Source organism: Burkholderia sp. COPS (assembly GCF_019425585.1).
Taxonomy (GTDB): Bacteria; Pseudomonadota; Gammaproteobacteria; order Burkholderiales; family Burkholderiaceae; genus Burkholderia; species Burkholderia cepacia.
Genome location: NZ_WIXR01000025.1, coordinates 55972 through 101865, shown reverse-complemented (window position 1 = coordinate 101865; position 45894 = coordinate 55972). Strand labels below are relative to the sequence as shown.

42 protein-coding genes are annotated in these 45894 nt (G+C 68.8%); 22 read left to right on the top strand and 20 right to left on the bottom strand.

From position 1 onward, the window contains the following. Together FOZ70_RS23190 and FOZ70_RS23185 are read right to left on the bottom strand one after the other, a co-directional pair. The coding region (locus FOZ70_RS23190; RefSeq protein ID WP_219706848.1) for a DUF802 domain-containing protein at nucleotides 1–1479 on the bottom strand (1479 nt) is incomplete at its 3' end. Between the two features lie 10 nt (nucleotides 1480–1489). Further along, a complete protein-coding gene (locus FOZ70_RS23185; protein WP_059624237.1) occupies nucleotides 1490–2281 on the bottom strand; it encodes a DUF3348 domain-containing protein in 792 nt (263 codons plus the stop codon). Between the two features lie 337 nt (nucleotides 2282–2618). Between FOZ70_RS23185 and FOZ70_RS23180 the strand changes: the two genes are divergently transcribed. Beyond that, nucleotides 2619–3830, top strand: coding sequence for a DUF1444 family protein (locus tag FOZ70_RS23180; RefSeq protein WP_021163580.1), 1212 nt, complete (start codon nucleotides 2619–2621; stop codon nucleotides 3828–3830). A gap of 79 nt (nucleotides 3831–3909) precedes the next feature. Here FOZ70_RS23180 and FOZ70_RS23175 read toward each other — a convergent pair whose 3' ends face one another. Next, a complete protein-coding gene (locus FOZ70_RS23175) occupies nucleotides 3910–4548 on the bottom strand; it encodes a LysE family translocator (RefSeq protein ID WP_021163579.1) in 639 nt (212 codons plus the stop codon). Nucleotides 4549–4828: 280 nt separating this feature from the next. On the opposite strand from FOZ70_RS23175, the gene FOZ70_RS23170 reads away from it, so the two are divergent. Beyond that, the gene (locus FOZ70_RS23170; protein WP_219706847.1) at nucleotides 4829–5407 is read left to right on the top strand and encodes a hypothetical protein; all 579 of its coding nucleotides are present in this window, start codon (nucleotides 4829–4831) and stop codon (nucleotides 5405–5407) included. 217 nt (nucleotides 5408–5624) lie between these two features. Next, nucleotides 5625–7004, top strand: a complete 1380-nt coding sequence (locus FOZ70_RS23165; protein WP_219706845.1) for an FAD-containing oxidoreductase — start codon at nucleotides 5625–5627, stop codon at nucleotides 7002–7004. A gap of 198 nt (nucleotides 7005–7202) precedes the next feature. Here FOZ70_RS23165 and FOZ70_RS23160 read toward each other — a convergent pair whose 3' ends face one another. Next, nucleotides 7203–8096 (bottom strand): SDR family oxidoreductase, encoded by an 894-nt coding sequence (locus FOZ70_RS23160; protein ID WP_219706843.1) that lies wholly within the window; start codon nucleotides 8094–8096, stop codon nucleotides 7203–7205. Between the two features lie 95 nt (nucleotides 8097–8191). Between FOZ70_RS23160 and FOZ70_RS23155 the strand changes: the two genes are divergently transcribed. The 3 genes from FOZ70_RS23155 (at nucleotide 8192) to FOZ70_RS23145 (ending at nucleotide 11479) form a co-directional block, all read left to right on the top strand. Then, nucleotides 8192–9043, top strand: coding sequence for a helix-turn-helix transcriptional regulator (locus FOZ70_RS23155; RefSeq protein ID WP_219706840.1), 852 nt, complete (start codon nucleotides 8192–8194; stop codon nucleotides 9041–9043). 291 nt (nucleotides 9044–9334) lie between these two features. Beyond that, nucleotides 9335–10564, top strand: a complete 1230-nt coding sequence (locus FOZ70_RS23150) for a cyanate transporter (RefSeq protein ID WP_219706839.1) — start codon at nucleotides 9335–9337, stop codon at nucleotides 10562–10564. Nucleotides 10565–10708: 144 nt separating this feature from the next. After that, entirely contained in the window at nucleotides 10709–11479 is a 771-nt protein-coding gene (locus tag FOZ70_RS23145) for an ABC transporter substrate-binding protein (RefSeq protein WP_027790860.1), read from the top strand. A gap of 78 nt (nucleotides 11480–11557) precedes the next feature. Here FOZ70_RS23145 and FOZ70_RS23140 read toward each other — a convergent pair whose 3' ends face one another. Next, nucleotides 11558–11941, bottom strand: a complete 384-nt coding sequence (locus tag FOZ70_RS23140) for a hypothetical protein (protein ID WP_219706836.1) — start codon at nucleotides 11939–11941, stop codon at nucleotides 11558–11560. A 114-nt stretch (nucleotides 11942–12055) separates the two neighbouring features. Between FOZ70_RS23140 and FOZ70_RS23135 the strand changes: the two genes are divergently transcribed. Beyond that, nucleotides 12056–12643, top strand: a complete 588-nt coding sequence (locus FOZ70_RS23135) for a GNAT family N-acetyltransferase (RefSeq protein WP_226192496.1) — start codon at nucleotides 12056–12058, stop codon at nucleotides 12641–12643. A gap of 36 nt (nucleotides 12644–12679) precedes the next feature. Here the strand turns inward: FOZ70_RS23135 and FOZ70_RS23130 are convergent, their stop codons facing one another. Then, nucleotides 12680–13342 carry a hypothetical protein gene (locus tag FOZ70_RS23130; protein ID WP_219706834.1) on the bottom strand — a complete coding sequence of 221 codons (663 nt, stop codon included), beginning with the start codon at nucleotides 13340–13342 and terminating at the stop codon, nucleotides 12680–12682. A 258-nt stretch (nucleotides 13343–13600) separates the two neighbouring features. On the opposite strand from FOZ70_RS23130, the gene FOZ70_RS23125 reads away from it, so the two are divergent. After that, entirely contained in the window at nucleotides 13601–14656 is a 1056-nt protein-coding gene (locus FOZ70_RS23125; protein ID WP_219706832.1) for a DUF1176 domain-containing protein, read from the top strand. Between the two features lie 158 nt (nucleotides 14657–14814). Here FOZ70_RS23125 and FOZ70_RS23120 read toward each other — a convergent pair whose 3' ends face one another. The 5 genes from FOZ70_RS23120 to FOZ70_RS23100 all read right to left on the bottom strand — a co-directional run bounded on the left by FOZ70_RS23120 (nucleotide 14815) and on the right by FOZ70_RS23100 (nucleotide 20476). Continuing rightward, nucleotides 14815–16299 (bottom strand): amidohydrolase family protein, encoded by a 1485-nt coding sequence (locus FOZ70_RS23120; protein WP_059857340.1) that lies wholly within the window; start codon nucleotides 16297–16299, stop codon nucleotides 14815–14817. 113 nt (nucleotides 16300–16412) lie between these two features. Next, on the bottom strand, nucleotides 16413–17891 hold the full coding sequence (locus FOZ70_RS23115; RefSeq protein WP_059653715.1) for a sodium:solute symporter: 1479 nt from the start codon (nucleotides 17889–17891) through the stop codon (nucleotides 16413–16415). Next, nucleotides 17888–18100 carry a DUF3311 domain-containing protein gene (locus FOZ70_RS23110; protein ID WP_059494669.1) on the bottom strand — a complete coding sequence of 71 codons (213 nt, stop codon included), beginning with the start codon at nucleotides 18098–18100 and terminating at the stop codon, nucleotides 17888–17890. Before FOZ70_RS23110 ends, FOZ70_RS23115 begins: the two co-directional genes overlap by 4 nt. A gap of 39 nt (nucleotides 18101–18139) precedes the next feature. Continuing rightward, a complete protein-coding gene (locus FOZ70_RS23105) occupies nucleotides 18140–19228 on the bottom strand; it encodes a porin (protein ID WP_219706852.1) in 1089 nt (362 codons plus the stop codon). Nucleotides 19229–19579: 351 nt separating this feature from the next. Further along, nucleotides 19580–20476: an IclR family transcriptional regulator gene (locus tag FOZ70_RS23100; protein WP_219706830.1), complete on the bottom strand. Its 897-nt coding sequence runs from the start codon at nucleotides 20474–20476 to the stop codon at nucleotides 19580–19582. A 294-nt stretch (nucleotides 20477–20770) separates the two neighbouring features. Here FOZ70_RS23100 and FOZ70_RS23095 point away from each other — a divergent pair, with 294 nt between their 5' ends. The 8 genes from FOZ70_RS23095 (at nucleotide 20771) to FOZ70_RS23060 (ending at nucleotide 29121) form a co-directional block, all read left to right on the top strand. Next, the gene (locus FOZ70_RS23095; RefSeq protein WP_059857342.1) at nucleotides 20771–21853 is read left to right on the top strand and encodes an ABC transporter ATP-binding protein; all 1083 of its coding nucleotides are present in this window, start codon (nucleotides 20771–20773) and stop codon (nucleotides 21851–21853) included. Next, entirely contained in the window at nucleotides 21854–22834 is a 981-nt protein-coding gene (locus FOZ70_RS23090) for an ABC transporter permease (protein ID WP_219706828.1), read from the top strand. Beyond that, complete coding sequence (locus FOZ70_RS23085; RefSeq protein WP_021158739.1) at nucleotides 22831–23625, top strand: ABC transporter permease; 795 nt, start codon at nucleotides 22831–22833, stop codon at nucleotides 23623–23625. The genes FOZ70_RS23090 and FOZ70_RS23085 overlap by 4 nt, the downstream gene beginning before the upstream one ends. After that, on the top strand, nucleotides 23625–23972 hold the full coding sequence (locus FOZ70_RS23080) for a (2Fe-2S)-binding protein (protein ID WP_021158738.1): 348 nt from the start codon (nucleotides 23625–23627) through the stop codon (nucleotides 23970–23972). The genes FOZ70_RS23085 and FOZ70_RS23080 overlap by 1 nt, the downstream gene beginning before the upstream one ends. Further along, nucleotides 23969–25402, top strand: coding sequence for an NAD(P)/FAD-dependent oxidoreductase (locus FOZ70_RS23075; protein WP_219706826.1), 1434 nt, complete (start codon nucleotides 23969–23971; stop codon nucleotides 25400–25402). The genes FOZ70_RS23080 and FOZ70_RS23075 overlap by 4 nt, the downstream gene beginning before the upstream one ends. Next, the gene (locus FOZ70_RS23070; protein ID WP_219706824.1) at nucleotides 25395–26546 is read left to right on the top strand and encodes an FAD-binding oxidoreductase; all 1152 of its coding nucleotides are present in this window, start codon (nucleotides 25395–25397) and stop codon (nucleotides 26544–26546) included. Before FOZ70_RS23075 ends, FOZ70_RS23070 begins: the two co-directional genes overlap by 8 nt. Continuing rightward, complete coding sequence (locus tag FOZ70_RS23065) at nucleotides 26543–27589, top strand: ABC transporter substrate-binding protein (protein ID WP_219706822.1); 1047 nt, start codon at nucleotides 26543–26545, stop codon at nucleotides 27587–27589. The genes FOZ70_RS23070 and FOZ70_RS23065 overlap by 4 nt, the downstream gene beginning before the upstream one ends. A 167-nt stretch (nucleotides 27590–27756) precedes the next feature. Further along, a complete protein-coding gene (locus FOZ70_RS23060; protein WP_219706820.1) occupies nucleotides 27757–29121 on the top strand; it encodes an MFS transporter in 1365 nt (454 codons plus the stop codon). Between the two features lie 122 nt (nucleotides 29122–29243). On the opposite strand, the gene FOZ70_RS23055 is transcribed toward FOZ70_RS23060, so the two are convergent. Next, nucleotides 29244–30254, bottom strand: a complete 1011-nt coding sequence (locus tag FOZ70_RS23055) for a 3-hydroxybutyryl-CoA dehydrogenase (protein WP_219706819.1) — start codon at nucleotides 30252–30254, stop codon at nucleotides 29244–29246. Continuing rightward, nucleotides 30251–31357, bottom strand: a complete 1107-nt coding sequence (locus FOZ70_RS23050) for an NAD/NADP-dependent octopine/nopaline dehydrogenase family protein (protein WP_219706817.1) — start codon at nucleotides 31355–31357, stop codon at nucleotides 30251–30253. The genes FOZ70_RS23055 and FOZ70_RS23050 overlap by 4 nt, the downstream gene beginning before the upstream one ends. Before the next feature lie 149 nt (nucleotides 31358–31506). Here FOZ70_RS23050 and FOZ70_RS23045 point away from each other — a divergent pair, with 149 nt between their 5' ends. Beyond that, nucleotides 31507–32481 carry an AraC family transcriptional regulator gene (locus FOZ70_RS23045; RefSeq protein ID WP_060217876.1) on the top strand — a complete coding sequence of 325 codons (975 nt, stop codon included), beginning with the start codon at nucleotides 31507–31509 and terminating at the stop codon, nucleotides 32479–32481. Further along, nucleotides 32478–33512, top strand: coding sequence for a LysR family transcriptional regulator (locus tag FOZ70_RS23040; protein ID WP_219706815.1), 1035 nt, complete (start codon nucleotides 32478–32480; stop codon nucleotides 33510–33512). Before FOZ70_RS23045 ends, FOZ70_RS23040 begins: the two co-directional genes overlap by 4 nt. A gap of 47 nt (nucleotides 33513–33559) precedes the next feature. Here the strand turns inward: FOZ70_RS23040 and FOZ70_RS23035 are convergent, their stop codons facing one another. Next, nucleotides 33560–34678, bottom strand: coding sequence for a porin (locus tag FOZ70_RS23035; RefSeq protein ID WP_219706814.1), 1119 nt, complete (start codon nucleotides 34676–34678; stop codon nucleotides 33560–33562). 411 nt (nucleotides 34679–35089) lie between these two features. Between FOZ70_RS23035 and FOZ70_RS23030 the strand changes: the two genes are divergently transcribed. Both FOZ70_RS23030 and FOZ70_RS23025 read left to right on the top strand, forming a co-directional pair. Further along, complete coding sequence (locus FOZ70_RS23030) at nucleotides 35090–36487, top strand: MFS transporter (RefSeq protein ID WP_059817718.1); 1398 nt, start codon at nucleotides 35090–35092, stop codon at nucleotides 36485–36487. A 150-nt stretch (nucleotides 36488–36637) separates the two neighbouring features. Continuing rightward, entirely contained in the window at nucleotides 36638–37627 is a 990-nt protein-coding gene (locus tag FOZ70_RS23025; protein ID WP_219706812.1) for a PDR/VanB family oxidoreductase, read from the top strand. 171 nt (nucleotides 37628–37798) lie between these two features. On the opposite strand, the gene FOZ70_RS23020 is transcribed toward FOZ70_RS23025, so the two are convergent. The 6 genes from FOZ70_RS23020 to FOZ70_RS22995 form a co-directional block, all read right to left on the bottom strand. Next, entirely contained in the window at nucleotides 37799–38719 is a 921-nt protein-coding gene (locus tag FOZ70_RS23020; protein ID WP_059494646.1) for a LysR family transcriptional regulator, read from the bottom strand. 92 nt (nucleotides 38720–38811) lie between these two features. After that, a complete protein-coding gene (locus FOZ70_RS23015; protein WP_059653763.1) occupies nucleotides 38812–39732 on the bottom strand; it encodes a LysR family transcriptional regulator in 921 nt (306 codons plus the stop codon). Nucleotides 39733–39797: 65 nt separating this feature from the next. Then, nucleotides 39798–40502, bottom strand: a complete 705-nt coding sequence (locus FOZ70_RS23010) for a hypothetical protein (RefSeq protein WP_059484713.1) — start codon at nucleotides 40500–40502, stop codon at nucleotides 39798–39800. A 3-nt stretch (nucleotides 40503–40505) separates the two neighbouring features. After that, a complete protein-coding gene (locus FOZ70_RS23005) occupies nucleotides 40506–41027 on the bottom strand; it encodes a flavin reductase (RefSeq protein ID WP_059589592.1) in 522 nt (173 codons plus the stop codon). Nucleotides 41028–41065: 38 nt separating this feature from the next. Then, nucleotides 41066–42259: an acyl-CoA dehydrogenase family protein gene (locus FOZ70_RS23000; RefSeq protein WP_059484712.1), complete on the bottom strand. Its 1194-nt coding sequence runs from the start codon at nucleotides 42257–42259 to the stop codon at nucleotides 41066–41068. A 49-nt stretch (nucleotides 42260–42308) separates the two neighbouring features. Then, entirely contained in the window at nucleotides 42309–43643 is a 1335-nt protein-coding gene (locus FOZ70_RS22995) for an MFS transporter (protein WP_060222100.1), read from the bottom strand. A gap of 321 nt (nucleotides 43644–43964) precedes the next feature. On the opposite strand from FOZ70_RS22995, the gene FOZ70_RS22990 reads away from it, so the two are divergent. Together FOZ70_RS22990 and FOZ70_RS22985 are read left to right on the top strand one after the other, a co-directional pair. After that, nucleotides 43965–45248: an aromatic ring-hydroxylating dioxygenase subunit alpha gene (locus FOZ70_RS22990; RefSeq protein ID WP_119338484.1), complete on the top strand. Its 1284-nt coding sequence runs from the start codon at nucleotides 43965–43967 to the stop codon at nucleotides 45246–45248. Beyond that, the gene (locus FOZ70_RS22985; RefSeq protein ID WP_060160138.1) at nucleotides 45245–45748 is read left to right on the top strand and encodes an aromatic-ring-hydroxylating dioxygenase subunit beta; all 504 of its coding nucleotides are present in this window, start codon (nucleotides 45245–45247) and stop codon (nucleotides 45746–45748) included. Before FOZ70_RS22990 ends, FOZ70_RS22985 begins: the two co-directional genes overlap by 4 nt. Nucleotides 45749–45894: the final 146 nt, after the last annotated feature.

Here is a 45894-nt window from a genome sequence, read left to right as displayed (position 1 = left end):
CAGGTCGCGCGTCGTTTGCGCCAGCGCGTCGCAGATTTCCTGCTGACGGCCCGCGCTGTGCTCGCCTGCGCGTTGCCATTCGTCGCCCAGCTTCGCGGCCATCGCGACCAGCGATTCGTTCCATGCGGTGAGGCGCTGTTCGTCGCGCGCGGCCAGCTCGGTCTGCAGCCCCGCGTGCGACTCGCGCATCGCGGCAAGCGTCGCGCCCGAATGGCGTTCGAACGTCGCGGCAGCCTCGCCCAGCGCGCGCGCATGCTGGCTGGCCAGCGTCTCGCCGACCTGCTCCTGGCGCGCCAGCGCATCGCGCCAGGCATCCGACAGGCGGCTTTCGGTCGATTCGAGGCGCGTCGCGACGCCGTCGAGCAGGTCCGTCGAACGCTGCGCGAAGGTCTCGGTGAACTGGCCGAGCGTCGTCTGCAACTGCTGCGCGACGGCATCGCCCGCACGGCGCTGTTCGTCGAGCGCGCGGCTCCAGACGGCCGTCACGTTGCCGGTGGTCTTCTCGAAACCGTCCGTCAGCCCGTCGAGCTGACGCTGCACGGCGCCCGTCACGGTGTCACGCAGCGCGGCCATCTCCTGCGCGAGCCCCGTCATCGTCGCGGCGACGACCGGCTGCAGCGCGGCACCGGCCACGCGCGCGCTTTCGGCGGCGCTTTCCTTCAGCGCGTCCCCGACATTCGACGCGAGGCCCGCATACGCGCGCTCGGTCCGATCGAAGAACGCTTGCTGGCTTTCGATCTGGCGATCGTGCAGCGCGACGCTGCGCGCCTCGAGCGACGTCATCATCGTCTGCAGGCGGTCGACCAGCGCCGGCATCACGTCGGCCTGGCGCTGCAGCAGCCGGAACGATTCGTCGCGCTGATGCGCGGACGAGTGCACGCGCAACGTCGTCGCGATCTTCGCGTCGAGCTGCTGGGCCGCGTCGATCCGCTCGCGGCGCACGAGCGCGGACAGCAGGCCGAGCATCGCGGACGTCGCGACACCGGCAATCGACGTGCCGAATGCGAAGCCGAGGCCCTTCACCGGCACGATCAGCGACGCGCGGATCGCGTCGAGATCGGTCGCGCTTTCGAGCGCGGCGCCCGTGCCCTTCAGCGTGACGACCATCCCGAGCAGCGTGCCGAGCATGCCGAGCAGCACGAGCAGGCCGACGAGATAAGGCGTGAGCGACGGGCCCGGCAGCGCGACGCGCGCGCCTTCGACTCGCGCGCGCACTGCACCGCGCAGGCCCGGGTGCAACGTGTCGAGCCACGTGTCGAGCTTCGCGGGCGGCTCGGCCAGGCCGGCGACCGCCTGCGACAGCGTGGCGGTGGCCTGCCGGTAGCGCAGCAGTTCCCATGCGCCGGCGACATAGCACGCGGCGATCAGCAGCGTGACGGCCGACGCCAGCGGGTTCGACGCGACATAGCCGACGCCGATCCAGCCCACAGCGAGCAGACCGGCGACGAAGACAACGAGATCAAGGCGAATTCTGGACATAGCGTGTTGATTAGCAGGTGCGAAGGGCCGCGAGCAGCCCGTCTACCGTTTGAAACCGGACTTCGAGTTCGGCAAGCAGGATGCTTTGCATCTCGTCGCGAAACGTATCGAGCCATGCGCCGGGCACGATCGCCGCGACGGCCGGGCTGTCGACGATCGCCGCGCCGTCATCGGCGGGATCGGCCGCGGCCGCGGATTCCGCTGCGGCTGCCGCCGCGGCTTCGGCATCGGCCAGCGCCTGCCGCTCCGCGTCGCGCAGCCGCCCGAAGCGCGTACCGAGCAGCGCGGGCACGGCCGACAGCAGGCTGCGCTCGCGCGCACCGAGCACGCGCTCCATGATCGCGTCGAGCGTCGCGAGCCGCGCCATCCCGGACGAGCACGCGGCGAGCGCGACCCGCAGGCGGCCGCGCAACTGGCCGATCGCCGTTTCCATGTCCTGCTGCAGGGACAGGTAACGCTGGCGGAAGTCCGCGAAATCGGCCGTGTCGGCGGCCGGCGGCGGCGGATCGCCGGGCCGGCGCCGCGCACGCGGCCGGTTGGTGGCCGTGATCGCCTGCGCGAGCTCGTGGCGCACGCGTGCGCAGTCGCGCTCGGCGTCGTAGCCGCGCACGCCGGCCGCGACGCCGGGCGGGCTCGCATTCAGCGCGGACGACAGCGTGATCGCGTCGGTCCAGCCGAGCCACTGGCTCAGCCGGTCGGACAGCGTCTGCCGGGATTCCGCGACGTCGGCATCGGCCAGGCGCGCGAGCAGCCGGACGAGCGCCGGGCCGCTCAGCGCCGGGCGCGGAGGTGCTTGCACCATGCTGCAAACCGTCAAAAAAGGCAGCAGTTTACACGTCGCCGGGAGGTCGACCGCCAGAATCGGGGAAGCGCCGCCGCCCGGTGGCGCGTGCGGCACTCGCGAACGCCCGCCACACAAGGCTTGGAGGGCGGCCGAGGGCCGCTGCGGCGGCGGTTCTGCCGCCCTTGCGCGCCACTGCGTCGCCCGCCGGTTGCGCATTCGGGCCGCCGAGACCCGCCACGTTGCGCTACCATCTCAGCACCCGTCGGGCCACGCGTGCCGGCCGCGGGCTGCGCCCCCGAGACCGGGTGCCACCGACCCACAACGACAACAAACGGGCCCGGCCCGACCGCACACGATGCTTGCCAACCTCGTCACGCGCCTGCGCGACCGTTTCGGCAAACCGCCGACCCCGCAGGCCTTCGCCGAACGCCTGATCGCCACGCTGCGCGCATCGGGCGACACGCGCACCTGGCGCCACGAGGACGAGAAGGGCTGTCTCGTCCAGTCGGATGCTCCGTCGAACATCATCAACCTGCACAACCTGTTCCGCGACTACGCGGCCGCGAAGCCGTCCGAGCGCGACACCGTGCTGAAACGGCAGGCGAGCGCGATGATGCAGCACGAGATCCCCGAGGATTTCTCCGCCGCACGCGCGAAGCTGCGGCCCGTGATCCGCAGCGCGACGGAGCGCGGCGTGACCGCGCTGCAACTGGCCGGGCAGCCCGGCGTAACGGAACTGGCATTCCGGCCGCTGTGCGAGAACATCGAGATCGGCATCGCGTACGACGGCGAGTTCAACATCGCGCGCCTGCCGACCTCGACGCTCGACAAATGGGGCATCTCGTTCGACGACGCATGCGAGATCGCGATCGACAACCTGCGGGCCGAATCGTCGGCGCCGTGGGCCGCGCTGCCGAACGGCGTGTTCCTGTCGCAATTCAACGATTCCTACGACGCGGCGCGGCTGCTGCTGACCGACCTGCTCCACCGGCAGCCGATCGCCGGCGCGCCGGTCGTGATGGCGCCGAACCGCGCGGTGCTGCTGCTCACCGGCGACCGCAATCCGGCCGGGCTCGCCGCCATGGTCGACCTCGCCGAACAGGCGCAGGCGCAGCCGCGCCCGCTGCCGCCGCTGATGCTGCGCTGGGACGGCACCGCGTGGCGGCGTTTCGTGCCGGAAGGGCTCGAAACGAAGCTGGCCGCGCTGCGCATCGGCGAGCTCGCGGGCGACTACCAGGATCAGCGGATGCTCCTCGACGACGTGCATGAACGCGACGGCACCGACGTTTTCGTGGCGACCTACTCGGTGTACAAGCGCCAGGACGGCAGCCTGTTCAGCGTCGGCGTATGGAGCGACGGCGTGCACACGCTGCTGCCCGAGACGGATATCGTCGCGCTCCATCGCGAGTCGACCGGACAGTCGGCCTACGTGCCGATGGCCGAGCTGCTGAACACGTGCGGCGACCTGATGACGGCCACCGGGCATCGCCCGGTGCGTTATGAAGTGAAGGGGTTTCCCGACGACACGCGGTTCGCGGCGCTGCTGGAGCGGTTCAGCGAAGCCTGATGCCGACGCGCGGTGCGCGCCGGCGGCCGGCCGCTGGAATGGCCGGCCGCCGTGCGATGCGGATCAAGAATGGAAGCGCTCAGATTCCCGCTTTCGGCGCGTTCAGGATCAGCCGCAGCCCGAGCAGCGTGATCGCGCCGGCCGCGACGCGGTCGACCCACTTCTTCGCGCGCAGGTAAAGCTCGCGCGGCCGGCGCGTGGAAAAGCACAGCGCGACGATCGTGTACCAGCCGAACTCGACGCCGAACACGAGCGGCGGCAGCGCCAGATAGCACCACAGCGGCGGATGCTGCGGGAGCAGCGCCGCGAAGATGCTGCCGTACCAGATCGCCGTCTTCGGGTTGCTGAGCTGAGTCGTGAGGCCCGTCCAGAACGACTTGCGCGCGCTGCCGCCGCCCATCGCCCGCGGATCGTCCATCGCGATCGGCCGGTCGGCGCCGCGCCAGATCTTCGACGCCATGTAGATCAGGTACGCGCCGCCCGCCACCTTGAGGCCCACGTACAGCCATTCGACGGCCTGCAGCAGCGTATAGAGCCCGGCCAGCGCGACGCCGCCGAACACGATGCCGCCGATGCCCATGCCGAGCGCGGTGGCCAGCCCGTCGCGGCGCGACAGCCCGATCGCATTGCGGGCAACCAGCACGAAGCTCGGGCCCGGAATCATCGCGCCGAGAAACAGCGCAGCCAGGATGGCGAGTACGGCAGCCGATGCGGTCATCGAAGTCTCCTTGGTAGGCGACGCCGAAGCGCCGGCGCCTGCATGTCGTGTTCGACGGTCGAGCCGTCGATTCTGGCACGCTTTGCACATGGCCGAAAGCCGCGTGGCGCTGCTATGCTGGCCCTCTTTCCCGCCAGTCGCGCCATTCGCGCCGCCCGCCATGATCGAGATCCGCGCCGCCCGTCGCGTTCCATCCGGTGCCGGGCACCGCGTTTCCCGGGCGGGATTGGTCGCCCCGCGCGATCGGCCACCCTTTCTCTTTTCGACCGGACACCCCGTCATGCGCGTTTTCCACCTGCCCATCGTGCTCGCCTCGCTGCTCGCCGCGCTTTCGCTCGACGCCCGCGCGGCCGACCTGCCGAAGTCGATCGCCGCGCAGCTGCCGGCCGGCTACCAGCCGCTGCTCGCGCAAGCCGGGCCGGATCTCGACAACGGACGGCACAGCTTCCTCGTCGTCGTGCACCGGGCGGTCGATACGCGCGAGCAGCCGTCGCCGCGCCCGCTGCTGATCTTCGAGGAGCAGGCCGACCACGCATTCCGGCTCGCCGCGCGCAACGACCAGGTCGTGCTGCGCGCGAACGAAGGCGGCCAGTGCGATCCGTTCGATCCCGACGATGCCGCCGACAACGGCTTCGCGGTGAAAGGCCGCTATTTCACCGTGCAGAACTTCGTCGCGTGCGGACAGCACTGGACCGACTACGTGACGTTCCGCTACGACCCGCACACGCATGGCTGGGTGTTTTCGAACCGGATCGTCACCGAATCGTTTCCGCTCGACGACCAGCCCGATCACGTGACCGTCACGCGCGCCGACGCGCACCGGCCGGTGTCGTTCGGTCAGTGGCAGCGCAAGGACTGACGCGGCCGGCGCAACGCGTCGCGACCGCTTGCATCGCACACCGGCCGGCGCGGGCACGGCCGGGCCCGGGCACGCGTCGCCGCCTCGGCCCCGCCGGCGCTCGCGAGCGCACGCCAACAGGACTACCATAGGCGCTCGCCGTCGCGCGACCGCGCGCCGGCCTCGCACGCGGCTCGCCCGCACGCGTTCCCTCGCTGCACCCGCACAGGAGGACGTCATGACGCAACACTTCGACGCGATCGTCATCGGCACCGGGCAAGCCGGGCCGCCACTCGCCGCGCGGCTGTCCGCCGCCGGAATGAAGGTCGCGATCATCGAGCGCGGCCGCTTCGGCGGCACCTGCGTGAACACCGGCTGCATCCCGACCAAGACGCTGATCGCGAGCGCGTACGCCGCGCACCTCGCGCGGCGGGCCGGCGAATACGGCGTGTCGGTCGGCGGCCCCGTCACCGTTGACATGAAAGCCGTGAAGGCACGCAAGGACCAGATCTCCGGCCGCTCGAACCACGGCGTCGAGCAATGGGTGCGCGGGCTCGCGAACACCAGCGTGTTTCAGGGTCACGCCCGCTTCGAGCGCGCCGATGCGGTGCGCGTGGGCGACGCGCTGCTCGAGGCGGAACGCATCTTCATCAACGTCGGCGGGCGCGCGCAGGTGCCCGCGATGCCCGGCCTCGACACGGTGCCGTACCTGACCAACTCGACGATGATGGACGTCGACTTCCTGCCCGCGCACCTCGTGATCGTCGGCGGCAGCTACGTCGGGCTCGAATTCGGCCAGATGTATCGACGCTTCGGGTCGCAGGTCACGATCGTCGAGAAGGGCCCCCGCCTGATCCGCCGCGAGGACGAGGACGTGTCGCAGGCCGTGCGCGAGATCCTCGAAGGCGAAGGGATCGACGTGCAGCTCGATGCGACCTGCCTGAGTGCACGGCGCGACGGCGACGGCATCGCGGTCGGCCTCGACTGCGCGGGCGGCGGCCGCGAGGTCGCGGGCTCGCACCTGCTGCTCGCGGTCGGACGCGTGCCGAATACCGACGATCTCGGGCTCGACCGTGCGGGTGTCGCGACCGATGCGCGCGGTTATATCGAGGTCGACGAGCAGTTGCGCACGAACGTGCCCGGCATCTGGGCGCTCGGCGACTGCAACGGGCGCGGCGCGTTCACGCATACCGCATACAACGACTACGAGATCGTCGCGGCCAACCTGCTCGATAACGATCCGCGCAAGGTGTCCGACCGCATCACGGCGTACGCGATGTATGTCGATCCGCCACTCGGCCGCGTCGGCATGACGCTCGCGGAAGCGAAGCAGACCGGCCGCCGGCTGCTCGTCGGCACGCGCCCGATGACACGCGTCGGCCGCGCGGTGGAAAAAGGCGAAAGCCTCGGGTTCATGGAGGTGATCGTCGACGCGGACAGCCATGCGATCCTCGGCGCGACGATCCTCGGCGTGACGGGCGATGAAGTCGTGCACGGGATGCTCGACGTGATGGCCGCGGGCGCGCCGTACACGACGATCAGCCGCGCGATGCACATCCATCCGACCGTGTCGGAGCTCGTGCCGACGCTGCTTCAGGATCTGCATCCGGTCGAATGACGCGCGACCCGGCGAGCGGCCGCGCACGCTGAAGCCGCTGATCGATCGCTCGTTCGCGATCGCGTTCGACGCCATCGTGCACGCGCATCGATACGGGGAAGCCGGCGCGCAGGCCGGGAAGATCGTCGTCGCGGCCTGAAGGGTGTCGCGCGGGCGGCGGGTGCGGCCGTCGCAGGCGGCCGCACGACCGCCGCCCGCTCAGCCTTCGAAATACCGCGGCCGGTCGATATCGGCCAGCAGCCCCGGCTGCGTCGGTGCCCAGCCGAGCGATGCGCGCGTGCGCTCGCTCGTTGCCGGCGCATCCATCCCCGCGAACATCGCGAACCAGCCGAAGTGCTCGCCGGCTTCGGCCGCCGTTTTCGCGACAACCGGCACGTCGAGCCGCCGGCCGATCACCTCCGCGATGTCGCGGAACGGCACGCCCGTATCGTCGACCGCGTGATAACGCGCGCCGGCCGCGCCGCGTTCGACCGCGAGCCGGTACACGCGCGCCGCATCGAGCCGGTGCACGGCAGGCCAGCGGTTGCGGCCATCGCCGACGAAGGCCGATACCCCCTTCTCTCTCGCGAACGCGATCAGGCGCGGCACGAAGGCGTGATCGCCGTCGCCGTGCACGGACGGCGGCAGACGCACGACCGATGCGTGCACGCCGCGCGCCTCCAGCGCGACCGCGGCCGCTTCCGACGCACGCGGATAGACCGACGACACCGGCACGTGCGGATCGTCTTCCGTCGCCGCACGTCCGGGCGCGACGAGCGCGAGGCCCGACGTGACGACCAGCGGCCGCGCCGAGCCCGCGAGTGCCGCGCCGATCGTCTCGATCGCGCGACGGTCGAGTTCGCAGTTCTGCGCGAAGCGCGAGAAGTCGTGATTGAATCCCGTGTGGATCACCGCATCGGCGGCGTCGGCGCCGCGCGTGAGGCTGTCGAGGTCCTCCAGCGACCCGCGATGGACGTCGGCACCCGCCGCCGCAACCGACGCGGCGGCCGCGTCGGACCGCGCGAGACCGAGCACCGAGTGCCCAGCGGCCACGAGTTCGGCAACCACGGCCGAGCCGACGAATCCCGACGCTCCAGTAACAAAGACACGCATGTTCAGTACCTCCGGATGGCATGGAGGCTTACTATCTGTCGACGGCCGCTCGCGGTGAAGTCGTGACGGTTTACCGGTAAACGAACTAACAGGATATGGCTGACACCCCCGACAACCTGCTCGGCGCGTACCTGCGGGACCGCCGCGAGAAACTCGACCCGGCCGCGCTCGGGCTGCCGGCCACGCGGCGCCGCACGCCGGGCCTGCGACGCGAGGAAGTCGCGCAGCGCGCGCACGTGAGCGCCGCGTGGTACACGTGGCTCGAACAGGGGCGCGGCGGCGCACCGTCGGCCGACGTGCTCGACCGGCTCGCCCGCGCGCTGCAGCTGAACGACGCCGAACGCGAGCACCTGTTCCTGATCGGTGTCGGCCATCCGCCGGAGGTGCGCTATCACGCGACCGACCACGTGTCGCCGCGCGTGCAGCACGTGCTCGATTCGCTCGACGCGAGCCCCGCGATCGTGCGCTCGGCGACGTGGGACGTCATCGCGTGGAACAACGCGGCGGCCGCGACGCTGACCGACTACGCAACGCTATCGCCGGAACGGCGCAACATCCTGCGGCTCATCTTCGTCGATCCGCACGTGCGCGGCGTGCAGGCGAATTGGGCACGCGTCGCGCAGTTCGCGGTGGGCGCGTTTCGCGCCGACGTCGCGCGCGGCGGCGCGACGCAGGCCGTGCAGGCATTCGTGGACGAGATGCGCGCGACGAGCGCCGAGTTCGACGCGCTGTGGCGCGACCACGATATTCGCTCGCACGAGGAAGGGACCAAGGAGATCCACCATCCCGCCGTCGGGCGAATCGCGCTCGAATACTCGGCGTTCGCCGTGAGCGGCCGGCCCGACCAGACGCTCGTGATCTTTACGCCGGAGACGGCGGACGATCGCGCGCGCATTCGGGCGCTTGTCGCGGCCCGCGAGAAATACGAAATTCAGCGATTCGCGTAACGATCGCCCTCTTCGACAAACGACGAATCTCCTTGATTGTGCGACGCGCCGCCACTATCGGCGCGTCGATTGTCAGCCTCGGGGCAACGATCCCGGGTTCCGACAGGCAACACCTCCAACGCCAAAGCCAAAGCCAATCGAGCCTCGATGGCCGACGGCAAGTTCACTACGCGCGGCCATCGCATTCCGCACTGATCCCCAGTCGAATATTTAATTTTCACCTGGCGTAACGCGCGCTTACCCTTTCGGCATCGCATCACAGGGCCACCGGCCCCTCCCTGGAGCATCCCGATGTCCGACCCCGGCACCGCGCAAGCCGTCCGCCGCCCGCATGCGGCTTCCGTGTCCCATGGCGCGCTCGCGCTGCTGGTGCTGGCCGGCCTCAACCTGCGCCCGTTCCTGACCGCGTTCGGCCCCGTGCTCGACGTCGTGCGCGCCGACACCGGCCTCGGCTTTCGCGCGGCCGCGCTGCTGACCACGCTGCCGTTCGTGCTGATGGGAGTCATCGCCGGGATCGGTGTCGGGCTCGCGCGGCGCGTGGGCGAGCAGCGCGCGCTGAGCGTCGCGCTGGCGCTGATCGCGGCAGGCTGCACGGCGCGCCTGTGGACCGGCGGCAGCGCGGGCCTGATCGGCACCGCCATCGTCGCGGGCGCCGGCGTCGCCGTGGTCCAGGCGCTCGCGCCCGGCCTCGCGAAGCGCTGGTTCGCCGGCCGGCTGCCGCTCGCGATGGGCCTCTATTCGGCCGCGCTGGTCGGCGGCGGCGCCTTCGGCGCGGTCGCGAGCCCGTGGCTCGCCGCGCACGGCGGCTGGCATCTCGCGCTCGCCGTATGGGCCGTGCCCGCGTTCGTCACGCTCGCGCTGTGGCGCGCGAAGGCACCGCGCGACGCCGTGCACGCGACGGCCGCGACAGCGCCGCTCACCGCGTTCGCCCGCATTCCGCGCGCATGGCAGCTCGCGCTGTTCTTCGGGCTCAGCAACAGCGGCTACGCCAGCCTCGTCGCATGGCTGCCTGCGTTCTACCGCAGCATCGGCATGAGCCCGCAAGCGAGCGGCAACCTGCTCGCGTGGATGGCGCTGTTCCAGGCGACCGGCGCGCTCGCGATGCCGCTGCTCGCCAAAGGTTCGCCCGACCGCCGCGCCGTGCTGTGGCTCACGCTCGCGCTGCAGGCGGCCGGCTTCGCCGGGTTCGCGACGCTGCCCGCGTTCGCGCCCTGGTTCTGGGTCGCATGCGTCGGCCTCGGTCTCGGTGGTTTCTTCTCGATGAGCCTGATCGTCACGCTCGACCACCTGCCCGATGCGCGGCTCGCGGGCGCGCTCGCCGCATTCGTGCAGGGCATCGGCTTCCTGACCGTCGCGGCGAGCCCCTGGCTGATCGGCTGGCTGCGCGACGCGGGCGGCGGCTTCGCGACCGCCTGGTGGATGCATCTCGGCGTGATCGCCGCGATGGCCGCGCTGAACGCCGTGTTCTCGCCCGCCGGCTACCGGCACGGCATGGCGCGCATCACCGGCGCCGCCCGCTAACGCCCCCTTTCGAATCCGGACGCTTCGCCGGCCGCTTCCGGCGAAGCGTCCAGCTGCCCGCGCGTGGCCGGGCGCGGGCAGTCACGCCTGTCGGCCGCCAGTTCGCTTCACCACATACAACATCGACCGGTATTGGAGACAACCATGAAAAAGCTCGTTCTCGCCATTGCGCTCGCGCTGACGGCAGGCGCCGCCGCCGCGAAGGACCCGGCAGTCCTGCGCCTCGGCGTCGACCCCAGTTATGCGCCGTTCGAATCACTCGCGCCCGACGGCAAGCTCGTCGGTTTCGACATCGATCTCGGCAATGCGATCTGCGAACGGATGAAGGTGCGCTGCGTGTGGGTCGAGAACGCGTTCGACGGGATGATCCCGGCACTGAAGGCGCGCAAGTTCGACGGCGTGCTGTCGTCGATGAGCGTGACCGAGAAGCGCCTCGCGCAGATCGCATTCACCGACAAGATCAACAACGTTCCGCCCCGGCTCGTCGCGCGGCGCGGCTCGAACCTGCAGCCGACGCCCGAATCGCTGCGGGGCAAGAGCGTCGGCGTCGAGCAGGGTTCGACACAGGAGACTTACGCGCGCACCTACTGGGAGCCGAAGGGCGTGATCGTCCGCACGTACCAGACGCAGGATCTCGTCTACCAGGACCTGCTGTCGGGACGGCTCGATGCATCGCTGCAATCGTCGGTGCAGGCCGACCTCGGTTTCCTGAAAACCGCGAAGGGCGCGAACTTCGAATTCGCGGGGCCGCCGCTGCACGACCCGAAGACGCTCGGCGTGGGTTCGGCGATCGGCGTGCGCAAGGATGACGACGCGCTGCGTACGCAGATCAACCAGGCGCTTGCGAGCCTGATCCAGGACGGGACGTACCAGCGGATCGCGAAGAAGTATTTCTCGTTCGATATCTACAACTGACGGACGCGCAGCGGACAACACGAAGAGGCGTCGCGCATGAATGCGCACACCTCTTCTTCGTTCACCGAACGATATCGGCTACGCCGCTCGCTGCAACAAATCCGTTGCGAAAGACCTCGCATGCTCAACGGCTTCCTGGGCGTCGCCGAACACACCGAGCTGATCCCAGTGTTCCTCGGCCCCATACGTACCCTTCACGGCAAGCGCCCGCTGAACGCTCAGCTGCGCCGCGTACTTGCCATCCTCCAGCGGTCGAGCCGTCGCCACCACCTTGTGCGGAGGACTGGCGCGCTCCGGCTGAATCAGTTCGACCGCACCGCCGGCCGTGTCGGCGTACATCAACTCGTTCCTGGCTTCGCAGTCCGGGCAGTAGAAGCACCACCCCGCGTCCTCCTGATGGGGTCTGACCTGCCCGCGTGCGAGCACGGCGCGGCATTCAACGTTTTCGCAGATGAACGGCATGGCAGTCTCCGAGGTTGTTTGCGGAAAATCCTAGCATGTCCGCCGAAGGACAACCACCGTCTTCGTCATCGACATGGGCACCGGGCGGGTGATGCGGATAGCCGGGCCGGCCGGATGCTCGCGAGCCCGACGTCACCCGGGATAAACTGTCTGCCCGACCGACGAACCGAGCCATCCCTCATGTTGATCCGCGTTGCAACCCTGTCCGATGCCGTCGCGCTTGCCGAATTGAAGCGCGACACGTTTCGCGAAACCTTTCTGCAGGACGGATTCGGCATCGACTACCCGCCGAACGACCTGGCTGCGTACGAGGCCCGAACCTACTCGGTAGAAACGATCACGGGCCAGCTCGACGATCCCGAATGCCGCACGTGGGTCGCTGAAAGCGACGACGGCACGCTGGTCGGCTATGCGCACGCGGGGCCGTGCAAGCTTCCGCACCCGGACGTCGCGGAAGGTTCGGGCGAGATCCATCAGATCTACCTTCGGCGAGGTACGCAAGGAACCGGCGCCGGGCGCGCCCTGTTCGACTCCGCGCTGGAGTATCTGGCAACGGAACGGCCCGGCCCGGTATGGCTTGGCGTGTGGTCCGGCAACGCGAAGGCGATTGCCTTCTATGAGAAAGCAGGGTTCACGCGTGTCGGTACGTACGATTTCAAGGTCGGGGAATCGACCGATCTGGAATTCATCTATCGACGCTGAGGCGGTGGATCGAGAAGCGGTGCGATTGACGCGCCTTCAGTAACCGCGGGGATAAGGCGCCGGCGTCATTCGCGGATCGTCGACAGGCATGTCGACATTCAGCAAGGACAGAAGCTGCCGATCCAGGCAATGCTGCGGAAAGAAGCGATTGAAATAGGAAACGTCCTCGCGTCGGTCCGCCCTCTGGAACATCGCTTCGATCGGCCCCCAGTAGTATTGCCAGGACAACCTGTCCATCTCGCGCTGTCGATCGTCCGGAAGTGCATCGATCTCAATCGTGCTCAGCCCGTCATGCATGAATCGATAGACACGCCAGAGCCGGTCGCTCAGGAAATTCGGCGCACTCGGCGAAAATGCGACATAGTCCGCATCGGCTTCGTGCCGATACCCCGCAATGCGGGTGAATGCCTGAAAGGACGGAATGCCGGCCATGCTGTCCGGATCGCGTAATTCAAGCTGGTAGAAATAGAACAGCGTCTCCGTGTCCGCGTCATACCGGATGACCAGCTTGTTGCCGGGATGGTGATACCACCCGGTTGCCGGATCCACGAATCCGCCCTGACTATCCGGCTGCAGCCCCGGCTTGATGCCCAGGATGCATCGAACATCGTCGATCAGCGCATCACCCCAGTCGGCATAGAATCGGCTCAACTGTGTCCTGCCAATCGATACAGCAGCATAGATACCTACCGGCTCCATGTGTTTGCTCCGTCAGGGTTGCGCCGATTCACCACCACGCATGTTACAACCGGCCCCGGCGCGGGCATGCCGGCGCGTTGCAATCAATCGAACCGTATCCGGGGTTTGTGACGTAACCGGAACGAACAATGGGCAGGCGCACGTACGTAAAACGATTCGACCATTGCGTCGACTCAGGCCGCGCCGCTCCGGGATGCTTTCATTTCCGGCGCGTCACTTGCGTTACGATTCACGCCATCCTCAACTCCGTGGAAGCACATGAAAACTCGTGCCATTGCGGTGGGCACGGCGCTCGTTGCGCTTTACGCCACCGCGGCGTCTGCCCAGGAACCCGGCGCGCCCAGCTACGACACCTACAAGTCATGGCTGGTCGCCTGCGACAACGGTTTGACGTGCGAGGCGAAGGGTCTCGCGAACGGTGGCGAGACCGGCGCAGACTTGCGCTTCATTCGCTCAGCCGGGCCGAACGGCGCGCTCACGGTACGGCTGAACGTCGCCACCAACACCAGCATCAATCTCGATGACCTGCGCGTCGACGACGCGCCGCTGCGGCTTGACGACTCGGCCTGGAGCGAGAAATTCGACGACGGGATAGCGACGTTGTCGACCACGCAACCGGCAGCTGTGGCGGCCTTCGTCTCACGGCTTCGCAATGGCACGAAGCTTCAGTTCGGCGAGCATGCAGGCGCTTATGTTCCGCTCGACGGCATGGTCGCCGCGCTCCTGCGTATCGATGACCGGCAACGGCGCATCGGGGGAACTACCGCGTTGATCCGCAAGGGGCCTGCCCCTGCGTCGCAGGTCACACCCGCTCCGTCACTGCCCGTCGTACCGAAGCGGAAGATCACGTCGCAGTTGTCCGATCAGGAAGAAGAACACCTGATCGCGCGCGCGAAACGAACCCGGGATGCCAGCAGTTGCGAGGAGAATGCGTCGCGCTATCTCCATGAAGCAGCGTATGCACTCGACAAGCACAACGCGCTCGTGTTTCTTCCATGCATCATGGGCGCCTACCAGGGTTCGTCGGATGTGTTCATCGCACCGCGTATCGGCGGCGGAAAACCGGAGCCCGTCAAGCTGCCGATTCCTGAAGGGGGCTTTTCAGAGCCTTCACTGGTCGAACCGGACTTCGACCCGGCTACCGGCACGCTGTCCACCTTCGGCAAGGGACGCGGGCTGGCCGATTGCGGCTTTCAGGCCAGCTGGATCTGGGATGGCCATGCGTTCCGGATGTCGGCTGTGTCGCAGCAGAAAACGTGTGGCGGCGTTCAAGGCGGCGACTGGCCGACGCTCTATCGGTCGCGAACGAAGTAGCCCAACGATCGCTCTCGATGGCGCAGGTTCCATGCGGTCGTTGTTTCGACCACACTGGAATCGACAGACCGGAGCATCGCCGCCGATTCAGCGGCGCTGCCGAACGAACAGGCCGGCCTCGCCGGCCCGCCACCGCACGACAACGCCCACCCGCCCGCTCAATAGCGGCTCCGCCCCCACAGCGTCTTCGGCTCGTCGAGCAAATGACGCAACCCGCTGCGCTCGATCGTGATTGCCGCGACTTCGTTCACCCGTTCGAGCACCGCGTTCTCGTCGACCGACAACACGCGCCGATCCTCCATCAGCACCCTTCCGCCCACCATCGTCATGCACACGTCGGCCGCGTTCGCGAAGCACGTCACGCGATATACGGGCATGTTCATCGGCATCATGTGCGGCCGGAACAGGTCGACGAGGATGATGTCCGCGAGCTTGCCGGCTTCGAGCGAACCGGCCTCGTGATCGATCGACAGCGCCTTCGCCGAGTCGATCGTCACCATCTCCAGCACCTTGCCGTGCGGCAGCACGTCCGGGTCGCGGAAATGCCGGCGGTGGTAATGCATGCATTGCCACATGTGGCGGAACATGTCGTAGCCGCGATCGGGCGCCGCACCGTCCGACGCGATCGCCACCGTCACGCCCGCATCGATCAGCTCGGGCACCGGGCAGCGCCCGATGATCGACATGATCGCGCTCGGGTTGTGGACGATCGCGGTGCCCGTCTCGACGCACGCCGCGATGTCGTCGTCGGTCAGGTCGATGCTGTGCGACATGAACGACGTCGGGCCGAGCAAGCCGAGCTCGCGATGCGCGAACGCGAGCGTGCCCGCGCGGTGGCCGTCCTGCGTGAACGTCAGCCCGCGCTCGCGTGCGAGCCCGCCGTAGCGGGCGGCCTGGTCGCGGAAGTCGTGCTCGAACTGCGCCAGCTCGGGATCGTGTTCGGGCCCGTACACGGGCAGCGTGAGCGCGATGCGAATCCGGCCGCCGGCATCGCCGTGGCATTCGTCGACGATGTGCTCGCATACGTCGAACATCGTGTCGAAACCGATATCGCGCGTGTCACTGCCCTCCGGCGTGTGGCGCGTATAGGCACGCGGCGCGGGCGGCCGCGACGGGCCGACCGCGACGATCGAGCGCGTACCGGTGCGCACGACCGCGTCGCAATGGCGCCGCGCGTAGACCGGATCGTCGACGCGCATGATCGAATTGCCGCCGCCGAGCAGCGATACGCCGGTCGTCACGCCGGCCTTCAGGCGTTCGAGCGCGGCGAGATGCGATTCGGCCTCCCAGAACGCCTCGTCGGACGCGCGCGTGTAGATCGTCTCGGCCGCGGCCGACCACGCATCGCCGTCCGCGCCGCCGATCGTGCGCAGCATCGCGTGGCCCGCGTGCGCATGTGCATCGATCAGGCCCGGCAGCACGGCCTTGCGGCGCGCATCGATCGTGCGCGCCGCACGGTAACGCGCCTGCAGTTCATCGGTGCCGCCGACGGCGACGATGCGCTCGCCCTTGACCGCGACCGCGCCGTTCTCGATCACGCGCCGCTGCGGGTCCATCGTGATTACGCAGCCGTTCGCGATCAGCGTGTCGATCGCTTCGCGGTCGTCCTCTCGCATGCCCTCTCGCTTGTCCTCGGTCGTCATTGTTCGGTGTCCTGTTGTGGTTCGATGGGTCTTGCTGCCATCCAGTGGCCGAGCGACCGGGCCGCCGGGTGGAACCCCGGCGGCCCGGCGACGGCGTCATGCTCGAAAAACCGTCACGCCGAACCGACCGGCGCGGCGACCCGCGCCTTCAGCTTGCGCTGCACCGCGCTGATCACGACGAACACCACCGCGTTCACCGCGAGCGCGACGAGCCCCGGGTTGATCGACGTCAGCGTGTTCGATGCGCCCGGGAACAGCGACGCGAGCGTCACGCCATAGTAGTTCGTCATCGCGATCACGATCGCGCCGGCGACGATGCCCGCGAACGCGCCTTCACGCGTGCCGAACGGCTGCTTCAGGAAGCTCGAGGCGAGCATCGGCACGAGCTGCGTGAGCAGGCTCGACGAGAAGATCGCGAGCGTGACGAAGGTCGCGCCGCCGCGCAGCACGAAGTAGACGACCACCAGCGTGAAGACCGGCAGCGCGATGCGCGCGACGCGCGTCACCTCGCGGTCGGTCGCGTTCGGTGCGAAGCCTTCGCGGTAGATGTTGCGCGCGATCGTCGTCGATGCATTCAGCATGATCAGCGATCCCGGCACCAGTGCGGTGAGCAGCCCCGTGCCGCCGACGATGCCGACGAACCACGCAGGGAACGTCTGCTTCACGAGCCGCAGCAAAGCGAGATCGGTCTGCGCGCCTTCGAGCCCGTGCACGGTCATCACGGCCGCGAAGCCGACGAGGAACAGGAACGCGATCAGCACCTGGTACAGCGGCATCAGGATCACGTTGCGGCGCAGCGCGCGCTCGTCCTTCGCGACGTAGATCGCGGTGAAGCCGTGCGGATACAGGTAGTAGCCGAGCGACGTGAGCAGGATCGTCGAGTTGTACCAGCTCAGGTTGAAGCCGTGCTCCGGCATGCGCAGCAGTTCGGGGTGCGCGGCGTCGATCTTCGCGAACATCTCGCCGAGCCCGCCGTAGTAATGCATCGGCAGGTACAGGCCGAGGAAGATCGCGATCGCGAGGATCAGCACGTCCTTGAAGATCGCGATGCTCGCCGAGCCGTGGATGCCCGACACGACCATGTACACGGCCATCAGCGTCGCGGCGATCCAGATCGCGGCCGCCTGCGGAATCAGCCCGTACGACATCTCCGACACGATCACGCCGAGCCCGCGCAACTGGATCATCAGCAGCGACACCATCGCAAACACCGCAACGATCGACACCAGCACGCCGATCGCGCGGCTGTCGTACTTCGACGCAAAGTAATCGGCGAACGACACGAGTCCGCGTTCCTTCGCGTAACGCCAGATCGCCGGCAGCATCCAGTAGCCGATCACGAACGCGAGGCAGCCGTACGACAGGATGTAGAACGCGGGCACGCCCTTGCTGTAGGTCCAGCCGCTCGCGCCGAGGAACGAGAACGTCGAGAACGCCTCGCCGGCCATCAGCAGGAACGTGAGCAGCGAGCCGAAGCCGCGCCCGCCGACCGCCCACTGCTCGAGCGTGAGCTTGCGGCCGCGGCGCGCCATCACGCCGATGGCGAGCGCGAACACGGCGAACGCCGCGATGATGACGATCGAAGCGTTCATCGCGCGTCTCCCGAACGGCCGGCGCGGGCCGCGTCGCGCTCGTCGAGATGGAACAGGATCGCGAGAATCGCGGCCGTGGCCGCCATCCAGACCAGGTTCCAGACGAGCAGGAACGGCAGCCCGAACAGCAGCGGACGCGCGTCGGCAAGCGAGCCGCCCGCATACATCCCGACGAACGGCAACGCCGCCAGCAACAGTTTCAGTTTCATGAGTGCCTCCTCCGGAAGACGCGCGTGTGCGTCAGAACATCAGAACTTCTGGCGGATGCCGACCACCACCGCCACCTGCGACGTCGTCGTCGACGCGCTGTCGGTGCCGTCGATCCATGCGTGGCCGACACCCGACGACGCCTTCTGGTAGAAGCCGTTCACGTACACGTCGGTGCGCTTGGACAACAGGTATTGCACGCCGGCCGATACCTGGTGGTAATGGCCGCTTTCGCTGGCGCGCGCGACCTGCGTATAGGTGTAGCCGGCCGCCGCCATCAGCGCGGGCGTGGCCATGTAGCGCAGGCTGCCTTCGTAGTTGTTGAAACGCAGCGCGCCGCCCGTCGCCTGGCCGAAGTTCGAGCCCGTGTACAGCAGGCCGAGCGTTGCCGGCCCGATCGCGTAGCTGCCGCCCGCCCCCCAGATCTGCTGGCGGATCGCGCTCCCGAGGCTCGCACCGAGCACCGATGCCGACGACGGATAGTAGTTATCCGAAGCAACTGCGCCGCTCGTGCTGACCGCCGGATGGTTCACGCGCGCATACGCGGCGCCCGCGTTGAGCGGCCCGTTCACGTACGTGACGCCCGCGCTCCAGCTGTTGTCGTTCGCGAAGCCGGTCGAGTTCGAGAAGCCGTACACGAGGTTCGCCTGCAGGCCCGCGATCGTCGGCGACACGTACTTCACCGCGTTGTTGAGACGGAACGTGTTGTTGATGTCGTCGTTGTCGAACGGGTGCGTCGAGTACTGCGCGAGGAAGCTGCTCATCTGCAGCGAACCGAGGATGTCCTGCGTCGAGTTGTACTGGCGGCCGAGCGTCACCGCGCCCCAGTTCGCGCCGCTCAGGCCGACCCACGCCGAACGCCCGAACATCCGGCCACCCTGCCCGAGCGCGCCGTTCGCGACGTTGAAGCCGTTCTCGAGGCGGAAGTTCGCCTTCAGGCCGCCGCCGAGATCCTCGGAGCCGATCAAGCCCCAGCGCGGCCCCGATTCGTTGCCGCCCGTGAACTGCCACAGCGAATGGCCCTTCGCGTTGTTCGTGTAGGTCACGCCCGCGTCGACGATCCCGTACAGCGTCACCGTCGACTGCGCGTGCGCGGCGCCGGCAAACAGCATTGCGATCGCGGCGCCCATTGCAACGCCCATTGCGACGCCCGTCTTCCCACCCTTCATTCGCACCATCTCCGTCATCTCCTCTCCAAACCTGCTCATCGATGTTGTGTTTTGTTGGTCCTGCCCATGCATCCCGACCGGGTTGTATAGACAGTCGCTGGATGGTATCCAGCCGCAATCACATCAAGAAATGAAATGTTCAACTGGCCAGCAGTTGAAAATCGAATGAGAGGCGATGGAGGGGAAATGAACGGGGGTCACGCGGCCCCGCAAGGGAAACGAAAGCACGCAGGCCCGCTGGACGCGGTGCGTTTTGATCGGACGTGAATGGCTTGCGTAAGCAAGCTGACGATACGGCGACGCGCGAGGCGGCTATACGGTTTTCCCTGATAACCCGTGCATCGGCCGCCGCAACGCGGCGTCGAACGGATTGGTACGTGGCCCGATCGCGTCGGCCTGGCGCCGCAGCAGTTCGACGACCATCGGCATCCGGTCGTCACCGAGGCGTGACGCGAGCGTGCCGACGCTCAACGCGCCGACCGGATAACCGGTGCGATCGAGGATCGGCACCGCGACACCGGCCATCCCGTCGAGCACACCGCTGTTGCGGCCCGCGTAGCCGAGCTGCCGCACGCGTTCGATCTCGGTACGCAGGTACACCTCGTCGAGCACGCCGTAGCCGCGAATGCGCGGCACGTTGAAACGGATCACTTCCTCGCGTTCGGCTTCCGGCAGGAACGCGAGGATCGCAAGGCTGCCCTGTCCGACACCGAGCGCGATGCGGCCGCCGATGTCGCCGGTAAACGAGCGGATCGGAAACGGCCCCTCGCACAGGTCGAGACACACGGCGTCGAAGCCGCTCTTCACCAGCAGGAAGATGGTCTCGCCGAGGCTGGCGCACAGCCTCAGCAGCGCGGGACGGCACAACGTGCGCATGCTGCTCGGGTTGCCGGCCTGCGCGGCAAGCGCGAAGAAATCGACACTCAGCCGGTACAGCTTCGACTGCTCGTCCTGTTCGACCATCCCTTCCGCGATCAGCGATTGCAGGATCCGGTGCGCGGTGCCCTGCGTGAGGCCGACGGCCTTTGCCAGATGCGTGACGCGCACGCCGTCCTGCTGCATGCCGGCCAGCGCGCGCAGGATCGCGAACGCGCGCTGCAGCATGCCGGTGCCCGGTGCGCCGGCCGCATCGGGCGCATCGACGGCGTCCTCTTCCGGGCGCGGCGCGCGTGCGGCCGGCGACGTTCCGGTCGAATGGGGTTCCTGCATGCCGGCTCTCCTCGATGATTTCATTGAACGGAATACGTGAGCCGCCATTGTCGTCCCGCCGAAATTCCGCGGGCATCCGGGTGTGCACGGGATTGACGCGTGCATTTCGCGGCATTGCCACGCGCCACCCAGCGGAACGATTCGCTCGCGATTTCCCCAACCGTTCCGCTCAATGGAATTTTTCCGAAATTCCTCCCGTTCAGCAGAATTCGAAATTGACGCTCTGAAATATGGCTGGCTAGAGTCCGCCACATCGGTACACCGGCCACGCGGTGTGCGAACCCGGAGCTTCCCATGTCGTTTCTCACGCTTACGGATCTGACGAAAACCTTCGGCGAACTCACCGCCGTCGCCGACGTCAACCTGTCGGTCGAACAAGGCGAATTCGTGTCGCTGCTCGGGCCGTCCGGCTGCGGCAAGACCACCACGTTGCAGATGATCGCGGGCTTCGTCGACGTCACGCGCGGCCGCATCTCGCTCGACGGGCAGGACATCACGCACCTGAAGCCGAACCGGCGCGGGCTCGGCATCGTGTTCCAGAGCTATGCGCTGTTTCCGCACATGAGCGTCGCGGAGAACGTCGGCTTCGGCCTCGACATGCGCGGCGTCGACAAGGCCGAGCGCGCCGAGCGCATCCGCGCGGCCCTCGCGCTCGTGCGTCTCGACGCGCTCGCGCACCGCTTCCCGCGCGAGCTGTCGGGCGGCCAGCGGCAGCGCGTCGCGATCGCGCGCGCGGTCGTGATCGAGCCGCCGGTGCTGCTGCTCGACGAACCGATGTCGAACCTTGACGCGAAGCTGCGCGAGGACATGCAGTTCGAGCTGCGCGCGATCCAGCGCAAGATCGGCACGACGACGATCATGGTCACGCACGATCAGTCGGAAGCGCTGTCGATCAGCGACCGCGTGGTCGTGATGGAAGCCGGCCGCATCACGCAGACCGATACGCCGTACCGCGCGTACGAGCGCCCGGAGAACCGTTTCGTGTCGCAGTTCATCGGCAAGGCGAACCTGCTGCCCGGCACGATCGTCGCGCACGACGGCGATGCGATCCGCATCGACCTCGGTCACGATCTCGCGGAAACGGGCCGGCTCGCGCACCTGCCGGCGCGTGAGCGCGACATGCGCATCGGCGATGCGGTGTCGGTCTGCATCCGTCCCGAGAAGCTGCGGCTGTGCGCGCCCGACGCGGGCCGCTTCGCCGCAACCGTCACGAGCCGCTTCTTCCTCGGCAGCCAGTGGCTGTACCGCGTCGACAGCGCGCTCGGCGAAGTGCTCGTGTGCTGCCAGAACGAAGGCGCGGAGCCGCTCGCGGAAGGCGCACCGGTCGGGATCGACTGGCACAGCGACGCGGTGCGCGTGATGCGCCGGGAGGCCTGAATGCGACAGCCTGCCCGTCCACTCCCGAATGACGGCGCGCCGGCCGCGCTTGCGCGCTCGGCCGCGGTGTCCGCCGACGCCGCACCGGCACGCGCCGCCGCGCCCACGATGCGCGCGACGTGGCGCGCGCATGCGCCGCTGTGGCTGATGTGCGCGCCCGCGTTCGCGCTGTTTGCCGCGCTCGTGCTCGTGCCGCTCGCGATGACGTTCGTGCTGACGTTCTACCGTTTCGATCCGGCCACCGGCCCGATCGCCGCGTTCCAGTTCGGCAACTACGCGGAAGTGCTCGGCTCGTCGTACTTCCACACGATCTTCGCGCGGACGTTCGGCATCGCCGCGCTGACCACCGCGATCTGCGTCGCGATCGGCACGCCGGAGGCATACGTGCTGTCGAAAATGCGCGACCCGTGGCGCTCGCTGTTCCTGCTCACGATCCTCGCGCCGCTGCTGGTGTCGGTCGTCGTGCGCGCGTTCGGCTGGAGCATGCTGCTGAACACGAGCGGGCTCGTGAACCAGGCGCTCGGGCTCGCCGGCCTCGGGCCGTACAAGCTCGAATACACGACCTTCGCGATCGTGATCGCGCTGGTGCACGTGATGCTGCCATTCATGGTGATCCCGGTGTGGACCGCGCTGCAGCGGCTCGATCCGCAGACCGAACACGCGGCGCTGTCGCTCGGCGCATCGCCGTTCACGACGCTGCGCTGCATCGTGCTGCCGCAGCTGATGCCGGGCGTGCTGTCGGGCAGCCTGATGGTGTTCGGGCTGTCGGCGAGCGCGTTCGCGATTCCGAGCCTGCTCGGCGGACGCCGGCTGAAGGTCGCGGCCACGGCCGTCTACGACGAATTCCTCGGCTCGCTGAACTGGCCGCTCGGCGCGACGATCGCCGTGCTGCTGCTGATCGCGAACCTCGTCGTGATGCTCACTTACTACCGCGTGCTCGAACGCCGCTACGCGCGCAGCCTCGGAGGCGCATCGCGATGAGAAAGAACGGCCCCTTTGCCCTCGCCTTCCACACGCTCGTGATCCTGTTCGTGCTCGCGCCGCTCGTGATCGTCGTGCTCGTCGCGTTCACGCCCGACGAGACGCTGACACTGCCGACACACGGGTTCTCGCTGCGCTGGTTCCGCGCGATCCTCGACTATCCCGACTTCGTCACCGCGTTCTTCAACAGCGTGAAGCTCGCGTTCGCGTCGGCGACGCTGTCGCTCGCGATCGCGCTGCCGGCGGGCCTCGCCATCGGCCGCGCGACGTTTCCCGGCCGCGCGTTCCTGAACGGGCTGCTGCTGTCGCCGCTCGTGATTCCCGGCCTCGTGCTCGGCATCGCGCTGCTGCGCTTCTTCGCGCTGATCGGCGCGACCGGCTCGTTCGCATGGCTCGTGCTCGCGCACATGGTCGTCATCACGCCGTTCGTGATGCGGCTCGTGCTCGCGTCCGTCGCGGGCCTCGACCGCAGCATCGAGCAGGCCGCGTGCTCGCTCGGCGCGGACCCGTGGACGACCTTCCGCCGCATCACGTTGCCGATGATCGTGCCCGGCATCACCGGCGGCTGGCTGCTCGCGTTCATCAACAGCTTCGACGAACTGACGATGTCGATCTTCGTCACGTCGCCGCAGACGGTCACGCTGCCGGTGCGCATGTACATGTACGCGACCGAGTCGATCGACCCGATGATGGCGTCGGTGTCGGCGCTCGTCATCTTCATCACCGCCGGCGCGATGCTGCTGCTCGATCGCGTGTACGGCCTGAACCGCATCCTGATCGGCCAACACTGATGACGACTTCCGTTTCCCGTTCCACCTGCATCCCGGACGACGGTGCGCAGTTCGTGCGCGTCGCCGAACGCGAACGTGCCGCCGTCGCGTTCACGCTGGACGGCCGCCCCGCGCTCGCGCTCGCCGGCGACACCGTGCTCACCGCGATCCTCGTTGCCCAGCGGCGCGTGCGCGTGAGCGAATTCAGCGGCCAGCCGCGCGCGGGCTTCTGCCTGATCGGCGCGTGCCAGGACTGCTGGGTGCGCACCGAAACCGGTGCGCGCGTGCGTGCATGCTCGACGCCGATCGCCGAAGGCATGCGGATTCTCACGTCCGCCCGGCCGGCCGCGACCGGAGACGCAGCGTGAGCGCCGCACCGCAACCGGTGATCGTCGGCGCGGGGCCGGCCGGCGTGCGCGCGGCCGAAGCGCTGGTCGACGCGGGGCTGCGCCCGGTCGTGATCGACGAGAACGCGCGCTGGGGCGGACAGATCTACCGGCAGCCGCCGGCCGACGGCGCGTTCGCGCGCGGCAAGCGCACGCTGTACGGCTTCGAGGCCGCGAAGGCCGACGCCGTGCACCGGACGATGGCCGCGCTGCTGCCGCATGTCGACTACCGGCCGAACACGCTTGCCTGGTCATGCGGCGCAGGCCGCGTCGACACGCTGCAGGATGGCCGTGAAGTGACGGTGCCCTACTCGCACCTGATCATTGCGAGCGGCGCGACCGACCGCTTGTTGCCCGTGCCGGGCTGGACGCTCGCCGGCGTCTATACGCTCGGCGGCGCGCAAGTGGCACTGAAGGCGCAGGGCTGCGCGATCGGCCGTCGTGTCGTGTTCGCGGGCACGGGCCCGCTGCTTTACCTCGTCGCCTACCAGTATGCGAAGGCCGGCGCGCAGGTCGCGGCCGTGCTCGACACGAGCCCGCTGCGCCGCCAGGCCGCTGCCGCGCCCGCGCTGCTGCGCATGCCGTCGACCTTCGCGAAGGGGCTCTATTACATCGGCTGGCTGCGCGCGCACGGCGTCGCGATCGAAACGGGCGTCACGCTCGAGCGCGTGCTCGGCGACCCGCACGTGACGGGAATCGCATGGCGCGCGGCCGGTGACGGCGCACCGCCGCGCCTGCTCGACTGCGACGCAGTCGGCCTCGGCTTCGGCCTGCGCTCCGAAACGCAGCTCGCCGATCTCGCCGGCTGCCGGTTCGGGTTCGACCCGCTCAACCGCGCATGGCTGCCCGAGCGCGACGCGGCCGGCCGCACGTCGGTGCGCGGCCTCTACGTCGCCGGCGACGGCGCGGGCATCGCTGGCGCCGATGCGGCCGAGGCAACGGGCCGGCGCGCGGCGCTTGCGTTGCTCGACGACGCCGGGATCGCTTCGCTCGCGCCCGCCGGCAAACCCGACGCGGCGACGCTCGAACGCACGCTCGCGCGCGGCGCCGCATTCCGCGCGGGCCTCGAAGCGGCGTTCGCGCCGCCGGTCGAGCAGGCCGCCCGCTGCGCGGACGACACGATCGTGTGCCGCTGCGAGGAGGTCGATGCAGGGACGCTGCGCCGCTGCGTCCGCGACGGCGCGGCAACCGAGCTGAACCGGCTGAAGGCGCTGACGCGCGTCGGAATGGGCCGCTGCCAGGGTCGCATGTGCGGCGACGCGGCCGCGCTCTTGCTGGCCGCCGAAACCGGTCGCCCGCTCGCCGACGCCGGACGGTTGCGTGCGCAACCGCCCGTGAAGCCGTTCCCGATCTCGGCCGCGCTGGCGGGCGACGATGTCGCGGCGATTCCCGACGAGGCACGCGATGAATGAGACCCGGCATTACGACGTCGCGATCGTCGGCGGCGGCCTCGTCGGCGCGTCGGCCGCACTCGCGCTGACGCGGCGCGGCTTGCGCACCGGGCTGTTCGAGCGGCGCGATTGCGGTGCGCAGGCGAGCGGCGTGAACTACGGTGGCGTGCGCTGCCAGGGCCGGCCCGCCGAACAGCTGCCGCTCGCGCTGCGTGCGCGGCGCATCTGGGATCGCCTGCCCGAACTGATCGGCATCGACGGCGAATTCGTCGTGTCGGGCCACCTGCGGCTCGCGCGCAGCGACGCCGATCTCGACGCGCTCGATGCCTACGCGACGCTCGCCGGCGAACACGGCCTGCCGCTGCAGGTGATGCGCGGCGATGCGTTCCGGCGGCGTTACCCGTGGCTCGGCCGTGCGGCGCTCGGCGGCTCGCTGTGCGAGACCGACGGTCACGCCAACCCGCGCCTCGTGTCGCCCGCGTTCGCGCGCGCGGCCCGCGCGGCGGGCGCGGACGTGTTCGAGCATACCCCCGTCGACGACGTTCACCACGACGGCACACGCTTTCACTTTCAGGCAGGCGGCCGCGCCTGCACCGCGACGTGGCTGATCAACTCGGCCGGCGCGTGGGCGAACACGATCGCCGAACGCTTCGGCGAAGCCGTGCCGATGGAGCCGATCTACCCGAACATGTGGGTGACCGAACCGCTGCCGCCGTTCATCACGCACAACCTCGGCGTGTACGGCGGCGGCGTGTATGCGCGGCAAGTCGCGCGCGGCAACTGCGTGATCGGCGGCGGGCGCGGCCGCGGCGACGGCGAATTCGGCCAGCCGTCGGTCGATACGACGCGCGCGGTGATGCGCGATGCCTGCGCGCTGCTGCCCGCGCTGCGTGACGCACTGCTGATCCGCACGTGGAGCGGCGTTGAAGGCTGCACGCCCGACCACAACCCGATCATCGGCGCGAGCCGCACGACGCCGCGCCTGCTTCATGCGTTCGGTTTTTCCGGCGGCGGCTTCCTGCTCGCGCCGGGCGTCGGCGACGTGCTCGCCGATCTCGTCGCGACCGGCGAAACCGCCACCCCGCTCGATGCATTCTCGATCGGCCGCTTCTTCCGCGAAGCCAAGCCGACCGTCCCTTTCCGTCAAGAGGAGACCCACAAATGAAACTGCCCGCAACGATCGCGGCGGCCGCCGCCCTCTGCATCGCAGGCGCCGGCGCGCCAGCGTTCGCGCAAACGAAGACGATCTACGTCGGCATGAACGGCGGCCCGATGGAGAAGGCCTACACGAGCCAGGTACTGCCCGACTTCGAGAAGGCGAACAACGTGAAGGTCGTCGTCGTGCCCGGCACGTCGTCGGACGTGCTCGCGAAACTGCTCGCGAACCGCAACAAGCCGCAGATCCACGTCGCGTTCCTCGACGACGGCGTGATGGCGCGCGCGGTCAGCCTCGGCGTGTGCCAGAAGCTCGACGATTCGCCGGTGCTGAAGGAGTTGTATCCGTTCGCGCGGATGAAGGACGACGTCGGCGCGGGCGTGCAGCTCGGGATGACCGGCATCGCGTACAACAAGAAGCTGTTCGCCGAGAAAGGCTGGACGCCGCCGACGTCGTGGATGGATTTCGCCGATCCGAAATACAAGGGCAAGGTCGTGTTCCAGTCGGCGTCGAGCAGCACGTTCGGGCTGCACGGATTCCTCGCGATCAACCGGCTGCTCGGCGGCAACGAGCAGAACGTCGAGCCCGGCTTCAGCAAGTGGGCGAGCACGGTCGGGCCGAACGTCGTCGAGTACATCCCGAACTCGGCGAAGATCTCGGAGATGGTGCAGACCGGCGAAGCCGGCCTGTTCCCGCTCACACCGACCGGCGTCGGCGACCTGCAGGACAAGGGCATCCCCGTCGCCTACGCGAACCCGAAGGAAGGCCCCGTGCTGCTGCTCGTCGACCTGTGCGTGGTCGCGAACAATCCCGATCCGCAGCTCGCGCAGAAGCTCGCGCAGTTCCTGCTGTCCGCGCCCGCGCAGACGAAGGCGGCCGAGGCCGGCAAGCAGATTCCGACCAACCGTCTCGCGAAGATGCCCGCCGCGATGCAACATAGCCTCGGCAATGTCGACGATCTCGTGCGCAAGGTGACCGTGGTCGACTGGACCGCGATCAACGCGCGCCGCGCGCAATGGGATACGCGCTGGAACCGGCAGATCGAGCGGTGACGGCATGCCGGGTGCGCGGGCACGGCCGCGCGCCGCATGACCATCATTTGCGGGAGTGATGACACTCCCCTTTTTCTGCGGATTTGACCGGAGAGCGGCGGGCCGACAACACTAGCCCGCAGTGCCGCAAAGACGGCACGCGCCCGCCCCCCCCTTCAGAGTCCGCCATGTACCCGACCGACACCGTGCAATCCCCGAGCGCCGCCCGGCCGCTCGCCGACCGGCAGCTGCGCCGGATCGTCATCGCCTCCGTCGCCGGCAACGCGATGGAGTGGTACGACTTTTTCGTGTACGGCACGGCCGCGGCGCTCGTGTTCGGCCACGTGTTCTTTCCGCCCGGCGCGTCGCCGCTCGCGGGCAGCCTCGCCGCGTTCGCGGCATTCGCGCTCGGCTTCGTCGCGCGGCCGCTCGGCGGGATCGTGTTCGGCCACGTCGGCGACCGCTACGGGCGCAAGGCGTCGCTCGTGTGGACGCTGCTGATCATGGGCGCATCGACCTTCGCGATCGGCCTGCTTCCGACCTATGCGCAGGTCGGCCTGTGGGCACCGGCGGCGCTCGTCGTGCTGCGCCTGCTGCAAGGCATCGCATCCGGCGGCGAATGGGGCGGCGGCGTGCTGATGATCAGCGAGAACGCCCCACCCGAGCAGCGCGGCTACTACGCGGCGTGGAGCCAGCTCGGCGTGGGCGGCGGCTTCGTGCTGTCGTCGGCCGCGTTTCTCGCCGCGCAGGCGCTGCCGGACGAGATGTTCCGCACCTGGGGCTGGCGGCTGCCGTTCCTCGCGAGCATCGCGATCTTCGCGATCGGCATCTATATCCGCCGCCACCTGCCCGAAAGCCGCGACTTCGAGCAGGCCGGCCGGCGCGGCGCGCACACCCATCTGCCGATCGTCGAGTGCATCCGCCGCCATCCGAAGGAAATCCTGCTCGCGATGGGGCTGCGCGTGGCCGAGAACGGCGGCGCCTACATCTTTCTCGCGTTCTCGCTCGTCTACGGCAAATACGTCGGCATTCCGAACGGCGTGATGCTGACCGGCGTGATGATCGCGATGATCGTCGAGATGGGTGCGATGCTCGCGTGGGGCCGGCTGTCCGACCGGATCGGCCGCAAGCCCGTGTACCTGATCGGCGCGCTGAGCCTCGTCGCGTGCGCATTCCCGTTCTTCTGGCTGCTCGACACGCGTGCGACACCGCTCGTCTGGCTTGCGCTGACGGTCGGCACGGCCGTCAGCCACGGCGCGATGATCGGCACGCTGCCCGCGCTCGTCGGCGAGCTGTTCAGCACCGAGGTGCGTTACTCGGGCGTCGCGCTCGGGCATGAAGTCGCGTCGATCTTCGCCGGCGGGATGTCGCCGCTGATCGCCACCGCGCTGCTCGCGCGTTATCACGCATCGTGGCCCGTGTCGCTGTTTCTCGTCGCGCTCGGGCTCGTCACCGTCGCGACGCTGTGCGTGATGCGCGAAACGCGGATCGTGAGCGCCGCTCCCGCTGCTCCCGCTGTTCCCGCTACCGACACGCGCGGCGACACGGCGTGACCACGACGCTTCGATCCGCGCAAGCGGGCCGATCCGCACCGGCAGGCGGCGAACACGGCGGCAGCCGGCACGGCCGTTCCGGGCGCGTGCCACCGGCCGCGCCCGCCACCCCGGCGCGCCGCCTAGTTGCCGCCCTCCCGTCGCGCGCCGTCGAACGCCGGCGCGAGCCCCAGGTGATCGAGCAAGCGCGCGAATTCGCCGAGCCGCTGCCGCATGTACGCGGGCACGTCGACCTCCGCGTAGTCGTGGAAGCCCGCACCCGTGCGCACGCCGTCGCGCCCGGCTTCCATGTTGCGCACGACGCTCGCGGCCGACGCGAAACGCGGGCCGATCTCGCCGGCCAGATACTTCGACGCGTAGTACAGGATGTCGCAGCCGCCCCAGTCGATGAATTCGAGCAGCCCGAGCACCGCGAAGCGCGGGCCGAAACCGGTGCGGATCGCCGTGTCGATGTCGGCCGCGCTCGCGACGCCCTCCTCGACCATCCGTGCGGCCTCGTTCATCGCGAGCGCCTGGATGCGCGGCACGATATAACCGGGCGCCGGCCCGCAGATCACCGGCTTCTTGCCGACACGTTCGAGCAACGCGGCGAGCGACTCGACGACGGCATGGTCGGTCGCATCGCTGCGGCTGATCTCGACGAGCGGCATCAGCAGCGCGGGGTTCAGCCAGTGTGCGTTCAGCATCCGCTCCGGATGCGCGACGTGGCGTTGCAGCTCGGTGACGACGAACGTCGACGTCGTCGACGCGATCGTTGCATGCGCATCAACATGCGCGCCGAGCCAGCGCAGCGCGTCGGCCTTCGCATCGAGCACTTCGGGCAACGCCTCGAACACGATGCCGGCCTGCCGCACCGCATCGGCCGCACCGTCCCGGGCGACGAGCGCGATGCGCGCGACCACGGTTTCGGCCTGCGCGGCGTCGATGCGGCCGAGCGCGACCTGCGCATGCAGCGGCCTTTCGATCTCGTCGCGCGTGCGTGCCTCGAAGGCGCGCCATCCGGTCGCGTCGCGCGGCTTGAAGTCGATCAGCGTCACGTCGAGCCCCGCGAACGCGAACACGAGCGCGATCCCCTGCCCCATGCGCCCCGCGCCGAGCACGTGGACACGCGTCACATCGGTGCCCGCCTTCATGCCGCGTACCCCGCGTCGAGCAGCGCGCGCATCGCGTCCATCGACAGCGCGGCGAGCCCGAGCCGCTCCAGCGTGCGGCCTTCCGCATACAGGTCGCGCACCGCGACCGCGCTCGCAATGCTCAGCAGCCCCTGCGCGACGGGCGTCGGCACGCCGGCCCGGCGCCCGCACGACACGATGAACGACAGCCCGAGCCGGGTGTCTTCGAGCATGTAGCGATGCGTGCGCAGATCGATCTTCTCGCGCCAGTCGCCGCTATCGGTCAGCTTGCCGTGCGCGCCGCGCCCGTACATCCATTCGTCGCCGTCGGTCGCGTAGTGATCGGCAAGCGGGAAATGCGGCGCCGGGTAACCGAGCGCCTCGCGCGCCGCGATGCGTTCGGCGTCGAGCGCGTTCGTCACCCGGCGAATCGACGGCTGCGTGCCTTCGTTGTGGATGTCCCATGCGTCGAAGTGTTCGAGCGGCCCGGCGTTCATCAGGATCAGCGGCGGATGGATCACGGGGCCCGCGTTCATCAGCGCGCCGGACAACGCGTCCTCGACCGGTTCGACCGACGGATAACCCGCGCGCAGCACGTCGAACGCCCAGCCGGACGCGTTCGCCGGAAACACGCCGGTCGGCAGCCGCGTCGCGTACGCGCTGATCACGACGTCGTTGTCGCCGTGCCTGCGCACGAGATACGGCAGCGTGCCCGTCTCGGCGAAGGCGACGCGCGAACGGTTGCCGGCATCGGCCGCCGCGCGCGCGAACACGACGCTGCCGAACGTGCCGGGCGGCAGGAACACGACCTGGCCGTCCTCCAGCAGCGGCGCGACCTGCGCGGCGAGCGCGTCGTGCGAGGTGGCCGGCAGCGGCACCACGACGAGCCGCGCGCCGCGCAATGCGGCCGCGAGATCGCCGGTCAGGCGGATCGCGCCGGGCGCGTCGCCGAGCGGCACCGTCCGCTTGCCGCGATAGTCGGTCACGTTCAGCACGCCAAGCTCGCGCAGCCGCGCGTGCGGCTCGCGGTCGCGCCGCCACCACGTCACGTCGTGGCCCTTCTCGAACAGGTCGATGGCCGCCGCATGGCAGCCGTGGCCGCCGCCCAGAACACATACCTTCATCGTCTTCTCCCGGTGAATGAGTGCTTCCGAGACTACGCGTCCGCCCCCGCCGCGTCGCTTCAAAACGCGCAACGGCGTGCCCGTTCGCGCAACGCAATCGGGGCGACACGCACGAAACCGCGCCCCTGCATCCGATACGAGGTCCGTGAATGGATATCGCCCTTTCCCGCCATGCGCCGAATAGGCTCGGCACGCTGCACGCCCCCGACGAAGTCGAACGCGCGGTCGCGCACCGGCTCGGGCCGCACCGGATGGCCGCACGCGGCCGCGATCCGTTTCATGCGGAGCTGTACGAAGTGCCGCTGCATCACGGCGCGCTGCTCGAACTCTGCTACGGCCGCGAAACGCGCATCGATTTCGGAGACGACGCCGAGCACTTCCTGTTCAGACTGACGCTCGCCGGTGCATGCGAGCTGCAGGCCGGCAGCGTCGTCGCGCGCGCCGGCCCCGGCGAGTTGACCGTATCGTCGCCCGCACTCGCGAGCCGCCTAAGCACAAGCCCGGATTGCCGCAACCTCGTGCTGCGGCTCGAACGCGACGCGCTCGAACGCAAGCTGCAGGACATGCTGCAGGCCACGCTCACGCGGCCGCTGCAGTTCGATCTCGCCGCCGGTGGCGCCGGCGCGGGCGCCGCGCTGCTGCTGCCGACCTTCGAATACCTGTGCCGGCTCGGCGCGCAGCCGGGCATCGGCACGGCCGCGACGACCTTCGGCGCCGATCTCACGACGTGGCTGATGTCGCTGCTGCTCACGCACCTGCCGCATTCGTACAGCGATGCGCTCACGCGCGGCACGCCGCCGCTGCCGGCACACGTGCGGCGCGCATGCGATCACGTCGACGCGCACCTCGGCGAACCGCTCGCGCTCGCCGCGCTGGCGGCCGTCGCGGGCGTCGCGCCGCGCACGCTGCAGCACGCGTTCCGCGCATTCCTGCACACCACGCCGGCTGCATATGTGCGCGATCGCAGGCTCGCTGCCGTGCACGCGGCGCTGCAACGCGGCGACACGCGCAGCGTGACCGACGTGCTGATCGCACACGGCATCCATGGCTTCGGCCATTTCGCGAAGGCATATGCGCGGCGATACGGCCACGCGCCTTCCGTCACCGCGAGGCAACCCCGATGACGCACTCCGCACCCGGCCGCCCGGCGGCCCCGGCCCGCAACGAGTCCGCACCGCACGACACCGACCCGTCCGAACTGCGCGTGCAGGATCTCGACCTCAACTTGCTGAAAACGTTTCGTGCCGTGTACGAGGAGCGGCATGTCGGCCGCGCGGCGCTGCGGCTCGGCGTCACGCAGCCGTCCGTCAGCTACGCGCTCGGCCGGCTGCGGCTGATGTTCCGCGACGCGCTGTTCGTGCGCACCGGCACCGGCGTCGAGCCGACGCCGCGCGCGCAGCGGCTCGCGCTGTCGGTCGACAAGGCGCTCGCGATCCTGCAGGACGTGCTCGACGAAGGCTCGCGCTTCACGCCCGACAGCACGCAGCGCGTGTTCCGCCTGCACATGAGCGATTTCGCGGCGAGCGCGTTCCTGCCGACGCTGCTTGCCGCATTCGACCGCCGCGCGCCGGGTGCGGTGATCGAGACGCTGCACGTCGACGAATGCCAGCTCAACGTCGCGCTCGAATCGGGGCGGATCGACTTCGCGCTCGGGCATTTCGCCGACGCGTCGAGCCACTTCCAGCGCACCGCGCTGCTGCACGAGCGCTGCGTGCTGCTGATGCCGCGCCGCACCGCGCAGCGCGTCGCGCTGCCCGACGATTACGTGCTCGATGGCGACGCGCCCGATACGCTGCGCTTCGTCGCGGTCGCGTCGCATCCGCAATCGATGCAACTGCTGGAGCGACACGGGCTGATGCCGCGCGTGCGCGCGGCGCTTCCCGATTTCCTGGTGGTGCCCGCGCTGTTGCAGGACGGCGACTATGCGCTGATCCTGCCGGAGACGATCGCGATCACGTTCGCGGCGCGGCAGCCGTGCGCCCTGTACGAGATCGCCGGTGCCGGCGAATGGGCCGTCAACGCGTACTGGCACCGGCGCTTCGACGCGGACCCCGGCCATCGCTGGTTGCGCGCGCTGCTGCTCGAGCTGTTCCACATCGGCGAGCTGGCGCCGTTCGACGCATGGCTCGCGCCGCAGCCGCCCGCCTGCGCATGACGGCGCGAAGGGCTCGGACGGCGCAAGCGGGCAGCGGCGCGCGCCGGTCAGAACGACGTGAGGATGCCCGCGACGATCGAGCTCGCCGTTGCACCGGGCTTGGCGACCGCGACGCCGCCGCCCGCCGCGCCGTTGACGACGAAGCGCGCATGCGCGCCGTTGCGCACCATCGCGGCGCCCGTGTACAGCACCGTGCGCTTCGACAGCGGATAGTCGAAACGGATGCCGTACGAATCGGCGTTGCCGTCGCTGTCCGCGACCTTGCGGTAATGGCCGACGCTCAGCAGCAGCGACGCACGACCGATCGGCACCGTCGCGCTCAGCTCCATGATGTCGCTGTGCGGATACGCGCTCTGGCTGTCGATCGCGGTTGCGACGTCGGGGCCGCCGCGATGGCGCAGGTACAGCGCGGCGACCTTCACGACATTGAAGTCGTACGAAATCGCGCCGAGCGTGTAGTTGCCGTTCGCGGCCGGGCTCGTGTCGCCGAGCGCGGCCGCGGCCACCGGGCTGAACTTCTGCTGCATGTAGTCGATGTCGACCGACAGGCCGCCGCGCACGTAGTTGAGCCCCGCGCCGTACGTATCGCCGAGCGTCGCCGGCTGCCCGGCCGCGCCATTGGTGCCGCGCGCGGCCATCGCGCGCAGCATGAAGCCCGCGTAGCGCGGCGACGTATAGCGCATCGAGTTGCGCACGCGCAGGAACGCGGGCCCGACGAAGTTGTTCGTCGCGTTGCCCCACGCGAGCCCCGCGCCGAGGCCCGGCAGGCTGTACGTGACGAGCGTCGTGTGCAGGATCGTGTAAAGCTCGCCGAACTGCACGCCGCCGAACGGCCCCGTGATGCCGACCCATGCTTCGCGGCCGAACAGCGCGCTGCCGTTCGACAGCGCGCCGCTGGCCGCGTTGAAGCCGTCCTCCAGCTTGAAGATCGTCGCGTAGCCGCCGCCGAGATCCTCGACGCCCTTCAGCCCCCACTGCGATGCGAACAGGTTGCCGCTGCCCATGCGCGTCACGTGGTTCGGCCCGGCGTTCGCGTATTCGATCGCGGTGTCGACGCGGCCGTAGAGCGTCACGCTCGATTGCGCGAATGCGGGCAGCGCCGCGCAGGCCAGCAGCGCGGAAAGCGGTACGGCAAGCCGGTCGGCCCGCCTGTTCGGTTGATTCATCGTCGTCGTCCCGTAGAGGTTCCGGCGCCTGTCGGTATCGCGCCGGCTGGTGTGAAGCGCGTTCGCCGCGAAGGGCCAACGCAGCCGATCAAAAACGGGCCGAGTCTAGGAACGACAATTTCGGACGTCGACGCAATGCGCTCTATAACGCTTATAGATGCGCCGCATGATGCGCGCGCGCCCCGCTGCAAGCGCGCCGCGCGGCGGCCGGGGTGCGCAACCCTGGTGTTTTCTTTATCCGGGTCGGTAGATGCCCGTGTGGCGCGGCTGTCACTCCGGCTATGGCGGCCGGATTTGGCCGACTACGCTGCGTCTCCGGCACGTGCCCCCCGCACGCTTTCGCGCCGCGACGGCGCCCGGCCCGCGAGGCCGATGCCGCGCTTATCCACCGCCCGCTCCTGGAGAATCCGCATGTCCGCATCCACGGCCCGCGCTGCCGACGGCAAGCGCTATACGTACGAATGGTATGTCGTCGTCATCTGCATGCTCGCGTACGTCTTTTCGTTCGTCGACCGCCAGGTCCTCGTGCTGATGATCGAGCCGATCAAGCGCGACCTGCACCTGTCCGACACGCAGTTCAGCCTGCTCAACGGCTTCGCGTTCTCGCTGTTCTATGCGGTGATGGGGCTGCCTGTCGCGTATCTCGCCGATCGCTACGCGCGCCCGCGGATCATCTCGCTCGGCATCGCGCTGTGGAGCGTCGCGACCGCCGCGTGCGGGCTCAGCCAGCATTTCGTGCAGATGTTCATCGCGCGCATGGGCGTGGGCGTCGGCGAGGCCGCGCTGTCGCCCGGCGCGTATTCGATGCTCGCCGACTACTTCCCGAAGGAGAAGCTCGGGCGCGCGATCGCCGTGTATTCGCTCGGTTCGTTCATCGGCGGCGGCGTCGCGTTCCTGATCGGCGGTTACGTGATCGCGCTGCTCAAGCATGCGAGCGCGTTCACGCTGCCGGTGGTCGGGCAGGTACATGCGTGGCAGGTCACGTTCCTGATCGTCGGGCTGCCGGGGCTGCTGGTCGCGCTGCTGTTCGCGGCGACCGTGCGCGACCCGCAGCGCAAGGGGCTTGCGCAGGATCGCTCGGGCGCCGTGCGGCGCGTGTCGATGCGCGATTCGCTGCGCTTCGTCGGCACGCATCGCGCGACCTTCGCGTGCCACTACCTCGGCTTCTCGTTCTACGCGATGACGCTGTACTGCCTGCTGAGCTGGACGCCCGCGTTCTATATCCGCCGCTTCGGGATGACGGCCGTCGAAGCCGGCTACACGCTCGGCATCGTGCTGCTGGTCGCGAACACGGCCGGCGTGTTCTGCGGCGGCTGGCTCAACGACTGGCTGCTGCGACGCGGCCGTGCCGACGCACCGATGCGCGCCGGCGCGATCGGCGCCGCGTGCATGGTGATTCCCGCGACGCTGTTCACGCAACTCGACTCGCTGCCCGCTTCGCTCGCGATGCTCGTCGTCGCGATGTTCTTCGCGTCGTTCCCGATGCCGACGTCGACCGCCGCGATGCAGACGCTCGCGCCGAACCAGATGCGCGCGCAGATCTCCGCGCTGTTCCTGCTCGTGTCGAACCTGATCGCGCTCGGGATCGGTACGACCGTCGTCGCGCTGTTCACCGATCGCGTGTTCGGCGCGCCGGCGGCGGTCGGCCATTCGATGTCGATCGTCAACGTCGCGGCGGCCACGCTCGCCGCGTTGCTGCTCGCCGCCGGCTGCCGGCACTATCGCCGCAGCCTCGATCGCGAGCGCGGCCATGCGTCGGCAGCGGCACCGCAGGCAACCGAGGCGGGCAACGCAATCGCCGCGCGCTGAACGACGGGTGCTCCGACGCCGACCATCATCCATCCCACTGATTCAGGCATCGCTTTTTAATCGATTTGATTTATGCGATGCCCGTCCCTATTCTCGATCGCATGACGGCGCGGTGCCGCGCCGCTTTCCTCGTACCCCACGGAATTTCCCATGCAAGCGAACCGCCACCAGGTCCGGATCGACGCGCTGATCGACGCGGCGCAGGACATCCGCTGTTTCCGGGTTTCGCGCATCGACGGCCAGCCGTTCGACGCGTACGAACCCGGTGCCCATATCGACGTCACCGCGCCGTCCGGCGTCACGCGGCAATACTCGCTGTGCGGCAACCCCGACGAACGCGGCAGCTACCTGTTCGCGGTGAAGAAGGAAGCGCAGTCGCGCGGCGGCTCGCGTTCGCTGCACGATGATGTGCAGCTTGGCGCCGAGCTGTCGATCGGTACGCCGCGCAACCTGTTTCGTCTGACGGATCACGCGAGCGAGCACGTGCTGATCGCGGCGGGCATCGGCATCACGCCGCTGCTGTCGATGGCGTATGCACTGCACCGGCGCGGCGCGCGCTACCGGTTGCATTACTTCGCGCGCAGCCGCAAGCACGCGGCCTTCGTCGACGAACTGTCGGCCGAGCCGTTCGCGTCGCACGTGACGTTCCACTACGGCGTCGAGCCTGATGCGCTCGCGATCGAACTCGAACGCTGCGTCGAATCGGTCGACGCACGCGCGCACGTCTATACGTGCGGCCCCGGGCCGTTCATGGAGGCGGTCGTCGCGGCGGCCGCGACGCGCGTGCCCGAAGACTCGATCCATCTCGAACGTTTCGCGGCGGAACCCGTCGCTGCCGATGCGGGCCACGCCGAAGCCGGCGCCGGCCCGGCCGACGGCTTCGAAGTCCGCCTGCAGCGCAGCGGGCAATCGGTGCGCGTCACGCCCGACACGTCGATCGTCGACGCGCTCGCGCGGATCGGCATCGAAGTCGATACGTCATGCGGCGAAGGCGTGTGCGGCACCTGCATGGTGCCCGTCGTCGACGGCGAGCCCGATCATCGCGACCACTGTCTCAGCAAGGCCGAGCGCGCGAGCAACACGGTGATCTGCTGCTGCGTGTCGCGCGCGCGCTCGGCGGTGCTGGTGCTCGATCTCTGACGCCTGCGACACACGCGGCGCGGGTTCAAGACGTCCCGTGTCGTCGAACCGCTCGACGACATCGGCCGGTCATCCGCAATGCCCTCGTCCTCATGAGTCGCGCGTCGTCGAACCACTCGACGCTTCCGGCCGGCAACGCGCGCATCCGCGCATCGCGTTCGTCTTCAGGACTCACGCGTTGTCGAACTGCTCGACGAGTTCGGCCAGCAACATGCGCATCCACGCATTGCCCTCGTCTTCATGGAAATGCTCGTGCCAGTGCATCGTCACCGGCGCGGGCGGCAGCGTGACAGGCAGGTCGTACAGGCGGAACGCGTTGTCGCGGTTCAGGATCCGCGCGAGCCGCTTCGGCAGCGTCGCGTACAGATCCGTGACCGACAGCACGCTCGGTAGCGCGACGAAGTGCGGCACCTCGAGCGCGATGTTGCGGCCCACGCCCTGCGCGCGCAATGCGTCGTCGAGCGCGTGGTGGCTGTGCTCGACCGATTTCACGTTGACGTGCGCGGCGCGCACGAATTGCTCGAGGCTCAGCGCGCCTCCGCTCGGCAACCCGCGCCGGCGGCCCGTCATGCACACGTAGGTTTCCTCGAACAGCATCTGGTGACGCGTGCGCGGCATCAGCTCCGGCAGGTTGCCGATCGCGAAATCGAGCCGGCTCGCGCGCAGCGCTTCCTCGATCTCCTCCACCGGCAGCGGCTGCACGCTCAGCGTCACGCGCGGCGCGCGCTCGCGCAGCGCCTGGCAGATCGCGGGCAAGTACGCCATCTCCCCCGCATCCGACAGCGACAGCCGGAACGTACGCGTGCTGGTCGCCGGATCGAAGCGCTCCGCGTAGCGCAGCGCCACGCGCACCATGTCGAGCGCCTTGCCGACGATGCCCGCGAGTTCGAGCGCGACCGGCGTCGGCTGCATGCCCGAGCGCGTGCGCACGAACAGCGGATCGTCGAACAGCGTGCGCAGCCGGCCGAGCGAATAGCTGACGGCCGGCTGCGACAACGCGAGCCGCTCGCCGGCCTTCGTCAGGCTGCGTTCCTCGACGATCGCCTGGAATACGCGCAACAGGTTCAGATCGAGATGATCGACCGACGTCATGACCGCCTCCACTATCACTATTCGTCAAATTGATGCGTGAACGCATTCTAAATCAGTGAAGCGGATTTTTACGCAGGTGCGCACAATCGCCGTCAGGCTTCCGGGCGATGGAACATCTCGTGGATCACGCCGCGCAGCCACGCAATGCCCGGGTCCGCCGCGAACTGCACGTGCGTGTGCATCTGGATTTCGATCGGCGGCAGCACGAACGGCAACGGAAAGATCCGGAACGCGCGGCCGCGGTTGAAGCGCTCGGCGACGCTGCGCGGGAAGATGATCGCCAGATCGGTGTGCTGCACGATCTCCGGCGCGACGATGAAGTGCGGCAGCCGCAGCACGACGGTGCGCTCGACTTGCAACTCGTCGAGCCACTTCTCGACCATCCGGTGGCCGGTCGCATTGCTGCTCGCGTAGATGTAGCGCAGCGCGGTCAGGTCCTCCTGCGTCGGCGCGCGCTTGCGCAGCGGATGGCCGGCCCGCACCATGCACACGTGCTCGTCCGAGAACAGCGTTTCGCTCACGCAGCCGGGTCCCGGATCGGGCACGTAGCCGAGCGCGAGATCGATCTCGCCGCTGCGCATCGCAGCGCCGACCGCGTCGACGGTTGCGCTCGCGATATCGACGCGAATGCCGGGTGCGACGTCCGCAAGCCTCGCCAGCAGCGGCGGCAGGAAATAGAACTCCGACATGTCGGACATCGACAACCGGAAGGTGCGGTTCGCGGTGGCCGGATCGAAGTGCGCGACCTGTTGCACCGCGAGATCGATGATGCCGAACGCGCGCGTCAGCGGGCCGTGCAGCTGGCGCGCCGTGTCGGTCGGCGCCATGCCGGTCGGCGTGCGCACGAACAGCGGATCGTCGAACAGGTTGCGCAGCCGCCGCAACGCGTGGCTGACGGCCGGCTGCGTGAGCCCGAGCCGCTCGCCGGCCGCGGTCAGGCTGCGCAGCTCCGAGATCGCGAGAAACACGCGCAGCAGGTTGAGGTCGGTGACGACCGGACGGGATTGGGTCATGGCGCTCGTGAGCCGCGGCGGGGGCGTCGACGCGGCGGACCCGCAATCGCGCGACGCGGCGCGGACTACTCGATCGATGTTATCTCAAAACTATCGCTCGTCATCGGGAAATGTGGCGTGGCGCCGGTGAACGGCGGCAGCGCGTCGAAGTCCCTGCGCATCAGCAGCCGGACCGGCGACGCGAGTGCGTGCTCCAGCGCACCGGCATCGTCGAACACGACCTTGTTGCGCTGCATCGCATCCGCGCGCGGCACCGGCAGCGCGGTCCGGTAATCGATGCGCGTATAGATCTCGATCGCGCGGATGCCCGGCAACTGCGCCATCAGCGGCGGATGGTGATCGAGATAATGCGACAGCCACGCGTTCGGGTCCGCGGCTTCGCCGTCGTAGCTGACGAGGTAGGTGCAGCTTTGCGCGGCCGCGCGCGGGCCGGCCAGCGGGATCGGGCGTACGGCCATCGCCTGCTGGACGACGCGCCGCCCGGCTGCCTGCCAACGCGCGACGCACGCGTGCGCGGCCCCCGTCGGCGCAAGCATCGCTTCGAGCGTGCCGAGTTCGGCAAAGTAGCCTTGCACCACGCATGCCGGCGACGGCGGGCGCGCGACGGGGTCGGCGCGATCGGCGGCCAGCGCGGCGGGCCGATGCACGACCAGCCGCGTCAGCCCGGGCACCGCGCGCAGCACCGCGATCGCATCATCGAGGCCCGGTGGCGGGCCGCCGGCGTCATCGTCGCCACCACGATCGACGATCAGGAACAGGCAAATGTCCATCCGTCACCCCGCCTGCGCGGCCAGCGGATGCGCGAGCCGGTGGAACGCGCGGCCGAAGTAGATCAGCCCGTCGGCCGCCGCATGCAGCGCGATATGGTCGACCTCGACGAACATCACCGAATGCGAGCCGACCGTTTTGCTGTCGATGATGCGCCCTTCGAGGCTGACGTTCGCGTCGGCCAGCACCGGGACGCCGGTTTTCCCGTCCCGCCAGCGCGCATCGTCGAAACGCGTGTCGCCCGGCGCCATGCCGGCGAACGCCCTCGCGACCTCCTGGCACGCGGACGGCAACAGGTTGATCGCGACGCGCCCGTTGCCGTGCATGATGTCGTGCGCACGGCTGCCGCGGTTGACGCACACCAGCATCGTCGGCGGCGTGTCGGTCACCGAGCACACCGCGCTCGCGGTGATGCCCCAGCGGCCGTGCACGCCGTCGGTGGTAATGACGTTGACGCCGGCCGGCAGGCGCGACATCGCCTCGCGAAAGTCCTGGCGCATGTCGTCGTGGATCGTTGCATCGTTCATCTCAAGCTCCTGCTGCGAAGAATCGGCGCGATCGCCGGTCACGGATACGGTGTCACGGGTGCGATGCCGGCAAACACGGCACCGGAGCCGTCATAGGTCGCCTCGCCGAGAAACGCGTGCTGCGTGACCACGATCGAATCGCGCACCAGTTGCTGCAGCCGGTTCTCGCGATAGATCGCGGCCGTGCCCGCCAGCTGGTACGCCTGCATCACGACCTTCGCGCACACCTGCGCCGCGTGCGTCGCGCTCAGCCGCAGCAGGTTGGCCTGTTGCGGCGACACCGGCCGGCCGGCGGCCAGCGACGCCCACGCGGCCTCCGCCGTCTCGTAGAAAAACGCGCGCGCGCTGCGCCAGTCGGCCTCGGCCTTCGCGAGGCCCTCGCGGTAGTACGGACGATCGGCGAGACGCGGCGCACCGGTCGTCGTCTTCGTCGCGCCCGACATGGCGGTGAGCAGGTCGAGCGCGGCGCGCGCGATGCCGACGTTGACCGCCGCATGCACCTGCGCCTGGTAAGCGACCGCCGGATAGCGGTACAGCGGCTCGTCGACGGTCGGCTCGCCGCCGCGCACGAAGGTCCAGGCTTCGTCGACGAACTGGTCGTTCAGCGCGAGATCGTGACTGCCGGTGCCCTGCATGCCGACCACACGCCAGTTCTCGACGATCTCGACGTCGTCGGCGCGAAACACGGCCGTGAACGGCTTGCCCGGCGCCCCGCCGTCGGCTGGCGCACCGCCGATGCCGACGCCGATCCAGTCCGCGCCCTTGCAGCCGCTCGCGAAGCGCCAGCGCCCCGTCACGCGGTAGCCGCCCGGCGCGCGCTGCGCCGGCTGCAGCGGGTACAGACCACCGGCGAACACCTGGTCGGGACCGTCCGCATAGATCGTGCGTTGCGTGTCGAGCGGCAGCGCGGCGAGATAGGTATTGGCCGAACCGAATGCCGCGACCCACGCGGCCGACCCGTCGGCGACCGCGATCCGTTCGAGCATCGCGAGGAACACGTGTGGCGGCAGCGCGTCGCCGCCGAAGCGGCCCGGCGTGCCGGCGCGGAAGATGCCCGCGCGCTTCATCATCGCGATCACGTCGCGCGGCACGTGCGACAGCCGGTCGAACTCGTCGCGCCTGCGTTCGACTTCGGCGATCACCGCCTCGAGAGGCAGCGGCGAGCGGTCGGCCGGTTGCGGTGACGCGGGCGCGTCGGGCACGACGGCACGAATGGCGGAATTGGCTTGCATGGTGACTTCCTGAAAGGGCGAAGGGTCTGGACGAAAGGCTTGGCGACGGTCAGCGCGAGCGGGCTGCATCGCGCATCGCCTTCGGGTGGGTTTCCGGCGCGATGCAGGTCGCGACGACCGTGATCGCACCGAGGATCACGAGATAGATGACGATCGGCGTCGCGCTGCGGTAATGCGCAAGCAGCGCGGTCGCGATCACCGGCGACAGCCCGCCGCCGAGCACCGACGCCATTTCGCGGCCGATGCCGAGCCCCGAGAAGCGCAGGTGCACGGGCAGCAGTTCGCTGATGAACGCCGGCTGCGCGCCTTCGAGGATGCCGATCGCGACGCTGTTCGCCAGGATCAGCGCGACGATCACGTGCGAGAAGCGGCCCGACTGCAGCAGCGTGAAGTACGGATACGCGATCAGCACGACGGCGACGGCACCGAGCAGGTAGACCGGCTTGCGGCCGACCCGATCGGTCAGGCGGCCCGCGAACAGCGTCACCGGAATCATCAGCAGCATCGAGATCACGAGCCCGCTCAGCAGCCACGAAGCATCGAGGCCGATGAACTTCCCGTATGCGAGCGAGAATGCGAAGAACAGATACGACACCGCGCCTTCGCCGAATCTCAGCCCGAACACCGTCAGCACCTCGCGCGGGCATTCGCGCAATACGTCGACGAGCGGCGTCGCGCTGGCCTTCTGCGTCGAACGCGCTTCGGCGAATTCCGCGCTTTCGCCGATCGAGCGGCGCATCCACAGGCCGAACCCGACCAGCACGATGCTCGCGAGGAACGGGATGCGCCAACCCCAGCGCTCGACGTCGGCGGCCGGCAGCTGCTGCACGAGCAGGAACGCGGCGGTCGACAACACGAAGCCGAACGCCGCCCCGCACGGGCTCCACGCGGCCAGCGCGCCGCGCCGCCCGGCCGGCGCGTTCTCGTGGATCAGCAGGATGCTGCCGCTCCATTCTCCGCCGGCGGCGAGCCCCTGCAGCACGCGCAGCAAGACGAGCGCGACCGGTGCAGCGATGCCGATGTCTCGATAGGTCGGCAACAACCCCATCCCGACCGTCGCCGCACCCATCGTCAACATCGTCAGCATCATCACGGTCTTGCGGCCGTAACGATCGCCGATGTGCCCGCACAGCAGGCCGCCGATCGGGCGCGCGACGAAGCCGACCGTGAAGCCGCCGAACGCCGCGATCGTGCCGGTCAGCGGATCGCTGCCGACCGGAAAGAACAGCTTGCCGAACAGCAGCGCGGCGGCCGTCCCGTACAGGAAGAAGTCGTACCATTCGAGTGCCTGCCCGAGCACGGCCGTGGTGACCGCGCGTCGAACCGAATGCGTGCTGCGGGAAGCGGGCAACGCAACCGCAGACAGGGGCGCCGATGAGTTCATGTGGAGTCCGAATAGAGTCAGTTGTCCTGCCGGTCCGGCATCCGGCGGCAGGTCCGCGATCGAATCTGTTCACTGCGTCCGACCACGATAAGAGCGCAGCCGGACCCGGTCAAATTCCCGCCAAAAATGCCGCCCATGAATCGCATGCATGGTCGCGACGCATCGCGAGTCACCCGCGTAATTATTCATCCGGTTTATTTGACTACAGTTTTTAGATCAATTTGACGGATGGAATCGCGACGACGAAACTGGTTCCGCTATCCGCACGAGGTCCGTCCGACCGGGCCTTGCGCTTCCTCGCGACTCTTCCCCACGACAACGATGAGCGACATTCCCTACCAGACGATCGACACCCGCGCGTTGCACGGCCTCGCGCAACCCGACCGCATCGCACCGGCGATGTATCACGATCCCGCGTTGTTCGAAGCCGAGCTCGAGCGCATCTTCTACCGCACCTGGATCTGGGTCGCACACGAGAGCGAGCTGCCGAACCCGGGCGACTTCATCACGACGACGATCGGCCGCCAGCCGGTGATCGTCGTGCGCGACAAGACCGGCGAGATCAACGTGCTGCAGAACCGCTGCCGTCATCGCGGCGCGACCGTCTGCGAATCGCACAAGGGCAACGCAAAGGGCTTCACGTGCCCGTATCACAGCTGGTCGTACGCGCTCGACGGCACGCTGCGCGCGTTGCCCTACGGCGACGGCTACGAAGGCGTGTGCGAGAAAGGCGACCTGCCGCTCGTGAAGCTGCGCGTCGGCGTGTACCAGGGGCTGGTCTTCGCGAGCTTCAACGACACGATCGAGCCGCTCGAGGATTTCCTCGGCGGCGCAAAGCCGTGGATCGACCTGTTCATGAAACAGGGCGCCGGCTACCCGATCAAGGCGAACGGCGAGCACAAGTTCAAGTTCAAGGGCAACTGGAAGATCCAGCTCGAGAACACGACCGACCTCTATCACTTCCCGGTCGTGCACAAGTCGTGGATGAAGTCGATCGACGACGAGACGGCCGCCGCGATCACGAGCTTCATGACGAGCGAGGACGCGTTCTGCCGCGGGCTCGGCAACGGCCACAGCCTCGCGGTGCTGATGCCCGAGCTGATCGATCTCGACGAAGACGACGGCGCGCCGCTGCCCGAGCGCTTCGCGCCGCTCGCGGCGAAGCTCGCCGAGCGCCACTCGCCGGACGAAGTGCGCCGCATCGTGCGCTCGCTGATGGGGGTCGGCTTCAACCTGAACCTGTTCCCGAACCTCGCGCTGTCGATGGCGTTCTTCCGCGTGCTGCGGCCGATCGCGGCGAACGAAACCGAGATCCGGCACGTCGCGCTCGCGATGGACGGCGGCCCCGACGAAGCGAACCGCGAACGGCTGCGCATTCACGAGCACTTCCAGGGCCCGTTCGGCTTCGGGAGCCCCGACGACGCGGAAGCGTGGGAGCGCGTGCAGCGCGGCGCGCACGCGGGCCCCGACGTGCCGATCCTCGTGAATCGCGGGCTGAACCGCGAGACGACCGCCGCGAACGGTGAAAAGACCGCCCATGCGACCGACGAAACCGGGATGCGCGAGGCCTACCAGCAATGGCGCAAGATGATGGAGCAGCAATGATGGACGACCGCAACGCCCTCTTTTCCGAGCAGACCTTCGCCCGCGCGGCCCAATTCGTGTGGCGCGAAGCCGAGATGCTCGACCGGCGCGACTATCGCGCATGGCTCGACCTGTGGGATCCGGCCGGCCATTACGTGGTGCCGATCGATCCCGACACGACCGATTTCGCCGCGACGCTGAACTACGTATTCGACGACCAGGACATGCGCGAGAAGCGCGTGCAGCGGATGGTGTCCGGCTATTCGGCGTCGGCCGCCGACGCCGCGCGCACGGTGCGCACCGTGTCGCGCTTCACGCTGGAAAGCGGCAGCGCCGGCACCGTCGAGCTGAAATCGGCGCAGGTCGTCGTCGCGTACAAGCGCGGCGTCGCGACGCTGTTCGCGGCCGACGTCACGCACAAGCTGCACGTCGATGCCGAAGGCGAGATGCGGATTGCCGAAAAGGTCGTGCGCCTGATCGACTCGACCGAAGCGCTCAGCGCGATCGGCTTCCTGCTGTGAGCCGTGGCCGGTTCGCCGTCGCCAACGCAATGGTGAGCCGGGCACCTTCACCTGTGAGCGGCTGCCGGCTCGCCGTCGCCCACACAAAGGTGAGCCGGTCACCTTCACCTTTGAACGGCCACCGGTTCGCCGTCGCCCGCGCAACG

Excerpts from the sequence above, each read along its gene's own strand:
- FOZ70_RS23185 (WP_059624237.1), bottom strand. The coding sequence starts at position 2,281 with ATGGTGCAAGCACCTCCGCGCCCGGCGCTGAGCGGCCCGGCGCTCGTC.
- FOZ70_RS23180 (WP_021163580.1), top strand. The coding sequence starts at position 2,619 with ATGCTTGCCAACCTCGTCACGCGCCTGCGCGACCGTTTCGGCAAACCG.
- FOZ70_RS23175 (WP_021163579.1), bottom strand. The coding sequence starts at position 4,548 with ATGACCGCATCGGCTGCCGTACTCGCCATCCTGGCTGCGCTGTTTCTC.
- FOZ70_RS23170 (WP_219706847.1), top strand. The coding sequence starts at position 4,829 with ATGCGCGTTTTCCACCTGCCCATCGTGCTCGCCTCGCTGCTCGCCGCG.
- FOZ70_RS23165 (WP_219706845.1), top strand. The coding sequence starts at position 5,625 with ATGACGCAACACTTCGACGCGATCGTCATCGGCACCGGGCAAGCCGGG.
- FOZ70_RS23160 (WP_219706843.1), bottom strand. The coding sequence starts at position 8,096 with ATGCGTGTCTTTGTTACTGGAGCGTCGGGATTCGTCGGCTCGGCCGTG.
- FOZ70_RS23155 (WP_219706840.1), top strand. The coding sequence starts at position 8,192 with ATGGCTGACACCCCCGACAACCTGCTCGGCGCGTACCTGCGGGACCGC.
- FOZ70_RS23150 (WP_219706839.1), top strand. The coding sequence starts at position 9,335 with ATGTCCGACCCCGGCACCGCGCAAGCCGTCCGCCGCCCGCATGCGGCT.
- FOZ70_RS23145 (WP_027790860.1), top strand. The coding sequence starts at position 10,709 with ATGAAAAAGCTCGTTCTCGCCATTGCGCTCGCGCTGACGGCAGGCGCC.
- FOZ70_RS23140 (WP_219706836.1), bottom strand. The coding sequence starts at position 11,941 with ATGCCGTTCATCTGCGAAAACGTTGAATGCCGCGCCGTGCTCGCACGC.
- FOZ70_RS23135 (WP_226192496.1), top strand. The coding sequence starts at position 12,056 with ATGCTCGCGAGCCCGACGTCACCCGGGATAAACTGTCTGCCCGACCGA.
- FOZ70_RS23130 (WP_219706834.1), bottom strand. The coding sequence starts at position 13,342 with ATGGAGCCGGTAGGTATCTATGCTGCTGTATCGATTGGCAGGACACAG.
- FOZ70_RS23125 (WP_219706832.1), top strand. The coding sequence starts at position 13,601 with ATGAAAACTCGTGCCATTGCGGTGGGCACGGCGCTCGTTGCGCTTTAC.
- FOZ70_RS23120 (WP_059857340.1), bottom strand. The coding sequence starts at position 16,299 with ATGACGACCGAGGACAAGCGAGAGGGCATGCGAGAGGACGACCGCGAA.
- FOZ70_RS23115 (WP_059653715.1), bottom strand. The coding sequence starts at position 17,891 with ATGAACGCTTCGATCGTCATCATCGCGGCGTTCGCCGTGTTCGCGCTC.
- FOZ70_RS23110 (WP_059494669.1), bottom strand. The coding sequence starts at position 18,100 with ATGAAACTGAAACTGTTGCTGGCGGCGTTGCCGTTCGTCGGGATGTAT.
- FOZ70_RS23105 (WP_219706852.1), bottom strand. The coding sequence starts at position 19,228 with ATGGGCGCCGCGATCGCAATGCTGTTTGCCGGCGCCGCGCACGCGCAG.
- FOZ70_RS23100 (WP_219706830.1), bottom strand. The coding sequence starts at position 20,476 with ATGCAGGAACCCCATTCGACCGGAACGTCGCCGGCCGCACGCGCGCCG.
- FOZ70_RS23095 (WP_059857342.1), top strand. The coding sequence starts at position 20,771 with ATGTCGTTTCTCACGCTTACGGATCTGACGAAAACCTTCGGCGAACTC.
- FOZ70_RS23090 (WP_219706828.1), top strand. The coding sequence starts at position 21,854 with ATGCGACAGCCTGCCCGTCCACTCCCGAATGACGGCGCGCCGGCCGCG.
- FOZ70_RS23085 (WP_021158739.1), top strand. The coding sequence starts at position 22,831 with ATGAGAAAGAACGGCCCCTTTGCCCTCGCCTTCCACACGCTCGTGATC.
- FOZ70_RS23080 (WP_021158738.1), top strand. The coding sequence starts at position 23,625 with ATGACGACTTCCGTTTCCCGTTCCACCTGCATCCCGGACGACGGTGCG.
- FOZ70_RS23070 (WP_219706824.1), top strand. The coding sequence starts at position 25,395 with ATGAATGAGACCCGGCATTACGACGTCGCGATCGTCGGCGGCGGCCTC.
- FOZ70_RS23065 (WP_219706822.1), top strand. The coding sequence starts at position 26,543 with ATGAAACTGCCCGCAACGATCGCGGCGGCCGCCGCCCTCTGCATCGCA.
- FOZ70_RS23060 (WP_219706820.1), top strand. The coding sequence starts at position 27,757 with ATGTACCCGACCGACACCGTGCAATCCCCGAGCGCCGCCCGGCCGCTC.
- FOZ70_RS23055 (WP_219706819.1), bottom strand. The coding sequence starts at position 30,254 with ATGAAGGCGGGCACCGATGTGACGCGTGTCCACGTGCTCGGCGCGGGG.
- FOZ70_RS23050 (WP_219706817.1), bottom strand. The coding sequence starts at position 31,357 with ATGAAGGTATGTGTTCTGGGCGGCGGCCACGGCTGCCATGCGGCGGCC.
- FOZ70_RS23045 (WP_060217876.1), top strand. The coding sequence starts at position 31,507 with ATGGATATCGCCCTTTCCCGCCATGCGCCGAATAGGCTCGGCACGCTG.
- FOZ70_RS23040 (WP_219706815.1), top strand. The coding sequence starts at position 32,478 with ATGACGCACTCCGCACCCGGCCGCCCGGCGGCCCCGGCCCGCAACGAG.
- FOZ70_RS23035 (WP_219706814.1), bottom strand. The coding sequence starts at position 34,678 with ATGAATCAACCGAACAGGCGGGCCGACCGGCTTGCCGTACCGCTTTCC.
- FOZ70_RS23030 (WP_059817718.1), top strand. The coding sequence starts at position 35,090 with ATGTCCGCATCCACGGCCCGCGCTGCCGACGGCAAGCGCTATACGTAC.
- FOZ70_RS23025 (WP_219706812.1), top strand. The coding sequence starts at position 36,638 with ATGCAAGCGAACCGCCACCAGGTCCGGATCGACGCGCTGATCGACGCG.
- FOZ70_RS23020 (WP_059494646.1), bottom strand. The coding sequence starts at position 38,719 with ATGACGTCGGTCGATCATCTCGATCTGAACCTGTTGCGCGTATTCCAG.
- FOZ70_RS23015 (WP_059653763.1), bottom strand. The coding sequence starts at position 39,732 with ATGACCCAATCCCGTCCGGTCGTCACCGACCTCAACCTGCTGCGCGTG.
- FOZ70_RS23010 (WP_059484713.1), bottom strand. The coding sequence starts at position 40,502 with ATGGACATTTGCCTGTTCCTGATCGTCGATCGTGGTGGCGACGATGAC.
- FOZ70_RS23005 (WP_059589592.1), bottom strand. The coding sequence starts at position 41,027 with ATGAACGATGCAACGATCCACGACGACATGCGCCAGGACTTTCGCGAG.
- FOZ70_RS23000 (WP_059484712.1), bottom strand. The coding sequence starts at position 42,259 with ATGCAAGCCAATTCCGCCATTCGTGCCGTCGTGCCCGACGCGCCCGCG.
- FOZ70_RS22995 (WP_060222100.1), bottom strand. The coding sequence starts at position 43,643 with ATGAACTCATCGGCGCCCCTGTCTGCGGTTGCGTTGCCCGCTTCCCGC.
- FOZ70_RS22990 (WP_119338484.1), top strand. The coding sequence starts at position 43,965 with ATGAGCGACATTCCCTACCAGACGATCGACACCCGCGCGTTGCACGGC.
- FOZ70_RS22985 (WP_060160138.1), top strand. The coding sequence starts at position 45,245 with ATGATGGACGACCGCAACGCCCTCTTTTCCGAGCAGACCTTCGCCCGC.